Origin of the sequence: Streptomyces tagetis (genome assembly GCF_018069565.1) — a bacterium.
Lineage (GTDB): Bacteria > Actinomycetota > Actinomycetes > Streptomycetales > Streptomycetaceae > Streptomyces > Streptomyces tagetis.
On sequence record NZ_JAGPNL010000001.1, the window covers coordinates 1308246 to 1365346 of the forward strand.

50 protein-coding genes and 1 pseudogene (2 of these 51 cut by a window edge) are annotated in these 57101 nt (G+C 71.8%); 27 read left to right on the forward strand and 24 right to left on the reverse strand.

The window, feature by feature from the left end:
- The 6 genes from J5Y05_RS05650 to J5Y05_RS05675 all read right to left on the reverse strand — a co-directional run.
- Positions 1 to 119 carry the beginning of an ABC transporter permease gene (locus tag J5Y05_RS05650; RefSeq protein WP_210868688.1) on the reverse strand. Its footprint begins 1687 nt before the window's first position, so the window shows 119 of its 1806 coding nt (coding positions 1-119); it begins with the start codon at positions 117 to 119; the stop codon falls past the left edge of the window.
- A 6-nt stretch (positions 120 to 125) separates the two neighbouring features.
- Positions 126 to 1235, reverse strand: a complete 1110-nt coding sequence (locus J5Y05_RS05655; RefSeq protein ID WP_210868690.1) for an ABC transporter substrate-binding protein — start codon at positions 1233 to 1235, stop codon at positions 126 to 128.
- A 37-nt stretch (positions 1236 to 1272) separates the two neighbouring features.
- Positions 1273 to 2376, reverse strand: coding sequence for an ABC transporter substrate-binding protein (locus J5Y05_RS05660; protein WP_210868692.1), 1104 nt, complete (start codon positions 2374 to 2376; stop codon positions 1273 to 1275).
- A 255-nt stretch (positions 2377 to 2631) separates the two neighbouring features.
- Complete coding sequence (locus J5Y05_RS05665; RefSeq protein ID WP_210868694.1) at positions 2632 to 4230, reverse strand: ethanolamine ammonia-lyase reactivating factor EutA; 1599 nt, start codon at positions 4228 to 4230, stop codon at positions 2632 to 2634.
- A 35-nt stretch (positions 4231 to 4265) separates the two neighbouring features.
- Positions 4266 to 5396: a cupin domain-containing protein gene (locus tag J5Y05_RS05670; RefSeq protein ID WP_210868696.1), complete on the reverse strand. Its 1131-nt coding sequence runs from the start codon at positions 5394 to 5396 to the stop codon at positions 4266 to 4268.
- Between the two features lie 99 nt (positions 5397 to 5495).
- Positions 5496 to 6260, reverse strand: coding sequence for a 2,3-bisphosphoglycerate-dependent phosphoglycerate mutase (locus J5Y05_RS05675; protein WP_210868698.1), 765 nt, complete (start codon positions 6258 to 6260; stop codon positions 5496 to 5498).
- 152 nt (positions 6261 to 6412) lie between these two features.
- Here J5Y05_RS05675 and J5Y05_RS05680 point away from each other — a divergent pair, with 152 nt between their 5' ends.
- The 5 genes from J5Y05_RS05680 to J5Y05_RS05700 all read left to right on the forward strand — a co-directional run bounded on the left by J5Y05_RS05680 (position 6413) and on the right by J5Y05_RS05700 (position 10359).
- Positions 6413 to 6727 (forward strand): 2Fe-2S iron-sulfur cluster-binding protein, encoded by a 315-nt coding sequence (locus J5Y05_RS05680; protein WP_443742825.1) that lies wholly within the window; start codon positions 6413 to 6415, stop codon positions 6725 to 6727.
- Between the two features lie 84 nt (positions 6728 to 6811).
- Positions 6812 to 8104 (forward strand): aromatic ring-hydroxylating dioxygenase subunit alpha, encoded by a 1293-nt coding sequence (locus J5Y05_RS05685; RefSeq protein ID WP_247614043.1) that lies wholly within the window; start codon positions 6812 to 6814, stop codon positions 8102 to 8104.
- A 1-nt stretch (position 8105) separates the two neighbouring features.
- Entirely contained in the window at positions 8106 to 8597 is a 492-nt protein-coding gene (locus J5Y05_RS05690; RefSeq protein WP_210868704.1) for a 3-methyl-2-oxobutanoate hydroxymethyltransferase, read from the forward strand.
- Between the two features lie 9 nt (positions 8598 to 8606).
- The gene (locus J5Y05_RS05695; RefSeq protein ID WP_210868705.1) at positions 8607 to 9440 is read left to right on the forward strand and encodes a 3-methyl-2-oxobutanoate hydroxymethyltransferase; all 834 of its coding nucleotides are present in this window, start codon (positions 8607 to 8609) and stop codon (positions 9438 to 9440) included.
- A 52-nt stretch (positions 9441 to 9492) separates the two neighbouring features.
- Positions 9493 to 10359: an alpha/beta fold hydrolase gene (locus tag J5Y05_RS05700; RefSeq protein WP_210868707.1), complete on the forward strand. Its 867-nt coding sequence runs from the start codon at positions 9493 to 9495 to the stop codon at positions 10357 to 10359.
- A gap of 180 nt (positions 10360 to 10539) precedes the next feature.
- On the opposite strand, the gene J5Y05_RS05705 is transcribed toward J5Y05_RS05700, so the two are convergent.
- Together J5Y05_RS05705 and J5Y05_RS05710 are read right to left on the reverse strand one after the other, a co-directional pair.
- Positions 10540 to 10992 (reverse strand): RpiB/LacA/LacB family sugar-phosphate isomerase, encoded by a 453-nt coding sequence (locus J5Y05_RS05705; RefSeq protein ID WP_210868709.1) that lies wholly within the window; start codon positions 10990 to 10992, stop codon positions 10540 to 10542.
- A 45-nt stretch (positions 10993 to 11037) separates the two neighbouring features.
- Positions 11038 to 11985 carry a substrate-binding domain-containing protein gene (locus J5Y05_RS05710; RefSeq protein WP_210868711.1) on the reverse strand — a complete coding sequence of 316 codons (948 nt, stop codon included), beginning with the start codon at positions 11983 to 11985 and terminating at the stop codon, positions 11038 to 11040.
- Positions 11986 to 12069: 84 nt separating this feature from the next.
- On the opposite strand from J5Y05_RS05710, the gene J5Y05_RS05715 reads away from it, so the two are divergent.
- The 4 genes from J5Y05_RS05715 to J5Y05_RS05730 are packed head-to-tail and all read left to right on the forward strand — an operon-like array spanning position 12070 to position 15891.
- On the forward strand, positions 12070 to 13185 hold the full coding sequence (locus tag J5Y05_RS05715; protein ID WP_210868713.1) for a zinc-dependent alcohol dehydrogenase: 1116 nt from the start codon (positions 12070 to 12072) through the stop codon (positions 13183 to 13185).
- On the forward strand, positions 13182 to 13877 hold the full coding sequence (locus tag J5Y05_RS05720; RefSeq protein WP_210868715.1) for a 4-carboxy-4-hydroxy-2-oxoadipate aldolase/oxaloacetate decarboxylase: 696 nt from the start codon (positions 13182 to 13184) through the stop codon (positions 13875 to 13877). The genes J5Y05_RS05715 and J5Y05_RS05720 overlap by 4 nt, the downstream gene beginning before the upstream one ends.
- Complete coding sequence (locus tag J5Y05_RS05725; RefSeq protein ID WP_210868717.1) at positions 13867 to 14889, forward strand: amidohydrolase family protein; 1023 nt, start codon at positions 13867 to 13869, stop codon at positions 14887 to 14889. Before J5Y05_RS05720 ends, J5Y05_RS05725 begins: the two co-directional genes overlap by 11 nt.
- A gap of 9 nt (positions 14890 to 14898) precedes the next feature.
- The gene (locus tag J5Y05_RS05730) at positions 14899 to 15891 is read left to right on the forward strand and encodes a substrate-binding domain-containing protein (protein WP_210868719.1); all 993 of its coding nucleotides are present in this window, start codon (positions 14899 to 14901) and stop codon (positions 15889 to 15891) included.
- 79 nt (positions 15892 to 15970) lie between these two features.
- Here the strand turns inward: J5Y05_RS05730 and J5Y05_RS05735 are convergent, their stop codons facing one another.
- The 3 genes from J5Y05_RS05735 to J5Y05_RS05745 all read right to left on the reverse strand — a co-directional run bounded on the left by J5Y05_RS05735 (position 15971) and on the right by J5Y05_RS05745 (position 19684).
- Positions 15971 to 17239, reverse strand: coding sequence for an NAD(P)/FAD-dependent oxidoreductase (locus J5Y05_RS05735; RefSeq protein ID WP_210868721.1), 1269 nt, complete (start codon positions 17237 to 17239; stop codon positions 15971 to 15973).
- A 375-nt stretch (positions 17240 to 17614) separates the two neighbouring features.
- Positions 17615 to 18907 carry an amidase family protein gene (locus J5Y05_RS05740; RefSeq protein ID WP_247614044.1) on the reverse strand — a complete coding sequence of 431 codons (1293 nt, stop codon included), beginning with the start codon at positions 18905 to 18907 and terminating at the stop codon, positions 17615 to 17617.
- A 138-nt stretch (positions 18908 to 19045) separates the two neighbouring features.
- A complete protein-coding gene (locus J5Y05_RS05745) occupies positions 19046 to 19684 on the reverse strand; it encodes an HD domain-containing protein (protein ID WP_210868723.1) in 639 nt (212 codons plus the stop codon).
- Positions 19685 to 19790: 106 nt separating this feature from the next.
- Between J5Y05_RS05745 and J5Y05_RS05750 the strand changes: the two genes are divergently transcribed.
- A complete protein-coding gene (locus tag J5Y05_RS05750; protein WP_210868725.1) occupies positions 19791 to 20780 on the forward strand; it encodes a GlxA family transcriptional regulator in 990 nt (329 codons plus the stop codon).
- 4 nt (positions 20781 to 20784) lie between these two features.
- On the opposite strand, the gene J5Y05_RS05755 is transcribed toward J5Y05_RS05750, so the two are convergent.
- Entirely contained in the window at positions 20785 to 21270 is a 486-nt protein-coding gene (locus J5Y05_RS05755) for a hypothetical protein (RefSeq protein ID WP_372450459.1), read from the reverse strand.
- 142 nt (positions 21271 to 21412) lie between these two features.
- A complete protein-coding gene (locus tag J5Y05_RS05760; RefSeq protein ID WP_210868729.1) occupies positions 21413 to 23002 on the reverse strand; it encodes an MFS transporter in 1590 nt (529 codons plus the stop codon).
- A 324-nt stretch (positions 23003 to 23326) separates the two neighbouring features.
- Here J5Y05_RS05760 and J5Y05_RS05765 point away from each other — a divergent pair, with 324 nt between their 5' ends.
- On the forward strand, positions 23327 to 24316 hold the full coding sequence (locus J5Y05_RS05765; RefSeq protein ID WP_210868730.1) for an Lrp/AsnC family transcriptional regulator: 990 nt from the start codon (positions 23327 to 23329) through the stop codon (positions 24314 to 24316).
- A gap of 16 nt (positions 24317 to 24332) precedes the next feature.
- Here J5Y05_RS05765 and J5Y05_RS05770 read toward each other — a convergent pair whose 3' ends face one another.
- Complete coding sequence (locus J5Y05_RS05770) at positions 24333 to 24725, reverse strand: type II toxin-antitoxin system death-on-curing family toxin (protein WP_210868731.1); 393 nt, start codon at positions 24723 to 24725, stop codon at positions 24333 to 24335.
- Positions 24722 to 24916 carry a ribbon-helix-helix protein, CopG family gene (locus J5Y05_RS05775; protein ID WP_210868732.1) on the reverse strand — a complete coding sequence of 65 codons (195 nt, stop codon included), beginning with the start codon at positions 24914 to 24916 and terminating at the stop codon, positions 24722 to 24724. Before J5Y05_RS05775 ends, J5Y05_RS05770 begins: the two co-directional genes overlap by 4 nt.
- An 88-nt stretch (positions 24917 to 25004) precedes the next feature.
- Here J5Y05_RS05775 and J5Y05_RS05780 point away from each other — a divergent pair, with 88 nt between their 5' ends.
- A complete protein-coding gene (locus J5Y05_RS05780) occupies positions 25005 to 25676 on the forward strand; it encodes a DNA alkylation repair protein (protein WP_210868733.1) in 672 nt (223 codons plus the stop codon).
- On the opposite strand, the gene J5Y05_RS05785 is transcribed toward J5Y05_RS05780, so the two are convergent.
- From J5Y05_RS05785 to J5Y05_RS05805, 5 genes are all read right to left on the reverse strand, one after another.
- Complete coding sequence (locus tag J5Y05_RS05785) at positions 25642 to 26772, reverse strand: peptidase C39 family protein (RefSeq protein WP_210868734.1); 1131 nt, start codon at positions 26770 to 26772, stop codon at positions 25642 to 25644. The two genes, J5Y05_RS05780 and J5Y05_RS05785, sit on opposite strands and share 35 nt — an antisense overlap.
- A gap of 120 nt (positions 26773 to 26892) precedes the next feature.
- Positions 26893 to 28995 (reverse strand): iron ABC transporter permease, encoded by a 2103-nt coding sequence (locus J5Y05_RS05790; RefSeq protein WP_210868735.1) that lies wholly within the window; start codon positions 28993 to 28995, stop codon positions 26893 to 26895.
- A complete protein-coding gene (locus tag J5Y05_RS05795; protein ID WP_210868736.1) occupies positions 28992 to 30056 on the reverse strand; it encodes an iron-siderophore ABC transporter substrate-binding protein in 1065 nt (354 codons plus the stop codon). The genes J5Y05_RS05790 and J5Y05_RS05795 overlap by 4 nt, the downstream gene beginning before the upstream one ends.
- Positions 30057 to 30114: 58 nt before the next feature.
- The gene (locus tag J5Y05_RS05800; RefSeq protein WP_210868737.1) at positions 30115 to 30978 is read right to left on the reverse strand and encodes an ABC transporter ATP-binding protein; all 864 of its coding nucleotides are present in this window, start codon (positions 30976 to 30978) and stop codon (positions 30115 to 30117) included.
- Positions 30979 to 31143: 165 nt separating this feature from the next.
- Positions 31144 to 32091 (reverse strand): helix-turn-helix domain-containing protein, encoded by a 948-nt coding sequence (locus tag J5Y05_RS05805; protein ID WP_307853712.1) that lies wholly within the window; start codon positions 32089 to 32091, stop codon positions 31144 to 31146.
- Between the two features lie 265 nt (positions 32092 to 32356).
- Between J5Y05_RS05805 and J5Y05_RS05810 the strand changes: the two genes are divergently transcribed.
- The 7 genes from J5Y05_RS05810 to J5Y05_RS05845 all read left to right on the forward strand — a co-directional run bounded on the left by J5Y05_RS05810 (position 32357) and on the right by J5Y05_RS05845 (position 40649).
- Positions 32357 to 33367, forward strand: a complete 1011-nt coding sequence (locus J5Y05_RS05810) for a siderophore ABC transporter substrate-binding protein (RefSeq protein ID WP_210868738.1) — start codon at positions 32357 to 32359, stop codon at positions 33365 to 33367.
- Positions 33368 to 33501: 134 nt separating this feature from the next.
- A complete protein-coding gene (locus J5Y05_RS05815) occupies positions 33502 to 34533 on the forward strand; it encodes an ABC transporter permease (protein WP_210868739.1) in 1032 nt (343 codons plus the stop codon).
- Positions 34526 to 35566, forward strand: coding sequence for an iron chelate uptake ABC transporter family permease subunit (locus J5Y05_RS05820; RefSeq protein WP_210868741.1), 1041 nt, complete (start codon positions 34526 to 34528; stop codon positions 35564 to 35566). The genes J5Y05_RS05815 and J5Y05_RS05820 overlap by 8 nt, the downstream gene beginning before the upstream one ends.
- Positions 35563 to 36318 (forward strand): iron ABC transporter ATP-binding protein, encoded by a 756-nt coding sequence (locus J5Y05_RS05825; RefSeq protein WP_210868743.1) that lies wholly within the window; start codon positions 35563 to 35565, stop codon positions 36316 to 36318. The genes J5Y05_RS05820 and J5Y05_RS05825 overlap by 4 nt, the downstream gene beginning before the upstream one ends.
- A gap of 1181 nt (positions 36319 to 37499) precedes the next feature.
- Positions 37500 to 38891 carry a trimethylamine monooxygenase gene (locus J5Y05_RS05830; protein WP_307853713.1) on the forward strand — a complete coding sequence of 464 codons (1392 nt, stop codon included), beginning with the start codon at positions 37500 to 37502 and terminating at the stop codon, positions 38889 to 38891.
- A 493-nt stretch (positions 38892 to 39384) separates the two neighbouring features.
- Entirely contained in the window at positions 39385 to 39783 is a 399-nt protein-coding gene (locus J5Y05_RS32580) for a DUF4259 domain-containing protein (protein WP_372450460.1), read from the forward strand.
- A 56-nt stretch (positions 39784 to 39839) separates the two neighbouring features.
- Complete coding sequence (locus J5Y05_RS05845; RefSeq protein WP_210868747.1) at positions 39840 to 40649, forward strand: SAM-dependent methyltransferase; 810 nt, start codon at positions 39840 to 39842, stop codon at positions 40647 to 40649.
- Positions 40650 to 42033: 1384 nt separating this feature from the next.
- Here the strand turns inward: J5Y05_RS05845 and J5Y05_RS05850 are convergent.
- On the reverse strand, positions 42034 to 43911 hold the full coding sequence (locus tag J5Y05_RS05850; protein WP_307853715.1) for a GxGYxYP domain-containing protein: 1878 nt from the start codon (positions 43909 to 43911) through the stop codon (positions 42034 to 42036).
- A 495-nt stretch (positions 43912 to 44406) separates the two neighbouring features.
- Between J5Y05_RS05850 and J5Y05_RS05855 the strand changes: the two genes are divergently transcribed.
- Positions 44407 to 45039 (forward strand): SMI1/KNR4 family protein, encoded by a 633-nt coding sequence (locus J5Y05_RS05855; protein ID WP_307853716.1) that lies wholly within the window; start codon positions 44407 to 44409, stop codon positions 45037 to 45039.
- A 177-nt stretch (positions 45040 to 45216) separates the two neighbouring features.
- On the opposite strand, the pseudogene J5Y05_RS05860 reads toward J5Y05_RS05855, so the two are convergent.
- Positions 45217 to 45444, reverse strand: a pseudogene (locus tag J5Y05_RS05860) (IS701 family transposase); the annotation flags it as partial.
- A gap of 421 nt (positions 45445 to 45865) precedes the next feature.
- Between J5Y05_RS05860 and panD the strand changes: the two are divergent.
- Complete coding sequence (gene panD / locus J5Y05_RS05865) at positions 45866 to 46285, forward strand: aspartate 1-decarboxylase (protein WP_210868751.1); 420 nt, start codon at positions 45866 to 45868, stop codon at positions 46283 to 46285.
- Between the two features lie 46 nt (positions 46286 to 46331).
- Entirely contained in the window at positions 46332 to 46676 is a 345-nt protein-coding gene (locus J5Y05_RS05870) for a GNAT family N-acetyltransferase (RefSeq protein WP_210868753.1), read from the forward strand.
- 656 nt (positions 46677 to 47332) lie between these two features.
- Here the strand turns inward: J5Y05_RS05870 and gnd are convergent.
- A complete protein-coding gene (gene gnd, locus J5Y05_RS05875; RefSeq protein WP_210868755.1) occupies positions 47333 to 48772 on the reverse strand; it encodes an NADP-dependent phosphogluconate dehydrogenase in 1440 nt (479 codons plus the stop codon).
- Between the two features lie 285 nt (positions 48773 to 49057).
- Here gnd and J5Y05_RS05880 point away from each other — a divergent pair, with 285 nt between their 5' ends.
- A complete protein-coding gene (locus tag J5Y05_RS05880) occupies positions 49058 to 50266 on the forward strand; it encodes a transglycosylase family protein (protein ID WP_210868757.1) in 1209 nt (402 codons plus the stop codon).
- Here J5Y05_RS05880 and J5Y05_RS05885 read toward each other — a convergent pair.
- On the reverse strand, positions 50256 to 51341 hold the full coding sequence (locus tag J5Y05_RS05885; protein WP_210868759.1) for a DMT family transporter: 1086 nt from the start codon (positions 51339 to 51341) through the stop codon (positions 50256 to 50258). The genes J5Y05_RS05880 and J5Y05_RS05885 overlap by 11 nt on opposite strands.
- Positions 51342 to 51574: 233 nt before the next feature.
- On the opposite strand from J5Y05_RS05885, the gene J5Y05_RS05890 reads away from it, so the two are divergent.
- The 4 genes from J5Y05_RS05890 to J5Y05_RS05905 all read left to right on the forward strand — a co-directional run.
- Positions 51575 to 52333: a (2Fe-2S)-binding protein gene (locus J5Y05_RS05890; RefSeq protein ID WP_210868761.1), complete on the forward strand. Its 759-nt coding sequence runs from the start codon at positions 51575 to 51577 to the stop codon at positions 52331 to 52333.
- A gap of 257 nt (positions 52334 to 52590) precedes the next feature.
- Positions 52591 to 55200 carry a PA14 domain-containing protein gene (locus J5Y05_RS05895; RefSeq protein WP_210868763.1) on the forward strand — a complete coding sequence of 870 codons (2610 nt, stop codon included), beginning with the start codon at positions 52591 to 52593 and terminating at the stop codon, positions 55198 to 55200.
- 301 nt (positions 55201 to 55501) lie between these two features.
- The gene (locus tag J5Y05_RS05900; protein ID WP_210868764.1) at positions 55502 to 56842 is read left to right on the forward strand and encodes a wax ester/triacylglycerol synthase family O-acyltransferase; all 1341 of its coding nucleotides are present in this window, start codon (positions 55502 to 55504) and stop codon (positions 56840 to 56842) included.
- A 99-nt stretch (positions 56843 to 56941) separates the two neighbouring features.
- Positions 56942 to 57101 carry the start of an SDR family NAD(P)-dependent oxidoreductase gene (locus J5Y05_RS05905; protein WP_210868766.1) on the forward strand. Its footprint extends 1316 nt past the window's final position, so 160 of the gene's 1476 nt are visible here — the first part of the coding sequence; its start codon is at positions 56942 to 56944; its stop codon lies beyond the right edge, outside the window.

The window sequence follows — 57101 nt, forward strand, 5'->3', positions numbered from 1 at the left end:
CGCCGCAGCAGGCGCAGAAGCCGGTCGACCGGTTTGTTCTCACCCGGTCGCGGCGCGGGTCCCGGCCGGGACGCGGGGTCGTCGTCCCGCGAGGTCGTGGACGTGGAGGCGAGGGTCATCGGCGGTCACTTCCCCGCCGTGCCGGCGCCGCGCAGCAGCGCGTCGTACTTCTTGTCCCAGGTGGCGGCTTCGTCGCTGAGGCCCTCGACGTCGAAGGGGGCGAGGGTCAGGCCGCGCAGGCTCTCGTCGCCGGGCACCTTCGTCGACGGGGTGAGCTTGAGCTTGACCAGTTCCTTCTGCCCGTCGGTGAGCAGCCAGTGGTAGAAGAGCCAGGCGGCGGCGGGGTGCTTGGCGTTCTTGACCATGCCGACGCCGTTGGGCCGGGCGAAGGCCGGTATCTTCGACACCCCGCCGCGGGGCAGGTGCGTGACGGGGGCGCCCTTATCGGCGGCGCGGTCCGTGATGTACGTGTAGTTCATCGCCTCGATCGCCGACTGGCCGGCGGAGAGGAACTGGATCATCGTCGTATGGCCCTTGGCCACCTTGGAGTTGGCCGCGATGTCCTTCCACAGCGCGTCCACCTCCGCCTGCGACTTGCCGTGGGCCAGCCAGTACTTGGTGACGTTCGCGTACCAGTCGCTGTCGCTGACCTCCAGGGTGAGCTTGCCCTTGTACTTGGGCAGTGCGAGGTCCTCCCAGCTCTGCGGCTCGTCGGCCGGTTTGATCAGCTCGGTGTTCCAGGCGGGCTGGAAGACGTTGAGGCGGCTCGCCGTCCACTGCGGGAACTTGTGGGCGGAGCCGACCTTGTCGAGGGCCGAGCCGTTGAAGTCCGCGAGGAGGCCGTTGTCGGCCAGGACGGCCATCTCCGCGAAGTTGGTCTCCACCGTGTCGGCGCCGGCCTTGCCGGCCTGCGACTCCTGGAGGGCCCGTTGCAGCACGGTCTCGGAGTTGCCGCGGAAGACGCTGACGCGGATGCCGTACTTCTTCTCGAATGCCTGCGCGATCGGTGTGGCGATGTCCGCGGTCATCGAGGTGTACAGCGAGAGGGTTCTGCCCTCCTTCCGGGCGAGTTCCCGGGCCTTGTCGACCTGTTGGTCCTTGGGGAGGGCGGCGATCTGCGCGTAGGTTCCGTCGGCCTGGGGCTCGGACGCTGCGGTGACGGCGCTGCCGCACCCGGTGGTGGCGGCCGCGACGAGCAGGCCGGCCAGGGCGAGGGTGGTGTTACGGGTCCTCATGTGGTGCTCCTGGGAAGGGGCGGGAAGGGAAGTGCGGTCAACCCGCCGTGGGCACGCCGCGCAGGAGCGCGTCGTAGGCGGTGTTCCATTTCACGGTGTCGTTCTCGGCGGTCTTCGAGAGGCTGTAGGTGGTGGTGCCCGCCGGGACGGGCTCCTCGTAGCCGGGCACGTCCTCGGCCGCCGGGATGCGCAGCGAACGGGCGATGATCTTCTGGCCCTCGGTGAGCACCCAGTCGGTCCACAGCAGGGCCGCGGCCGGATGGCGGGGGTGGGCCATCAGCGCGACGCCGTTGGGGCGCAGGATCACCGGCTCGACGGCGGGCCGCCACGCCACGGGCGCCCCCTTCTTCGCCGCCTTGTCGACGGTGTGGCTGTAGACCGAGAGGGCCACGGCGAACTGGCCCGCGCTGAGCAGTTCGCCCTGGACCGTGTGGCCCTTGACCACCTTGACATTGGCGGCGATCTTCTTGAAGAGGTCGTCCGCGTCGGAAGGGCTCATGCCCTTCTCCTCGGTGAGGTAGGTGTGGATCGAGGCGTACCAGTCCCAGTCGCCGACCTCGACGGAGAGCCTGCCCTTCCACTTCGGGTCGGCGAAGTCGGTGATGTCGCGGGGCTCCTCGCCCGCCCGGACCTGGTCGGTGTTCCAGCCCACCACGAAGGCGTTGAACCGTTCGGCCGTCCAGCCGCCGAGGTTCTTCGCGGCGTCCTTCAGGCCGGCCTCGGCGGGCCCCTGGTAGGGGTGGAGCAGGTGCTGCGCGTCCAGGGCCCGCAGTTCGAGGTCGTTGGTGTCCATGACGTCGTTCTGCGGCTTGTTCGCCTGGTTCTCCTGCGAGGCCCGCTGAAGAACCGTTTCCGAATTGGCGCGGAAGGCGTTGACCTCGATGCCCGGGTAGGCGTTCCGGAACCCGTCGACGAGATCCTGGATGTCGGTGTTGGAGGTGTAGAGGTCCACCGCCCCGCCCTCGCTGCGGGCGGCGGCGAGCAGTGTGTCCGTGCGTTCCTTTCCGGTGAGGGTCTCGTAGGCGGCGTAGGGGTTGTCGCCGGGCGCGGAGCCCGTCGTGCCCGCCGTCGGCGAGGTGCCGCAGCCGCCGAGCAGGAGGGCGCCGGCCAGGAGGCCGACGGGGAGAGCACCTTGACGCATCGCACACTCCTTGGACGAGGCGGATGGCTCGTGGGGCGGACGGAGGGGCACAGGCGGTGGGGGAGGTGTGCTCGCGCCGACGGTGGGGTGTCGCGTCGTCGGCCAGGCGGCGCGTGGCCGCGTTCGCTTCCGTCCGAGTGCCGGGTCCCTGCATGAAACAGCAGTTGGGTATGATGGTCTAACCATCGGACAGGAGCTTTACTCTACTGTTACGGCGCGGAACGGAGCGGCCGCGCCCCTGGCGTCACACCGGCCTCACGCCGACGCGGGATGCCGGCCGGGGTCGTCCATGCCGAAGACGAGGGACTTGATCGTGACCGGCACCGTGCGGGAGGGGAAGCGGACCCGCCCGATGTCGACGTAGTCGAAGTCCCGCAGGCTCAGCCCGTCGATGACGAGGAGATCCGCGGTGACGTCCAGCTCCTCGCGCAGCAGCCGGCCGAGCGTGAGGGCCACGTCCCCGTCGAGCACCACGTACAACGGCCGTCCCCGCGCGAACCGTTCGGCGAGCGCGTCCCGGACGCCACGGGCGAAGGGCAGCAGCCGGGCGTGGCTCGGCGGCCCGCTCCACGTCAGGGCCAGGGCGATGTCGGCGCCCGTCTGTGCCACGTCGAGGGCGACGAGTCGCTGCCGGATCGCGGCTTCGATCATCGCCGGGTCGACGCTCTCCCCGAGGTCGTACACCGGCCTGAGCACCTGGAGGTTGCGGCGTGGCAGCAGCGCGTCGGGATCGGAGACGAACCCGGTGTTGCCGCTGAGCTGGACGCTGTACTCCGAGGCGCCGAGGGCCGTGGCGCGGATGCACTCGCCCGGCGGCAGCAGCGGATACGGCAGCGCGCCGTCGTCCACCCGCCGCCGCACCGCGCGGCCCAGCCGCCGGCCGAGGTCGCCGAAGTCCGTGTCCTCCCGGCCGTACACGTACTCCGCGACCCCGCCGGAGAACATCACCCCGTCGACCGGGGCGAGTTCCGGCAGCGGATCGGTGAGGAAGAGCGCCCGGACGTCGTCGGGGAGCGGGTCCGCGGTGACGGCCAGGACCAGCGCGTCGGCCATCGCCCGTGCCACCCGGTCCAGTTCGTCGTCCCGGACCGTGTCGCCGGTCGCGCGGCCCGGCAGCCCGGCGCGCTCGGCGTGCAGCCGGCCGGCCGGATCGAGCCGCACGAGGCGTCCCCCGGCGTCGACCACCTGGAGCCGGCCGCCGATGTGCACGGCGGCGGTGGCCACCACGCGGCCCTGCTCCACCACGGCGAGTTTGGTGGTCCCGCCGCCGATGTCGACGTTGAGGATGCGCCGCCCGGTGTCGTACGACGCCTTCGCCGCGCCCGACCCGTAGGCGGCGAGCATGGCCTCCATGTGGTGGCCCGCGCTCGCGTTGACCAGCTCGCCCCCGCGCTCGGCGAGGACGCGGGCGATCGCCCGCGCGTTGCGGCGGCGCAGCGCCTCCCCGGTGAGGATCACGACGCCGGTGTCCACGGCGGCCGGATCGGCGCCCGCCTCCTCGTACGCCGCGTCGATGATCGCGCCCAGCGCCTCCGCGTCGATGTGCTCGTCGCTCGCGTAGGGCGTCAGTTCCACCGGGGAGCGGTGCAGGGTCTCCCGCCGCACCACGAGGTACCGGCTCGTGAGGTCCTCCCCGATGCGCCGCAGAAGCAGGCGGGAGAAGACCACCTGTGTTCCGGAGGAGCCGATGTCGATGCCGACGCTGTGCAGGGTGACGTTGTCCTGCTGCCAGATCGGGTTGTCCTGGAGCGTTCCCGCCGGGTCGTGGTCGTGATCGTGGTCGTGGTCGGGGAGGTACGCCGAATGAACCGTGCGCACTCCGTCGTCGTGATCGTGTTCTTCGGCGTGTCGCACGGTTCCCCGCTCCTTGCAGACGTCGATGTGCGGTGTCAGGCGGTGGAGTGCTCCGGCTTCGGCGGGAGCGTGGCCAGCTCCGCCTCGTAGACGGCGTCCATCTCGGGCTCCATGCCGTGCTTGGCCAGGGCCTCGCGGAACGTCTCGCGCACGTACGCGGACTCGTCGGCGTAGTCGATCTGGTCGCCGCCGACGCGCCGGCTGATCCATGCCTTGGGCACGCCCTGCGCGTTGCGCACGGAGACCACCTCGTGCTTGAAGGCGAGGTAACGGCCGGGCTCGGTACCGGTGTTGAAGTGCTGGTGGAACCACATGTTGGGCGGGACGATTAGCGTGCCCGGCCCCCACTCGTAGCGGCGGGGCTCCTCGCCCTCCGGCCACATCAGGCTGTAGCCCTCGCCGGAGAGGATGATGACGTGGGCGCCGGGGCCGTGCCGGTGCCCCTTCTTGTAGGTGGCCGTGGGGAATTGGGAGATGTGGCTGTTCATCGACCCCTTGGCCATGGCGAAGCGGATGTGCCCGCCGCCCGCGCCCCGCTCCTTCGCCTCGATCAGCGGCAGGTTGACGGCGTCCGCGACGAAGTTGGTGTCGAGGAGCAGGCCCTTCTGCTCGCCCCGGGGGGAGAAGTAGTCGGGCTCGCCGTTGAAGCGGTCCGGGAAGTCCCTCGGGGTGTCGAAGACGAACTCCGGGTCGTCGTAGAGGTTGAGGACGGGAGGCATGTTCGTCGAGGAGACGAAGCGGGCCGCCTTGCGTCCGGAGCCGTTGAAGTGCTGGTGCCGGGCGTTGAGCGGGATGGCGAACATCGAGCCGGCCTGCCACTCGAACGTGACCTCGGCCCCCGAGTCGTTCCAGACCTTCGTCGACCCCTGGCCTTCGAGGATGAGGATCATCTCCTCGAAGAGCTGGCGCTGCGGCGCGAGGGCGCCGCCCGCCGGTATCTCGCAGACGTAGCAGTCGTTGGAGGTGCGGGTGGCCTCGTGGTTGATGAAGACGCCCCGGCCGCCGCGCCGTTCCCACGGCTTCAGCTCGACGGTGCGCAGATCGGGAACGTAGTGGGCCGCGATGATGTCCAGCCCCTCGGCGGCGACCCACCGGGTGTAGGGAGAGTCCTTCTCCGTGGCGAACTTCGCCGCCAGGGAGTCGTTGACGAGTGCATCCTTGGCCATAGGGCGGCCCTTCCTGGTCGGCTGATGCGACATGACGTGCACTGACAGGGCGTGGGGGGTTGTGGATTGGTAGAACCATAAGTCCACTGTGAGAGGGCGTCAACGACTCGTACGCGATGATCGGAATCCCTCGGCGGCCACCTCCGCGGCTGCCGCGGAGGCCGCCCGCGGGTCCAGGTAGCCGCCTCCGCGCACCAGTGGCACCAGGTCCTCGCCGAGGTCGTACCGCAGGGGCATGGCCGTGGGGATGTTCAGGGCGGGCACCTCCTCGCGGCCGAGCCGGTCCAGATGGGCGACGAGGGCACGCAGTGAATTGCTGTGCGCGACGACCAGCGTGGTGCGGCCCGCGCGCAGGTCCGGCACCACGGCGTCGTTCCAGTACGGCAGCAGCCGGGCGGTGACGTCGGCGAGGGACTCGGTGCGCGGCAGGAGGTCGCGGGGCACCCCCGCGTACCGCGGGTCGTCCGACACGTCCCCCGGGGCGCCCTCGGCGACGGGCGGCGGGGCCGCGTCGTGGGAACGGCGCCAGAGCAGGAAGCGCTCCTCACCGAACTCCTCGCGGACCTCGCTCTTCTCCCGGCCCTGCAAGACCCCGTAGTGGCGTTCGTTGAGCCGCCAGTGGGCGTGGACCGGCACCCCGCGGCAGCCGGCGCCCCGCACGGCCAGGGTGGCGGTGTCGAGTGCCCGGGTCAGGACCGAGCTGTGCACCGCCTCGGGGACCAGGCGCGCGGCGCGCAGCAGTTCGCCGCACTCTTCGGCCTGGCGGGCGCCGCGCGGTGACAGGCCGACGTCGGCCCAGCCGGTGAACAGGTTCCTGGCGTTCCATGTGCTCTCGCCGTGGCGGAGCAGGATCAGCGTCCTCATGCCGCCGATTGTGATCGCGCGTCCCCTCTCTTGTTCAGGCTTTCCTCCTTCTGGTCTAATGGACAGACCACCAAGCGGGGGTGTGGCCCCAGCGGCCTGCCCGCTCGCAGTGGACACCGCCCATCGTGAGAGGAACAGGGACCTTGCCCAAGGTGATCTTCGTCGGCAGTGACGGTCCCGAGTACACCGTCGACGCGACGGTCGGGGACTCGGTCATGGCGGCAGCGGTGAAGAACGGCGTTCCCGGGATCGTCGCCGAATGCGGCGGCAACCAGTCCTGCGCCACCTGCCACGTGTGGGTGCGCGAGGAGTTCGCGCCGCTGACCGGAGCCCCCGGCGACATGGAGGACGACCTGCTCGACCTGGCCGTGGCCGAACGCCGGGACACCAGCCGCCTGTCGTGCCAGATCCGCCTCACCCGCGAACTCGACGGGCTCACCGTCGACATCCCGCCGGACCAGCCCTGACGTCCGGACGCCCGACGCGCCGTCCGGCACCGAGCGCAGCACCGACGTCCACGACCCGCCGGCGGGTCAGTACCTGAAAGGGATATGGCCGTGCTCAGAAAAGACATCAACGAGCTGCTCACCCAGACCGGACCGGGGACGCCCATGGGCGAACTCTTCCGCCAGTACTGGATTCCCGCACTGCTCGCGGAGGAACTCCCGGAGGACGACTGCCCCCCGGTACGCGTCAAGCTGCTGTCCGAGCGCATGGTCGCCTTCCGCGACAGCGAGGGACGCTACGGCCTCGTCGACGAGTTCTGCGCGCACCGCGGCGCCTCCCTGTGGTTCGGCCGCAACGAGGGGTCCGGTCTGCGCTGCCCGTACCACGGCTGGAAGTACGACGTCACCGGCCAGTGCGTCGAGGTCCCCTCCGAGGCCGACAACAGCAGCTTCTGCCGGAACGTCCAGCTCACGGCGTACCCCCTGGTGAAGATAGGGGACGTGCTGTGGACGCACATGGGCGACGCGGCCACCCGGCCCCCGCTCCCCGACTTCGAGTGGGTCCACGTCCCGGCCGAGCAGACGTACACCTCCAAGCGCTGGCAGCAGTGCAACTGGCTCCAGGCGTTCGAGGGCGGCATCGACTCCAGCCACGTCACCTTCCTGCACTCCGGCGGCCTGAAGACCGACCCCCTCTTCAAGGGCGCCAAGGGCAACGAGTACAACCTGAACGACACCAAGCCCTTCTTCGAGGTCGCCGACAGCGAGGGCGGACTCTTCGTCGGCGCCCGCCGCAACGCCGAGGAGGGGCGGTACTACTGGCGGATCACGCCCTGGGTCATGCCGTCCTTCACGATGGTCCCGCCGCGCGGCGACCACCCGGTGCACGGCCACTTCTGGGTGCCCATCGACGACGAGAACTGCTGGACCTACTCCTTCGACTACCACCCCGTGCGCCCCCTCACCGAGACCGAGCGGCAGGCCATGATCGACGGCCACGGCGTCCACAGCAAGAACATCCCCGGCACCTACCGGCCCATGGCCAACATGGACAACGACTACCTGATCGACCGCGAGGCGCAGAAGCGCGGCGAGACCTACTCCGGCGTCGCGGGCATCGCCATGCAGGACGCCTCCCTCCAGGAGAGCATGGGCCCCATCGTCGACCGCTCCAAGGAACGGCTGGTCCCCGCCGACAGCGGGATCATCAAGGCCCGTCAGAAGCTGCGCAAGGCCGTCATCGCCCTGCGGGACCAGGGGGTCACCCCGCCCGGAGTGGACCCGGAGCACCACCGGGTGCGGTCCGCGGCGGTGGTGCTGCCGCAGGCCGAGTCCTTCCTCGACTCCTGCCGCGACGCGGTCAAGGTGAACCCCGGCGTCGCACAGACCTCGGTCTGACATGACGACGGCAGGGATGTACCTGAGCGAGAGCGCCCGAGCCGCCTCGGCGAGCGAGTCCCGGTTCCGGATCGACGTCCCCATCGCCCCGGCACGGGCCGCCCGGGTCGTCGCGCTGGACGAACGGGCGGTGGGGGTGGCCCGCCGCCTCGCCGGACGGCCCTGGGCCCACGCCCGCTTCTACACCCCCGGCGAGATCCGGGAGGGCGAGGGCCTGCTGCACGAGCTGGACGGGGCGACCCTCCCGCTCGACGAGGTCCTCACCGGCACCGACGTGGTCGTCGTCCTCGCCACCGAGGACGGCGGCCGGGCCGCCGCGGCCGAGATCGGCAGGATCTGCCGCCGGCGCGGCATCACCACGGCGGGCGTGATCCTGGGCGACGGCTACGAGGCCGACGACGCCACCGCCGCCCTGCGGCCCTACGCCCGCGTACTGCTCCTCTCCGCCGACGAGGGCGACGCCTTCGAACTGCTCACGGCCCTCAGGGTCTAGGAGGACCGCATGATGGAGAAGGTCACCCCGCGCACACTGCGGCGCATGAAGGACGAGGGTCAAAAGATCGTCGGTGTCGTGGCCTGGGACCACCAGATCGCGCGCGTCGTCGACCGCGCCGGCGTCGAACTGGTCTCCGTCGGCGACACCGTCGGCGTCAACCTGTGGGGCCAGAACAACCCCTTCGAAGTGACGATGGACCAGATGATCACCGTCACCCGGGCAGTACGCCGGGGCGTGCGACGGGCCCTGGTGAGCGCCGACTTCCCCTACGGCCCGGTGCAGGAGGGCACGGACAGCGCGGTCCGGGCGGCCATCCGGTTCGTCAAGGAGGCCGGGGTCGACATGGTCAAGGTGGACGCGGCCTCCGACCACCCCGACGCCGTCGCCGCCATCACCCGCGCCGGCATCCCCGTCTTCGCCCAGTTCGGGATCACCCCGCAGACCGCCCTGCGCTACGGCGTCGAGTACCGCGCGGTCCCCTCCGGCGCCGACCAGGTGCCCGTGGAGATGAAGGACGCCCTGGTTGCCGAGGCCAGAATGCTGGAGGAGGCCGGGGCCGCCCTGCTGAACTTCACCAACTCCGGGCCCGTGGTGGGGGCCGCCGTGGCCGAGGCCGTCTCCGTCCCCGTGGTCGGCGGATTCGGCGGCGGCCCCTGGCTCGACGGCCGAATGCGCATGGCCCACGCCGCCATCGGCTACGCCGCCTCGTCCCTGGACGATCCGCCAGACACCTACGCCAACGTCGCCCGGATCACGCTCGACGCGATCACCGCCTACGCCGCCGACGTGCGCGCGGCCCGCCAGATCGCCGGCGGTGTGCCCGTCCCGCCGACGACCTGACCGCCGGCCGGCGCGAGAGCCGGCCGACTTGACGCGAGAGGAGCCAACGACCGTGCCCAGCGCCGACATCGACGGAATCACGACCCACTACGAGGTGACCGGCTCGGGACCGCCCCTGCTGATGTTCTCCCCCGGAGGCTTCGACTCCAGCCTGGAGAGCTGGCGGACGGTGGGCGTCTACCGGCGCCTGGACCTGCTGGAGCGCCTCGGCCGGGAGTACACCTGCGTCGCCTTCGACCGGCGCGAGTCCGGCCGGTCGGGAGGACGGCTGGAGCGGATCTCCTGGGGCGACTACGTGCGCCAGGCGGTCGGCCTCCTCGACCACCTGGGCATCGAGCGGGCGCACCTGATGGGAGGGTGCGTCGGCTGCTCCGCGGTCGCGGCGCTCGCGGTCGAACGCCCGGAGCGGGTGCTGAGCATGGTGCTGTACTCGCCCGCGGGCGGGGTGAAGTACCGGATGAAGCAGGAGGACCGCTTCCGGCGCCACGTGGCCTACGCCGAGGAACACGGCCTGGAGCGGGTGGTCTCCCTCGCGCGCGGCACGGAGGCGGGCTTCACCCAGGACGCCCGGGTCGGCCCCTGGGCCCGGGTGATCCGCGGCGACGCCGCGTTCGCCGACGCCTACGCCCGGACCGACCCCGGCCGCTACCGGGTGACGGTGACCGGCATGGCGAGGCTGCTCTTCGACCGGGACACCGTGCCGGGCCCCGAACCGGAGGACCTGCTGCGCCTGGACGTACCGGCGCTGATCGTCCCCGGGCAGGACACCTCGCACGCGCCGTCGGCCGCCCGGTACCTCCAGGAGTGCCTGCCCGACACCGAGTACTGGGACGTGCCGGTCGCCGGGCAGACGGAGGAGACCGCGCCGGCCCGCATCCTGGAGTTCCTGGCGGGGACGGCGAAGCGGAGGCGGAAGTAGCGGAGGCGGAAGTAGGGGAGACGGAAGTAGGGGAGACGGAAGTAGGGCAGGGGCCCGGCCGCGCGGGGAGTCGCGGCCGGGCCCCTGGCTCGGTTGCGGCCCGGTGCCCCGGGCCGGTGCCCGGCCGGGTCCCTGGTCCAGCGAGGCTCAGTGCCTGGCCGACTCCCGTTCCAGCGAGGCTCAGCGCTCGGCCGACTCCCGTTCCAGCGCGGCGATCTGCTCCAGCCGCCGGGCGTGCGCGCCGCCGTTGAAGGGGGTGGTCAGCCAGGTCGCCACGATCTCCTCCGCCTCCCGCGGCGCGAGGACCTTCGCGGCGAGGACGAGGACGTTGGAGTCGTTGTTGCCACGGGAGATACGGGCGCTCCACAGGTCGTGGCAGAGCCCCGCCCGTATCCCGCGGATCTTGTTGCAGGCGACGGTCTCCCCGAGACCGCTCCCCCCGAGGACGATCCCGCGCTCGGCCCGTCCCCCGGTCACCCGCCGGCACACGTCCGCGCAGAGCGGCGGATAGTCGACCGTCTCCTCGGTGTGGCTCCCGCGGTCGTCGACGGTGTGCCCGTGCGCCGTCAGCCAGGCGGTGAGCCGGGCCTTGAGGGCGTGTCCGTTGTGGTCGGCGGCGATGGCGATGTGCATACGGGGTCCCTTCGGGGCAGGACGAGACGGAGGAGATGCGCCCGGTCAGGCGACCAGGGTGTGCGTGCCCTCGGCGAACAACTCCTCCAGCGGCAGCGGCCGTTCGATGATCCGCTGGTCCACGGCGTGGCGCATGAGCTGCTCCAGTACGGCCCGGTTCGGCTCCATGCCGTACGGCAGCGGGTCCGCGCCGGTCGTCTCCAGGACCCGCCGGTACATGAGGTCCGTGGCGGTGGGGGAGCCGACGTCCCCGGCGCGCAGCCGGTCCACGTAGAGCTGCTTGGCGCGGGCGAAGGCGTCGAAGACCAGCTCCGCCAACTCGGGCTGGTGGGCGAGCAGTTCGTCGCGGATGACGATCAGGTGGTTGACCGGGTACAGCGCGCGCTCGCGCAGCGCGGCGAAGCCCGCCTCCTCGGCGTCCGGGATCAGCGGGACCAGGGCCGGGGACGCCGGCCGGGGTCCGATCACCGCGGCCAGCTCACCGGAGAGCACCCTCTCCTCCAGCGAACCGCCGGGCCCCATGGGGACCACGTTGGCCGGCGGCCGGTACGCCGCCACGTGCTCGTCGCCCGAGAGCACCCAGGTGACCTTGTCGAGGTCGACGCCGTACTCCTCCTGGAGGACGGCCCGCGCCCAGACTCCGGTGGTCACCGTGTAGCCCCGGCTGACCCCGACCCGGCGGCCCTCCAGGTCCTGGGGACCGCGCAGGCCGGAGGCGGGGTCGTGGTGGATCGCACCGTGGTGGAAGCCGCGCACCAGGAAGGCGGGGACGGCGGTGAACCGCGCCCCGTGCGCCTTGGCGACCAGATAGGTGGTCAGTGCCATCTCGCTGACGTCGAACTCCAGCCCCCGCACCATGCGCCGGAAGGCATGGACGAGTACGGGGACTTCCTCGAACTCGAAGCGGAAGCCGCGGGGCGTGACCGCCCCCGTCTTGAGCGCCTCGTTGTTGCCCTGGGTGCGGGTCACTGTCGTGAGCTGAGGGAGGACCATGGTGCGGAAAGGTAGCATGGTCAGTCCATAAGTCCATAGACTGTCGCCCCGGCGGGACATCCCCGAACGTGAGGAGACGACGTCATGGCGGAACAGGTACTGGCAGCGGTGCGCACGGCGCCCGGCCGGACGGAACTGCGGGAATTCCCGATGCCGGAGATACCGGACGACGGGGCCCTGCTGAAGGTGGAGGTGGCCGGAATCTGCGGCACCGACGTGAAGATGTACGGGAAGCCGCCGTTCGCCGACCCCGTGATCATGGGTCACGAGAACGTGGGCGTCATCGCGAAGGCCGGCCGCACCTTCACCGAGCGCAAGGGCCTGGCCGAGGGCGACCGGGTCTTCGTCGAGCACTACGTCGGCTGCTTCCGCTGCGCGTGGTGCCACCAGGGCGAGTACCGCCACTGCGAGGCCACCGACTGGCGCACCAACCCCGACGCCCGCCGCTACGGCTACACCTCGGCGAACCACCCCCACCACCTGTGGGGCGGCTTCTCCCAGTACCTCTACCTGCCGTGGAACTCGGTCACCCACCGCGTGCCCGACGGGGTGTCGGCCGAACTGGCCGGTCTGGTCACGCCGTTGTCGAACGGCATCGAATGGGCGCTGGTCACCGCGGGCGTCGGATACGCCTCCACCGTGCTCATCCAGGGCCCCGGACAGCAGGGCCTCTCCCAGGTCGTCGCCTGCAAGCAGGCCGGCGCCCGTCTCGTCATCGTCACCGGCACCACCCGCGACGCGGCCCGCCTCTCCCTCGCGCGCGAACTGGGCGCCGACCACGTCGTCGACGTGACGCGCGAGGACGCGCTCACCCGGATCATGGACCTCACCGGAGGCCGTGGGGTCGACGTCGTCCTGGACTGCACCGCAGGCGCGGGCACCGCCCCCGTCCTGCTCGGCATCGACGCCCTCAAGCGGCGCGAAGGCACGCTGGTGGCCCAGGGCGAACTGGCCGCCTTCCCCGACTTCCCCATGAAGAAGCTGACGGAGAAGTCGATCGCCCTCAAGAGCGCGCGCGGCCACAGCTACCGCTCCTGCGAACTGGCCCTGGAACAGCTCGCGTCGGGCCGCTTCCCGCTGGAGAGGCTGAGCACCCACAGCTTCCCCCTCACCGAGGTCGACCGCGCCATCCGCACGGTCGGCGGCGAGAGCGGCGAGGACGCCGTCCACGTCTCCCTCCTGCCCTGGGCGGCGGCATGAGCATCGTCGTCCGCGACCCGCACCGCACCGACCGCGCCACCGCCGACGCCTTCGCCGCCTTCGGCGTGGCCACCGTCCACGAGGCCCAGCACCGCACCGGGCTCCTCGACCCCGCCCTGCGCCCCGTCTGGCCCGGCGCGCACATCGCCGGCACCGCCGTGACCGTCAGCGTGCCGCCCGGCGACAACTGGATGATCCACGTCGCCGTGGAGCAGTGCCGGGAGGGCGACGTCCTCGTGATCGCCCCCACCTCCCCCTCCCAGGCCGGCTACTTCGGCGACCTGCTCGCCACCGCGGTCGCCGCGCGGGGCGTGCGGGGCGTGGTGGTCGACGCGGGCTGCCGCGACGTGGCCGACCTGCGGCGGATGGGATTCCCCGTCTGGGCACGGCACATCTGCGCCTTCGGCACCGTCAAGGAGACCCTCGGCGAGGTCAACACCCCGATCGTGTGCGCCGGTCAACGCGTCGAACCGGGCGATGTCGTCGTCGCCGACGACGACGGGGTGGTGGTCGTGCCACGCCGCTCCGCACCGGCCCTGCTCGGCGCGTGCCGGACGCGGGAGGAGAAGGAGGCCGCCAACCGCGCCCGCTACGCCCGCGGTGAGCTGGGCCTCGACGTCAACGCGATGCGCGAGCGCCTCGCCCGCAAGGGCCTGACCTACACCGACCGGGAGCCCACCGATGATCATTGATGTGCACGGTCACTACACCACGGCACCCCGGCCCCACCAGGCTTTCAGAGACGCGCAGTTGGCCCGGCTCGCCGACCCCTCGCTGCCGCCCCCGGCGCCCGCCGGGATCAGCGACGACGCCATCCGCGAGAGCGTGGAGAACAACCAGCTCAAGCTGTTGCGGGAACGCGGCGGGGACCTGATGCTCTTCTCGCCCAAGGCGTCCGGGATGGAACACCACGTACCGGACGCGCCCACCGCGCGCGCCTGGGCACGCGCCGCCAACGACCTGGTGCACCGGGCCGTCGGCCTCTTCCCGCGCAACTTCGCGGGCGTCTGCCAGTTGCCGCAGACCCCCGGCGGCACCCTCGACGACGCCGTCGCCGAACTGCGCCGCTGCGTCGGCGAACTGGGCTTCGTCGGCTGCAACCTCAACCCCGACCCGTCCGGCGGCCACTGGACCGCGCCGCCGCTCACCGACCCGTACTGGTTCCCCGTGTACGAGGCCATGACCGAGCTGGACGTCCCCGCGATGGTCCACGTCTCGACCTCCTGCAACCCCAACTTCCACACCCTGGGCGCCCATTACCTCAACGCCGACACCTCCGCGTTCATGCAGTTCGTCGAGGGCGACCTCTTCTCCCGCTTCCCCACGCTGCGGATCGTCATCCCGCACGGCGGCGGCGCCGTGCCCTACCACTGGGGCCGCTACCGCGGACTGGCCGTACGGCTGGGCCGGCCCGACCCCGCCGAGGCCCTGACGGACAACGTCTTCTTCGACACCTGCGTCTACCACCAGCCGGGCATCGACCTGCTGCACCGGGTGATCGGCGAGGACAACGTCCTGTTCGCCTCGGAGATGCTCGGCGCCGTGCGCGGCACCGACCCGGAGACCGGCATCGCCTGGGACGACACCAAGAGCTACGTCGACCGGGCGGGGCTCACCGACGAACAACGGCACAAGGTCTACGAGGCCAACGCCCGGCGCGTCTACCCGCGCCTGGACGCCCGCCTGACCGCGGAAGGCAGGTGACCGGCGCCCATGTCCCGGCTGCACCTCACCTTCGCCTGCGGCGACTACGACCGCACCCGCGCCGTCGAGGAGGGCACCGTCCGCCCCGACGGCATCGACCTCACCTACCTGCGGCTGCCCGTCGAGGAGACCTTCTTCCGGATGATGCGGCACCAGGAGTTCGAGGTGGCGGAACTGTCGCTGTCCTCGTACGTCCTGTCGCTGCGCGCCGACCCGTCCCCCTTCGTGGCGCTGCCGGTCTACACCTCGCGGATGTTCCGGCACGGGGCGCTCTACTGCCACGCCGACGCGGGCGTCTCCTCACCCGAGGACCTGCGGGGCAAGCGCGTCGGCACCCCGGAGTACCAGCTCACCGCCTGCGTCTGGATGCGGGGCATCCTGGCCGACCGGCACGGGGTGCCCGTCGACTCGGTCACCTACGTCACCGGCGGCCAGGAGAGCCCCGGCCGGATCGAGAAGGCGGGCGTCACCCTGCCGGACTCGCTGCGCATCGGCCCCGCCCCGCGGGACCGGACCCTCTCCGAGATGCTCGCCGAGGGCGAGATCGACGCGTTGTGCACACCACGGGTGCCGAGCCCCTTCGTCGCGGGGGACCCGAGGGTGCGCCGGGTCTTCCCGGACGTCGTCGCCGCCGAGAAGGCGTACCACGCCGACACCGGCATCTTCCCGATCATGCACGTGGTGGTGATCCGGCGGGATGTCCACGAGCGTCACCCCTGGGTGGCGCAGTCGCTCTACAAGGCGCTGCTGGAGGCGAAGGAGGTGGCGTACCGGAACCTGTACGACACCTCCGCCCTGCGCTTCACGCTGCCCTGGCTCACACCCCAACTGGAGGAGGCCCGCGCCTTGTTGGGGCAGGACTTCTGGTCCTACGGCCTGGAGGGCAACCACGGGACACTGTCGGCGTTCCTGCGCTACCACCATGAACAGGGGCTGTCCGAGCGGTTGTGGCGCCCCGAGGAGCTGTTCGCCCCCGAGTCGCTGGAATCCGCCGTGATCTGACGGCCGTCGTCGAAGCGGAGGAGGCGTGAGGCACGGGGCCTCACGCCTCCTCCGCTCCGTATCGGGGGCGCCCCGCCGTTCAGGTGGAGGGCACCGCGGTCGGCCTGGTGGTGAGCAGGGCCTTCAGGGGCGTGTCCTGGTCCCCCGCGAGGCTCGCCGGGACGTTCGTCCCCTGGGTGAGGGCCTTGCGTACCGCCATGTAGTCGGCGGGGCTGTTCACGGCGTCGATCGCCAGCAGCTCGCCCTGCCGGTAGTAGAGGACGGAGAACCGCTCGCTGTCCGGCTCGCCCCGCACGACATGCCGGTCGTAGCCGCCCGACAGACCGGCGATCTGGAGCCTGAGGTCGCCCTGGTGCGACCAGAACCAGGGCACCGGGGCCGGCGGCGCCGCTCGGCCGAGCAGGGACGCGGCGGCCGCGGTGGCCTGGGCGACGGCGTTCTGCACGGATTCCAGCCGGACCCGGCCGAGTCCCGTCACGGGGTGGGGCCGCACGGTGCAGTCCCCGGCCGCCACGACGCGCGGATCGCTGGTGCGGGCCTGTCCGTCGACGACGATGCCGTGGTCGCACTCCAGCCCGAGCCGTTCGGCGAGTTCGGTGCGCGGGAGCACGCCGACACCGACGAGGACGAGGTCGGCCGGCAGGCTCGTGCCGTCCGCGAGGCGCACCCCGGTGACCTTTCCGTGGGTGCCGTCGAACCCCGCGACGGCGGCGGAGAGCAGGACGCGGGTGCCGCGGCGGAGGTGCGCCCGCCGGTAGAACTCCGAGAGCACGGGCGCCACCGCGCGCGAGAGGAGCCGGTCGGCGGCTTCCACGACGGTGACGTCCTTGCCGAGCGCGCGGGCGACCGAGGCCGCCTCCAGTCCGATGAAACCGCCGCCCACGACCACCACCCGGGACGCGGAGCCGAGGCGTCGCCGCAGCTCCGCGGCGTCGTCCCGGTCGCGCAGACAGCGGATGCCGTCGAGACCGGCGCCGGGCACGGTGAGCCGCCGGGGCCCGGCCCCGACCGTCAGGGCGAGGCGGTCGAAGGCGAAGGACCGTCCGCTCGCGGTCACCGCGGTACCGGAGCCGGGCGGGCCGGTGGGGGAGAGGGCGACGTCGGTGACGCGCTCGCCGACGACGAGGCCGATGGCCGCCTCGGCGTAGTAGGAGGGGGTGCGCAGGTCCAGCGACTCCGGACCCGCCTTCCCGGCCAGGAACTCCTTGGACAGCGGTGGTCGCTGGTACGGCGGATGGACCTCCTCACCCACCAGGGTGATCGGCTCGGTGTCTCCCAACTGCCTCAGTGACACGGCAAGTTGGAGTCCGGCCTGACTGGCGCCGACGATGAGCGTTCCGCCCGGCATCCCGTGACCCCTCTCGACTGTTAATGTCAGACCATTATACCAAAGGGCGGTGGGGATGGAACAGGTGCCGCCGGACGCCAAGTGAGGACGAGCGGCGGGATGGCCCGGCAGGCCACACGGGGGCGCTTACGAAGCGGCCCGCTCGACGAAGGGTGGTACCGGGGCTCGGCGTACGACTACCGAGCACCGCCGGCGACCGGGCCCGCGACGGCGAGGATTCAGCACCCTCTCCTCCGCCGAGCCGACCGCCGTGGACGACCGGGTGCCGCCGCCCGGACCTGCGCCGCGCGCTCACGCGGGTCGTACCCGGGGTCGACGTCCTCGGCCGGCACGACGTTCCCGTCGATGTGGTCGGTCCGCGGCGGCGGGTGGGTGTCAGGGCCGTGAGTCGGCGGTGTGACCGGCGAGGGCGGCGGTCAGGGCGCGATCGCTTCCGGAGGCCGCGACGAGGCTGAGCCCCACGGGGCCGGCCGGGCCCCGCACCCCGGGCAGGGTCAGGACCGGCAGGCCCGCCACGCTCGCGGCGCAGATCAGGTGCACGGTCGCGGTACGCAGCGCCATGCCGGTGACGGCCGGGCCGGGCGGGGGAGCCGCGGTGGGGGTCGCCGGCTGTACGAGCGCGGTCCCGGGCGGGATCAGTTCGGCGAGCGCGCCACGCGCCCGGCCCACGGTGTCCCGGGCCCACGCGAGGTAGTCGGCCGGCATATCCTCGCCGGCGGCGATGGCGTCCGCGACGAGGGGCGAGACGGCCTCGCGGTTCGCCCGCAGCCAGCTTCCGTGCAGGCGCCACATCTCCACTGCCTGGAGGACACCCAACGCCTGCGCCCACTCCTCCAGATGGGCGGCGCAGGTGCTGCTCCTCCCACGCAGCGGGACGCCCAGCCGGTCCGCCCACGCGTGGGCCGCGTCCTTCAGCGGCGTACGCAGTGCCGGGTCCGCCAGGTCGAACAGGTCCGTGGCCAGGAGCAGTTGTTCGATCGGCTGAGCGGTGCGGCGCGGGAGCAGCACGTCGGACACCCGGCTGAGCAGCCGCGGTGTCCGGGTGAGCCAGCTCACGGTGTCGAACGAGGGCGCGAGGCCGATCTGTCCGGTGTCCGGAACCAGACCGTGTGTCGGACGCAGGCTGTACAGCCCGCAGTAGGAGGTCGGCACCCGTACCGAGCCCGCCGTGTCGGTGCCCAGACCGATGTCGGCCAGCCCCAGGGCCACGGCGCTGGCCGAGCCGCTGGAGGACCCTCCGGGGACCCGCCCGGGTGCCGCGGGATTCGGTGGCATCCCGTAGTGCGTGTTGAGCCCGGACAGGCCGTAGGCCAGCTCGTCGGTCCGTGCGATACCGGTGACGTCCGCCCCTGCCCGCAGCAGCGCCTGGACGGCCGCGGCGTGAGCGGACTCGACCGGCGCCTCGCGCAGCCATGCCGGGTTCCCCGCCCCGATCGCGTGGCCCGCGACGGCGAAGAGGTCCTTCACCGCGACCCGGGAGCCGGACAGCACGCCCCTCCGCTCCGCCGCGACCAGCGGATCACCGACCACACGCCAGACCGACGGGTGGGCCTCCGCCGGAGCCGAGACTCCCTCGCGGGCGACCCCGGCCGTTTCGCCGCTGTCGCGGCGGGGCGGGATCGGGGACGGCCCGTTGGCAACGGCGGTGCTAGGCCGCTGAGCGGACATGGGTGACCTCGACGGGATCGGGAGGGCGAGTGCGTACCACCGTACGCACAGCGGGCGAACCCGCCGAGGCGGGGTCGGACGACGATGCCGGCACCGCGCTCGCGGCGCCGGCCGGTCCCCGTCGGCCGGGAGCCCGGGTCATTCGGGCCAGGCGGAGTTCTTGACGACCTCGACGAAGTCCCCGCGGACGAATCCGGGCACGTAGTGGGCGAGTACGTCGGCCTTGATGTTGCCGAACGTCGTCTCGGGGCGGTCCTGGACACCCTCGGTGAACGCGGCCAGGATGCGGTTCTTGAAGTCCGGGCGGGGGTGGGCCTCCACCACGGCCGCCCGCTGCTCGTCGGAGACCGCGTGGTAGCCGATGCCCAGGACGTCCAGTTCCACCCCTCGGGTGACCAGGGCGATCTCGGGGGCCATGTGCAGCGGGATCTCCGGCGTGGTGTGCAGGGCGATCGCCGTCCAGACCCGGTCGGCCCCCTCGCCGGTGATGCCGTGGGCGCGCAGGAACCGCCGTGCCTCGTCGGCACCGTCGATCTCGAAACGCTGGTCGGTGCGGCGGAACCGCTCGGTCAGCCCCAGGTCGTGGAACATCGCCCCGACGTACAGCAGCTCCGGATCGAACCGGAGCCCCTGTTCGCGCCCGCGCAGCGCTCCCCAGAGGAACACGCGCCGGGAGTGGTCGAACAGCAGCGGTGAGGCCGCCTCGCGGACCAGCTCGGTCGCCTCCCGCGCCAGAGCACTGTCCGGGACCCGCACGTCCGCGATCGACTCGCTCATGCCGCTCTCGCCTCTCTCTCCTCGTGTCGGTGGTTCTGCTTCCAGTGTCGCCGGGCACGTACCCTGGCGCCATGTCCTTCCTGACAGAGAAACCACAGATACGGACATGACGCATCGTGTGGGCTTCGTGGTGTTCGACGGTGTGACCCTGCTGGACGTCAGCGGCCCCGCGGAGGTCCTCCACCAGGCGAACCGGCTCGGCCTCCCCTACGACCTGGTCCTGATCTCCCCGCGTGGTGGAGAGGTCGGAACCTCGACCGGGATGCCGCTGAGCGGCACCGTGACGGCCACCGAGGCCGGCCGGGTCGACACGGTGCTCGTGGCCGGGGGCGACCGCCTGCCCGAGCGGCCGGGGGACGCGGAGCTGCTGGAGACGACCCGCGCCGTGGCCGCGCGGGCGACGCGGGTCGCCTCGGTGTGCACCGGTGCCTTCGTCCTGGCCGAACTCGGCCTGCTCGACGGGCGCCGGGCGACCACGCACTGGCGGCACGCCGACGTCCTCGCCCGCCGTCACCCCGGGGTACGCGTCGAGCCGGACGCGATCCATGTACGCGACGGGCGGTTCATCACCTCCGCGGGCATCAGCGCGGGCATCGACCTGACCCTGGCCCTCGTCGAGGACGACCACGGAGCCGACGCGGCCCGCCGCATCGCCCGCGAACTGGTCGTCTTCCTGCGACGTCCGGGCGGACAGTCGCAGTTCACCACGGACACCGCTCCGCCCCCGCGCAACGACCTGCTGCGCACCCTCATCGACTCCGTGCTGGCCGACCCGGCCGCCGATCACTCTCTGCCGTCCATGGCCCGCGCCGCGGCCGTCAGCCCCCGGCACCTGACCCGGCTGTTCCACACCGAACTGGGCACCACCCCCGCCCGCTGGGTCGAGCGGGTCCGTCTCGACCGCGCCCGGCAACTCCTCCTCGACGGGCACAGCGTCACCTCGGCGGCCCGGCACAGCGGACTCGGCAGCGACGAGACCCTCCGCCGCGTCCTCGTCCGCCACCTGGGCATCACGCCCACCGCCTACCGCCAACGCTTCGCCACCACCGGTACGGCAGCCGGAGGCGTTCCCGCCGCCGGCTCACCGACCGACTGACGGCCTACAGCCGGTCTCCGACGCCGGCGTGTTCCGGAGGATGCGGCCCGCCACCGTCCTTGACGTCCTGCTCGCAGGTGCGTCCCTTGGAGGACTGGTCATTGGGGATCAACAGCACTCCGGCCACCTGCTCGGGGTGGTCCACGGAGAGCCAGGAGTCGCCCGTGCGGGCACCGTCCGGCCCGAACGCCTCGGACGAGTAGACCGTCTGACACATCAGCGCCACGCGCTCCACGTCGACCGCGCAGGCGTCCACGGCAGGGCCGGAGCTGTGGTCGGGCCCGTCGAAGCGGTAGTGGAAGTGGACCCTGTCGCCGTGGGAGGGCACCTGCGGGTGGGGTTCGAGACGCCAGTCGACGACCTCGGCGGTGACGTCGAGAGGCCGTCCGGAAACGCCCTCGACCCGCACCCTGACCCCGGCCTCGCCGCGCTCCGCGATCGTGTCGGCGCAGCTCCAGAGGGAGGAGCAGCCGGACAGGGCGAGAACCACCAGAGCCGACGGAGCGGCGGCGAGTATCCGTGGGCGGAACACTCCGGTGACCTCCGGTCAGGTGGGGGAGGGGAGCAGTGTATCCGGGGCACTGCGGCGGGCACGGACCTCGCCGGGTTCACCTTCCTCGGGAAGGCGCCCGTCAGGCGGGCGTCTCCGTCTCGACCTCACGCCGGTCCGGGACGGCGGGCACCCGCGCGGCCGGTTCGCCGGCGACCCTCACCGAGCGCTTGCGTCCCGTGCCGGGAGGAACGAGGGCGAAGGCGAGGACCGCCGCCAGGAACGTCAGGCCCGCCGAAACGATCAGGCACAGGCGCATGCCGTCGAGGAATGCCTCACCGACCGCGCCCCAGACCTGGCCGGCCCGGGGACCGAGGTCCATCGAGCCCACCGCGCCGAGGCCCGCGTCACGCGACGCGGCGGTGATCCGGTCGGCCAGCGCACCGTGCACCCCCGCGTCGGCGAGGTGGCCGGGGAGGGAGGAGACGGCACGACTGGTGAGCAGCGCGCCGAGCACGGCGGGACCGAGCGCTCCGCCGACCTGCCGGAAGGCGTTGTTGCCGGCGGCCGCCATCCCGGCCAGCGGATGCGGTACGGAGGCGACGGCGGTGGCCGTCATCGGCGTCGTCACCAGCCCCATGCCCAGCCCCAGCAGGAGCAGCCGCCAGGAGAGCGCGCCGAAGGAGGTACCGGCATCGGCGCCGAGCAGGGTGAGCAGGGACGCCGTCACCAGGAGCAGACCCGTGGTGATCATGAAGCGGGGCGAGAGCCGGTGCATGACGCGCCCGGCGATACCGCTGACGACCAGCGCGGCCCCGGTGATCACGAGCAGCCGCCAGGCGATGCCCAGGGTGTCGAGCCGCTGGACCATGCCGAAGTAGAGGCTCAGCACGAAGAAGAAGCCGATCATGCCCAGGAACATGATCATGGCGACGAGGGTGGTGGCGGTGAAACCCGGGCTGCGGAAGAGCGCGAGGTCGAGCATCGGGTGGGCGGAGCGCCGCTCGGTCACGACGAAGAGCACACCGCTGACGACGGCGACGGCGAGCGCGACGACCACCTGTAGGTCACCGAAGGAACCGGCGCCCCCCTCGATGACGCCGTAGACGAGCGCGGTGATGGCGAGCGCGGCCGTGATCTGTCCGGGCCAGTCGAGCCGACCGGCGCGCGGCGCGCGCGACTCGGGCAGGGCCCGCAGCGAGATGACGACGGCGACGAGCGCGACGGGGAGCGGTACGAGGAAGATCCAGCGCCAGCCGACGTGGCCGAGGATCGATCCGGCCAGCACACCGCCGACGGCGAGCGCGCCCAGCAGGCACATCGCCCAGATGCCGATGAACTTCCCGCGCTCACGGTGGTCGGGTACGGCGTGGCTGATGAGGGCCAGCGTCGTGGGCAGCAGCGCGGCGGCGCCGAGCCCGGACAGCGCCTGCCCGGCCCACAGTTGGCCGATCGAGTGCGCGGTGAGCGACGTGGCCGCGCCGACGGCGGAGAGCAGCAGCCCGGTGACGAAGACCTTGCGCCGGCCGTGTACGTCGCCGAAGATCCCGGCGGTGAGGATGAAGGCCGCCATCGGCAGCACGAAGGCGTCCGACACCCAGGCCAACTGCGAGGTCGTCGTGGACAGCGCCGACTGGATGGCGGTCAGGCTCACCGAGACGCTGGTCACCGGCAGGTAGGCGACGAAGACCCCGAGGCAGGCCAGGACGATGGTCGTCCCCCGACGAGGCACGGTTGAGGGCGGTGACTGGGACAACACGACTCCTTAGCGGCGCCGAGGACCGGCGCGGGGAACAGACAGACGGGCCGACAGGGGACCTCGGGGCCGGTGTCCGGCCGCACGAGCCGGGAACGGCACGGGCCAGAAACCATATGAGCGGGAGCCCGTACGAACCGGGCCGTACGAACCGGGCCGTGCCGGACGCCGTCGGCCGGGGGCCCGATGAACGGACATCGAGCCTGTCCAGCCTCCACCGACAGGGCTCTTTCCATCAAACCAAGCCCGCAGAACCGAAGGAAACCTGCACACCAAGGCGTCTCACCCCATACTTGCTCCATGCTCGACACCCTGGACAGCCATATCCTCCACGCGCTGCACATCGCACCCCGGGCACCGTTCCGGCTGGTCGGAGAGGTGGTGGGGGCCTCGGAACAGACCGTCGCGCGCCGCTACCGGGCGATGCGCCGCACGGGGACGGTACGGGTGGTGGGGCTCGTCGACCCCGCGGTGCAGGGCCTGGTGGCGAGCGTCGTCCGGATCTCGCTGCGCCCCGACCGGATCGACGCGTGCGCCGAGGCGCTGACGCGGCTTCCCGAGGTCTCCTTCGCGCACATCTCCTTCGGCGGCTCGGAGATCGTGTGCTCGATGGCGACACCCCACGAGGGGCGGATGCCGGAGGTGCTGCGCCAACTCGCCCGCACGCCGGGGGTGCTGGAGGTCGACACCCGTATGACGCTGCACAGCTACTCCCCGCCCGGCGCCGCCTGGGGACGGCTCGGCCCCTCGCTCCCCGAGGAGGCGGTGACCTCCCTCCACCGGCACCACCCGCGTACGACACCGCAGGGCCCGCCGGTCGAACCGGACGAGGAGGACGCCGCACTGCTCGCCGCGCTCGCCGAGGACGGCCGGGCGAGTCAGGCCACGCTCGCCGACCGCACCGGCTGGACCACGGGCCGGGTCGCGCGGCGTCTGGAGGCGCTGGAGCGCTCGGGCACGCTCTTCTACGACGTGGACCTGGCCCTGGAGAAGCTGGGCTACCCCTTCAGCGCCGCGCTCTGGCTGGAGACCACTCCCGCACTGCTCCACGAGACGGGCTCGGCGCTCGCCGCGCTTCCCCGGGTCCTCTTCGCCTGCGCCACGGCCGGGGCGCAGAACCTCATGGCGATCGTCATGTGCACGGACACCGCCGACTTCTACGACTGGCTCAGCCGCCGGCTGGCGACGGTGCCCGGGATCACCGCCTACACGATCAGCGTCCGGCTGCGCACCCTCAAGAAGGCCGCCTCGCTCGTCTACCAGGGACGGCTGGTCGCGCCGCCCCGCTGAGGGTCCGGGCCGCGTGTCAGGCGAGGGGGAACCAGACCGACAGCCGTTTCGCGATGACCGGCACGTCGAGGTGGTCCTGCGCGACGTCCTCGACGAACGGGCCGGCGAGGTGGACGGGCGGCGGGACCGTACCGGCGCTCACGCCGTTGAACCGCAGGAAGACGCGCATGGCGAGCCAGGCGATGGGCTTGTTGCCGTCGACCAGCGCGTGATTGCGGGCGACGGAGTGCAGCAGCGCCGCCGCCTTCTCGTGCACCGTGGGATACAGCTCGGACCCGAACACGTCGGTCCGGGGCCGTTCGATCGCGGAGACCAGGAGTCCCATGTCGCGCACGCTGTGCTCGGTACCGTTGACCGCGCGGGCGATGGCCAGGATCTCGTCGATCTGGACGTAGCGCACCGCGGTCACTTCAGGTAGTCCAGGATCTCCGCATCGCTCTCCATCAGCTCGGCCAGGACGTCGTCGACCTTCAGCTCGGCTCGCGCCTGGGCGTCACGGATGGCCTCGATGGCGAGTTCCTGCTTGCTGCGGCCCTCGCGACGAGCACGCTCGGTGAGCTTCGCGTCAAGGTCCTCGGGGAGCCGGAGTGTCATCGCCATACGGTGATGATACCGCGCTGGTATCTATGAGGGGCGGCCGGCTCGTCGTCGTAGGCTGAAGCGCTCATGCGCCGGACAGGAGGCCGAGATGCCCGAAGCGACCGTGGCCGAGGTGATGGCCGAGCTCGCCGAGCTCGCGGACCCGAAGACACGCCAGGTGAACGAGAACCACGGTGACGACCACGGTGTGAACCTGGGCAAGCTGCGCGCGCTCGCGAAACGGCTGAAGAAGCAGCAGGCGCTCGCGGGCCGGCTGTGGGAGACGGGCGACAGCGCGGCGAGGCTGCTGGCGATCCTGATCTGCCGACCGAAGGAGTTCGAGGGCGCCGAGTTGGACGTCATGCTGCGCGAGGCGCGCACCCCCAAGGTGCACGACTGGCTCGTGAACTACGTGGTGAAGAAGAACCCGCACTCCGAAGAGCTGCGTCTCGCCTGGTCCGCCGACCCGGGTCCGGTGGTCGCCAGTGCCGGCTGGGCGCTGACCACCGAACGGGTGGCGAAGAACCCGGAGGGCCTCGATCTGGCGGGGCTGCTCGACGTCATCGAGGCGGAGCTGAAGGACGCCCCGGACCGCCTGCAGTGGGCGATGAACCACTGCCTCGCGCAGATCGGGATCGAGCACGCCGAGCACCGCTCCCGTGCCATCGGGATCGGCGAGCGCCTCCAGGTGCTCAAGGACTACCCGACGCCCCCGGGCTGCACGTCTCCCTTCGCGCCCGTCTGGATCACCGAAATGGTGCGCCGCCGGCACGAGAACTGATCTCGTCGGGTCCACCCGTCGCCCGTTCCCCCGCGGGCGCACCGCGTGGTGGCGGCGGACCGATGGTCACGGCACCGCGGAAGCGGTCTGCCGAGACGGCCGCCATCGTGTCGAGCGACCGGTCGGGGACGGGCAGCAGATGGGCGTCGACCCAGGTGTCACCCGCCACCGCGTTGGCCCACGGGTCCTCGACGACGACCGCGCCGGGGACGGCGCCGTGGCACAGGACCCAGTGCGGTACGTCGAAGCCCTGCATCCCGTCGAGCGAGACCAGCAGCAGCACGTGTTCCCGGCGGCCGATCGCGCCACGGATCGCCGTCACGGAGAGGCGGCGCGGGTCGATCGGGACGCCGAGCGACCCGGCCCGCGCGCGTGACGCGCGTTGGAGCAGGGCACGCCACTCCCGGTCGTTCTCCGGGTGGTGGTCGAGCAGGACGGGCCGGTCCACGTCGAGGTGGACGGTGACGGGGGACGACGGCCAGGCCCGGCGTACGGCGACGCCCAGTCCGACGGGCTCGCAGGCGGGGAAGTTGGTCGCGTCGCGCCACAGCGTCAGCTCCGCCTCGCGGTCGAGCGCCTCCCAGGGCCGCGCCCCCGCGTGCGCCTGCGCGACCAGGGCGGTGACGGCACCGCACGTGAAGTGCGTGGTCTGGCCGTAGTACGCGGGTTCGGCCGGTACGTCGTCGTGGAGCCAGCGCACGTAACCGGCGTCGGGCCCGGCCGTGTGCCCGGCCGGTGTGAGCGGGGGACGCAACGGGGCGAAGCCGAGGGCGGCGGCGTCCTCGGGACTTGCCGTCCACCCTTCCCACTTGACCTGCGCGAGCCCCCGGCGGCGCGCGTGGGCGACGACGGCCGCGACGGCCGCCGCCAGGTCGCCGACGGCGTCGACGATCTTCAGATAGGCCGTGTGCGGGCGTGCCGACACGAGCGCGGCAGCGGTCCACTCCTCGCCGTCGTCTCCGGCGACGGCGACGAGGTGAGGGGCGTGGGCGGAACGGTCGACCGTGTGCCAGCGCTCCGGCACCTCATGGTGTCCGAGCCGCCCCAGCAGGGTCGTTGACGTATCGGAGGTGAACGGGACCACGGTGCTCTGCACGGTCTCTTCCTTCTGGGAGGGCGTTCGGGTGCTCCCCGGACGGCTCGGCGGGGACGAGGGGCCGGTCGACGCGCCGGTGCCGCCAAGCCCACGACGGCGCGGTCGTGCCGCGGCCCGGCGTCATGCGCGGGACTGCCGGAGCACCCAGACGAAGTACGGGGCTCCGACCAGCGCGATCATGAGGCCCGCCGGCACCTGGGCGGGCGCGACCAGCGTGCGGCCGAGCGCGTCGGCCACGCAGACCAGCACTCCGCCGAGCAGCATCGCGACCGGGATCGCGCGGCCGTGCCGGGCGCCCACCAGCGACCGGGCGAGGTGCGGGGCGACGAGCCCCACGAAGCCGACGACGCCGACGGCGATCACGCTGAGCGCCGCCAGCACCGCGGCGATCGCCAGGGCGGCGAAGCGGGTGCGTTCGACCCTGACACCGACGATGCGCGGGGTGTCCTCGTCGACGGCGAGCAGGTCGAGCCGGCCGCGCAGGGCGAGCAGCACGGGCAGGGCCACCGCCAGGGCCACCGCGACCGGTACGACGTCCGACAGCGTGCGGCCGTAGGTCGTACCGGAGAGCCAGGTGAAGATCCGGGGCGTGTTGTACGGGTCGGCACGCAGCAGCAGGAAGGTGGTCACCGAGCTGAGGCCGTACCGGCAGCCGATGCCGACCAGGACGAACCGGTCGGGCAGGAAGCCGCCGCGCCACGACAACAGGGCGATCAGCGCGAACGTGGCGAGCCCCGCCGCGACCGCCACCGCGATGAGCACGGGCCGTCCGCCGGGCAGCCCCGAGGTCACGACGCCGGCCGCGCCCAGCCCGGCGCCCGCCGTGATGCCGAGCACTCCCGGCTCCGCCAGCGGGTTGCGTACCGCGCCCTGCACGACGCAGCCGGCCAGTCCGAGCGCCGCGCCGGCGAGGACCGCGGCGATCACGCGCGGGACCCGGTCGTCGAGCGCCTGGCCGATCAGCCCCGGGGCGGCGCCCCGGACCCAGAGCGCGAGGTCCCCGGTCCGCAGCCAGAGGCTCCCCGCCAGGACCGCCACCAGGACCGCCACGGCCAGGAGTGCCACCGCACCGCACACGACGAGGAGGAACGCGCGGCGTGAGCGGGTGGCGACCCGCGAGCGCGGTGGCTGCCGGACCTGGCCCGTGTCGCGCAGCCGGAGCGCGAGGACCACGATCACGACGGAGCCGAGCAGCGCCGTCGGCACACCGGTGGGAATGGCCGCGGCCCCGTCCGCGCCCCGCACCGCGCGCAGCGACACATCCGCGAGCAGGATGAGCAGCGCGCCGAGCAGCCCGGCCGCCGGCACCGAGTGGAGGTGCCGGCGCCAGGCCCGGACCCGTCCCGCGATCAGGCGGGCCAGGACCGGGGCGCCGAGGCCGACGAAGGAGATCGGGCCCGCGAGTGTCACCGCCGTGCTGGTCAGGAGCACCGCGCAGACCACGGCGACGACGCGGGTGGTCCGGATCGGCACGCCGAGGGTGGACGCGGTGTCGTCGCCGAGGTTCATCACGTCCAGCCGGCGGGACAGCGCCAGAGCCACGCACAACACCACGGCCAGCAGGGGCAGGGCACGTACCGACGCGTCGATGTCGAGCTGGGCGAGCGAACCGCTTCCCCAGGCGTAGAGCCCGGTCGTGTTCTGGTCGAACAGGATGAGGAGCATCCCGGTCGCCGCGTCCAGGGCCATCGCCGTCGCTGATCCGGCGAGGATGAGACGGGTGCCCGCCGTACCCGCCGCGCGGCCCGCCAGCACCAGCACGAGTGCCGCCGCGACCAGTCCACCGGCGAAGGCCACGGCGCCCGACGCCCACAGTGGGACGGCGAGGCCGAAGGCGGCGACGAGCGTGACGGTGAAGTAGGCCCCGGCCGTGACCGCGAGGGTGTCGGGGGAGGCGAGCGCGTTGTGGGTGACGGACTGGAGCAGCGCGCCGGCGCAGCCGAGGGCGAAGCCCACCGCCACGCCCGCGAGCAGACGGGGCAGGCGCGAGCCGGTGAGGATCTCGCCGACCGGCGCACCACCGGTTTCCTCCCGCCGTCCGGCGAGGTGGCGTACCAGGTCGCCGACGCCGACGCCCGAGGTCCCCTGCGTCAGGTGCCACATCCCCACCAGGGCGGTCACGGCGAGCAGGAGTGCCAGGACGGCCACCCCGGCGGGGCCGCCACCGCGCCCGGCGCGCGGCAGCGGTCCCGCCGCGGGTGCCGGTGTCCGCGGTGTCCTCACTTCTTTTCGAGTACGTCGACGTACGCGTCGATCGCCTGCGCGCAGGAGCGCGGACCGCCGGCGCCCCACACCCGCGCCGGGAAGGCGTGCGCGCGGCCTTCCTTCACGGCCGGCAGGGTCTTCCAGATCGGGTTCTTGGCCAGCGCCGCGACGTAGCCGCCCGCTCCCTCGTCGTTGGCGTAGAAGAGGTTGGCGTTCCCCACCGCGGTGAGGCCCTCGACGTCGGTCTGCGCGAGGCCGTAGGCGGGGTCGACGCCGCCGTCGCCGTGAGCCTTGTCGACGTCGTCGGTCCACGCGGGGTTCATGCCGAGTTCCTTGCCTATCTCGGTGAACAGGGCGCCGTCGCTGTAGGGGCGGATCGTGAGGTTGTTCCCCTGGAGCCATCCGTCGAAGAAGAGGAAGTCGTCGGTCGGCAGGCCGGCGTCGGTGACGCGCTTCTTCGCCGTCGCCAGGTGCTCGTCGAACTCCTGGAGTACCCGGTCGGCCCGCTCGGTGCGCCCCGTCGCCTTGCCGATCATGCTGAACACGTTCCGCATGTTCCCGATCGGGTCGTCCGGGTCGGCACCCCGCGTGGCCATCACGGGGACGCCGCGCTTCTCCAGCTTCACGATGGTCTCGTCGTCGGCGTCGAACGCCTCGACGACGATGAGGTCGGGCTTGGCCGCGTAGAGGGTGTCGAGGTCGGGCTCCTCACGGGTGCCGATGTCCGTCACCCCGTCGGGCAGCTTCTCCGCGCTGACCCAGGTGCTGTAGCCCTTGGCGTCGGAGACCGCGGTGGGGGTGACGCAGAGGGTCAGCGCGTCCTCGACCTGCTGCCATTCCAGGACCGCGATCCGCTCGGCGGGCTTGTCGAGCTTCACCTGCCGGCCGACGCCGTCCGTGAGGGAAACCGGCTTCGTCGAGGTGGTCGTGGTGTCCTCGGCGCAACTCTGCGACGCGGGCGCCGCGTTGGTGCCGCCGCCGGCCTCGGTCGTGTCGACGTCGGTCGTGCCGCAGGCCGTCGCGGCGAGGAGGAGGAGTCCCGTGGAGGCTGCCGCCGCCAGGGTACGGGCTCGGTTCATGAGGGTTCCTCTTTCTTGCGGTGCGTGGAAGTGAGGGGGAGGGGCTCGACGCGCCGCCTCAGGCGGGGTGTCGGCCGATCGGGTCGATGCGAAGGCGGCCCGTGCGGGGATCGACGCCGACGTCGACACGGATGTCGTAGACCTCGCCGATGTTCTCGGCGGTGAGGACGTCGAGGGGGGCGCCCGTCGCGTGCACGCGGCCGGCGCGCATCAGGACCAGCGTGTCCGCGACCCGGGCCGCCTGGTCGAGGTCGTGCAGCACGATCCCGACCGCGATGCCGTGCTCCTCGACGAGGTCGCGCACCAGGTCGAGCGTCTCGATCTGGTAGCGCAGGTCCAGGTGGTTGGTCGGTTCGTCCAGCAGCACGACGCCGGTGTCCTGGGCCAGGCAGGCCGCGAGCCAGACGCGCTGCATCTCCCCGCCGGAGAGTTCCCCGACGGGCCGTCCGGCCATGTCCCGCACGCCCGTGACGTCCATGGCGCGGTCGATGGCGGTCCGGTCCGCGGCGGTCGGCCCGGCGAAGCCACGCCGGTAGGGGTGGCGCCCGAACGCCACGACCTCCGTGACGGTGAGACCTTGGGGCGCGGGCCTCGACTGGGAGAACAGGGTGACCTCCCGGGCGAACCGGCGGGCGCTGAGCAGGGCCGCGTCCCGTTCGGGCCGTCCGTCGGGGGCGCCGAGCGTCACCCGGCCGCCGTCCAGCCGATGGAGTCGGCAGAGCGCGCGCAGCAACGTGGACTTGCCACTGCCGTTGGGCCCCACCAGGGCGGTCGCGCGGCCCGGTTCCAGGGCGATCGAGACATGGTGGACGACCGGCTCGCCGCCGTACCGCAGGACGAGGTGGTGCCCGCTGAGGGCGGGCGCCGGGGTGGCGGGGTCGGTCACCGGGCGACCGGTGTGCCGGGAGGGGCTGGTGAACATGGGTGAGTCCGGTGGTCGGAGGGGCGAGGAATGCGGCACCCTCCGGCCGGGCTGCACCGGCCGGGCCGCGACGCTCTTCCCCGCACGGGCAGAGCTGTCGCGGCGCGCAGCAACTAAGGGTTACCTAACTTCGAAGAGGCTACATTCCGCTCGCCATGTCGACAATCAGGAGTTCTGGACGCCCGATACGGGATTCCGGACACCGTTGCTGTCGCCGTCGCCGTTGCTGTCGCCGTCGCCGTCGCCGTCGCTGTCGCCGTCGCCGTCGCCGTCGCCGTCGCCGTCGCCGTCGGCCGAGTCGAAGAACGCGCCCGGCGTGGTCCCCATGACCCGCCGGAAAGCGGTGATGAAGGTGCTGGGCTGCGCGTAGCCGAGCGTCTCGGAGACGGTCGTCACGTCGAAGCCCTCGGACAGGAGCGTGAGCGCCCGGTGCACACGCAGCATCTGCCGCCACTGCGCGAAGGAGAGACCGGTCGTCTGACGGAAGGCGCGGGTGATCGTGCGGTCGCTGGTCCCCAGCCACCGCGCCCACTCGTCCAGCGAACGGCGGTCGGCGGGATCGTCCAGCAGCGCTTCGGCGATCGCGTCGATCCGGGGGTCGGCGGGCAGGTGCAGGGCGAACTGACGCTTCGACGGTTCGAGTACGTCGAACACGACCGACTCCGCCCGCGCCCTGGCCGCCGCGGCGAGGTCCGTGCGGGACAGATGGGTCAGCAGCGATTCGAGCAGCGGCGTCATCGCGATCGCCTTCGGTTCCCCGAACGCGAACGGCGTGCGGTCGGGGACGAAGAAGGCGTCGTGGAACCGGGCCCCCGCCGTGGCCCGGCCCCCGTGCACCACTCCGGCGGGCATCCACAGCCCGTACCCCCGGGACACGGTGAAGACGCGGTCCTCGACGCGGGACGTCAGCGTTCCCCCGCGTACCCAGACGAGTTCGTGCAAGGGGTGTGAGTGCGGTGCCCACTCCGTGGGGACGCGGGGAATCCGGAACCCGGCGGTGATGGCGAAAGGGGCCGCCGGCCGTTCCGGGAGCCCCACGTCCCGGCGCACCACGGTGCCCGCTTCGCGCCGCCACATCCCGGGGCTCGCCTCACCAGGGGACGGTCGGACCATGCGGACGAGTGTATCCGGGGCCCCCGCCGGCCCCCGGGCCGCTCGCTCCGCGGGCCGGTGCCGTACGGGGCCGGGCCCATGAACGCGCGGGCGGTGGCTGCGAGAAACGGAACCCCAGGTACCGGCCGAATGAGGCGTATGTAAGGTAAGGCTACGCTTACCTCGGTGTGGGCCTCTTCCGTGCCGGAACGCCCACATCGATCCCGACTTCCGTCGGCGCCGCGCCGTGCGCGGACGCCACCCGCTGGAATGGAGTTCCCGCACCATGCTCACGCAGCGCCGCCACCTCCTCGCCGCCACCGCGGTATCGACCGTCCTGGCGTTCGGACTTGTCGGATGCGCGGGCGGTGACTCCGACGGGAAGGGGTCGGCCGACAACGCCGCGAAGGCGGCTGCCGCGTCGTCGGTCGAGGTCGAGGACAACCACGGCACGCAGAAGGTCAAGCTGCCGGCGAAGAGCGTCGTCGCCACCGACAACCGTACGTTCCAGACCCTGTCCGACTGGGGTGTCGAACTCAGCGCCGCACCCGTCGACCTGATCGCGGCCGACAACCCCTACAAGACCGACAAGTCGATCGTGAACCTCGGGACGCACAACGAACCCGACCTGGAGGCGGTCGTCGCGGCCGACCCCGATCTGATCATCAACGGGCAGCGCTTCGCCTCGTACTACAAGGACTTCAAGAAGCTCGCCCCCGACGCGACGATCGTCGAGCTCGACCCGCGGGAGGGCAAGCCCTTCGACGAGGAGCTGAAGCGGCAGGTGGAGGGCCTGGGACGGATCTTCGGGCACGAGAAGGACGCGCGGAAGCTCATCGACGACTTCGACGCCGCGATCGCGCGCGCCAAGGACGCCTACGACCCGAAGAGCAGCGTCATCGGGGTGATCACCTCGGGCGGCGAGATCAACTACGCGGCGCCCGGCACCGGTCGCACGGTCGGCCCGGTCTTCGACATCCTCGGACTGACGCCCGCGATCAAGACCGACGGCTCCGGCGACCACCAGGGCGACGACATCTCCGTCGAGGCGATCGCCGCGGCCAAGCCCGACCTGATCATCGCACTCGACCGCGACGCGGCCGTCAGCAAGGGCTCTTCGGACTCCTACGTTCCGGCCAACGAACTGCTGGCGAACTCCGAGGCGTTGCGGAACGTCCCCGCCGTCAAGAACGGCAACATCATGTACTTCCCGCAGCTCACCTACGTGAACGAGGGCATCCAGACCTACACGACCTTCTTCAACGACCTCGCCGACAAGCTTGAGGCGAACGCCTGAGGTGACGGGCAGGACCTGTCGGGCCTGCGGGCCGAGCCGGCGCCCCCGGCCCGGCCCGCGGGCCCCCGTCGTGGCGTCGTGACACCACCGACGCCGCCCGCATCACCCCCGTCGTCGACCGAGAGCGCACCCGCATGACCGTCCCGCCCACCGGCATCCCGGCAGCCGAGCGACCGCCGCACCCGGATGCCGCGTCCGCCCGCGCCCGTGTGCCCGAGGCCCGCCTGTTCACCTGGCCGCTGCTGATCGGCCTCGTCGTCACGGCGGGACTCGTCGTGCTGTCCCTCTTCGTCGGGGTCTACGACATCTTCGGCGGGGAGGACGGGGCCGAGATGTTCGTCATCACCCGCGTCCCCCGCACCATCGCGCTCGTGCTCGCCGGAGCGGCGATGGCGATGTCGGGCCTGGTGATGCAGCAACTCACGCAGAACCGCTTCGTGGAACCGACCACCACCGGCACGACCGAATGGGCCGGGCTCGGGCTGCTGCTGATCACGGTCCTCGTGCCGGGGGCGCCGCTGCTGGTGAAGATGACCGGAGCGGTCGTCACCGCCTTCGCCGGGACGATGGTCTTCTTCCTGTTCCTGCGCCGGATCACCCTGCGCTCCTCGATCATCGTCCCCATCGTGGGCATGATGCTCGGCGCCGTCGTCGGCGCGGTCTCCTCCTACGTCGCGCTGTCCACGAACATGCTCCAGAGCATGGGCGTGTGGTTCCTCGGCTCGTTCACCTCGGTGCTGCGCGGCCAGTACGAGCCGCTGTGGGCGGTGGCGATCGTCGTCGTGGCCGTGTTCGTCGCCGCCGACCGCTTCACCGTGGCCGGCCTCGGCCAGGACATCGCCACCAACGTCGGCCTGAACTACAACAGGGTCGTGCTGCTGGGCACCGGACTCATCGCCATCGCCACCGGCATCGTCACGGTCGTCGTCGGCAACCTGCCCTTCCTCGGGCTCATCGTGCCCAACATCGTCTCCCTGTTCCGCGGCGACGACCTCCGGTCGAACCTGCCCTGGGTATGCCTGGCCGGCATCGCGACGGTCACGGTCTGCGACATCATCGGCCGCCTGGTCGTCATGCCCTTCGAAGTGCCGGTCGCCCTGATCCTGGCGGTCTTCGGCTCGTTCGTGTTCATCACCCTCCTGCTGAGACAGCGCCGCCATGCCTGAACAGACCGTCACCCCCGCCGCCCCGCGCGCGGTCCGCCACTCCGGCGCCCTGCCGACCGCGCGAACGCACCGCCGGTACTGGGCCGTTCTCACCGCACTGGCCGTGCTCAGCGCGCTCGTCGTCGTCGGCAGCCTCGCCTGGGACAACCCGATGCCCTTCGGCACCACCGGGTTCTGGCGCATCGCCGAACTGCGGGCGACGAGCGTCGTCATCATCGTCGTCGTCGCGTTCTGCCAGGCACTGGCGACGGTCGCGTTCCAGACCGTGACGAACAACCGCATCATCACCCCCTCGATCATGGGGTTCGAGTCCCTCTACCGGGTGATCCAGACCGGCGCGGTCTTCTTCCTCGGCGTCGCCGGGGCCACCCTCGTCCAGGGCGTGTGGCAGTTCGTCGCCCAGGTCGTGCTCATGGTCGCCTTCGCCGCCGTGCTCTACGGCGGGCTGCTGTCCGGCAAGCACGGCAACATCCAGCTCATGCTGCTGATCGGGATCGTTCTCGGCGGCGGTCTCGGGGCGCTGTCGACCTTCATGCAACGGCTGCTGACGCCCACCGAGTTCGACGTGCTCACCGCACGCCTGATCGGCAGCATCGCCAACGCCGACGCCAGTTACCTCACCGTCTCGCTCCCGATCGCCGCGGTGGCCGGCGGGATGCTGTGGGCCGGGGGCCGTCGCCTCAACGTCCTCGCGCTCGGCCGCGAGGCCGCCACCAACCTCGGCGTGAACCACCGGCGCGAGACGATCGTCGTGCTGCTGCTCGTCTCGCTGCTGATGGCCGTCTCCACCTCGCTCATCGGCCCGATGACGTTCTTCGGTTTCCTCGTCGCGATGCTTTCCTACCAGCTCGCCGACACCCACGACCACCGCTACGTGTTCCCCGTCGCCTGGCTCACCGGCATCGTCGTCCTGGGCGGCGCCTACTTCGTCCTCAAGAACATCTTCTACGCGGCCGGTTCGGTCGGCGTCATCATCGAGATCGTCGGTGGCACGTTCTTCCTCGTCCACATCCTGAGAAAGGGACGGCTGTGATCACCCTCAGGCAGGTCGCCAAGCGCTACACCAGCGAGGTCGCGATCGGCCCCGTCGACCTCACCATCCCCGCCGGCGGCCTCACCGCCCTCGTCGGCCCCAACGGCGCCGGCAAGTCGACCCTGCTGACCATGATCGGCCGACTGCTGGGCATCGACTCGGGAGCCATCGAGATCGCCGGCTACGACATCGCCGCCACGGACTCGAAGGACCTCGCCAAGATCGTCTCGATCCTGCGCCAGGAGAACCACTTCGTCACCCGCCTCACCGTGCGTCAACTCGTCGGATTCGGACGGTTCCCCCACTCCCGAGGACGCCTCACCCGCCAGGACGAAGAGATCGTCAGCCGTTCCATCGACTTCCTGGGACTGCGCGAACTGGAAGGCCGCTACCTCGACCAGCTCTCCGGCGGCCAGCGCCAACGCGCCTACGTCGCCATGGTGCTCGCGCAGGACACCGATTACCTGCTGCTGGACGAACCCCTCAACAACCTAGACATGCGGCACTCCGTGCAGATGATGCGGCACCTGCGCCGCGCGGCCACCGAACTGGGACGCACGATCGTGATCGTGCTCCACGACATCAACTTCGCCGGCCACTACGCCGACCGCATCTGCGCGGTGAAGGACGGGACCGTGCGCCACTTCGGCGGCCCGGACGAGATCATGCGCGACGACGTCCTCACGGACATCTTCGACACCCCCGTCGAGGTCGTCGACGGCCCCCGGGGCAGAATCGCGGTCTACTACTGACCCCGGCGACAGCGGCGTTTCCGCCGCCACGCGGCGTGCGCGCCGGACCGCTGGGCGCGTGGCCGCGCTCCGGCCGATCGTCGTGATGCGCCACGCCGCCACCGGGTCCCGGTCCCGGTGCGGGCCGCCGACGGCCAGGAGCGAGTCGGGGCCGCCGGTGGACTCGGGCACACGCCGTCCTTCCTGACGGGCATCCGGTCGGCGCCGTCACCGGCCGGCCCCAGGCCGCCTCCCGGGGCGCGGCGATCACCACCGCCCACCGGCCGTCCACGGGCCGGCGAGTCGAGGAACCACACCGGCCCGGAGGGCCTGTGCTGCCGCAGGGCGGCCCCCGCCTCGGCCGATGCCCGCGCACGGTCCCCGGCGAGCCCGGTGATCCCGGCGATCCGCGGTCCCGGCTCGGCGAACACGTCTCCGGCGTCGGCGGTCTCGGGTGTGCTCCACACGGCCACCGCGGCACAGTCATCGGTCACCCGGACCCGGCCGTGGGCCCAGGCCGACCCGGGAGACGAACAGGTCGTTGCGCTTCTCCAGGCGTGCCAGGTGATCGTCGGCCGCGCCGGTGTGGCGGGTGCGCGACGGTGTGGCGGGAAGGAGCAGCGGGCGTCATCGGCCTTGCCCCCACCCGCCTCCGGCAGGCGACGGCCCGGGGCAGGTGGGCCGATCCCTGGGGCGCCCCTGACACGCCTTCACCCGGACAGGACGGAGAACCAGATCGCGGCTCCGCTTCCTTCCGCGTCTAGGAGGAATGAGATCGCGCAGACCGGGAAGGAGCTCTCGTCGGGCACATTTCTTCCAGGGCGCCATTCACCCTTTCTGTTGCGTTGCCGATGTGAAGTTCAAAGGGGTGAAGGCATGCAGGTTGACGATCTTCGTGGCCGCCCGAGGGGCGACCCCCGTCACGCCTGGCGGGGGGATGATTCCGCAGTTCATCCGGCGAGAGTGAGGCTTGATGGCGGCCTGCGGCGGCATGGCCGGACCGGCTGCCGGGGTCGGCACTCCCGACCGGCTGGCACTGGTGATTGCGAGAGCAAATTAGCTAAATTTAGCCAATCCTGCTACAGTCAAAAGAAATCCGCCTCTCTGGACCGGTCGATACGTGCGGATTCTGGCGACCGGATGGCCCTGTCCTGCCCGTAAGGGTGGGTGCGGGGCTGCAAGGTGAAAATAAAGGAACATTCGTGGCGAACGGAAAAAGAGTAGCGATTGTCGGTGCCGGCCCCTCGGGTATGGCTCAGCTAAGGGCGTTCGAGACCGCAGCGCGCGCGGGGGCGGACATCCCCGAGATCGTCTGTTTTGAGAAACAGGCCGACTGGGGCGGCCAGTGGAACTTCACCTGGCGCACCGGACTCGACGAGTACGGCGAGCCCGTGCACTCGAGCATGTACCGCAATCTGTGGTCGAACGGGCCCAAGGAAGCGCTGGAGTTCGCCGACTACACCTTCGACGAGCACTTCGGTCGCGCCGTCTCCTCGTACCCGCCGCGCCCGGTCCTGTGGGACTACATCGCCGGCCGGCTGAAGAAGACGAACGTGCGCGATTTCATCCGTTTCCAGACCGTCGTGCGCTGGACGGAATACGACGCCGAGCGTGAGATCTTCACAGTCTCGGTCGAGCATCTCCCCACCGGGGAAACGACGACCGAGGAGTTCGACCACGTGGTCGTCGCCAGCGGTCATTTCACTTTCCCCAACGTGCCGCAATTCCCTGGCATCGAGACCTTCCCCGGGCTCATCGTCCACGCGCACGACTTCCGCGGCGCGGAGGGCCTCCAGGGGCAGGACATCCTCGTCGTCGGCTCCAGTTACTCGGCCGAGGACATCGGCAGCCAGGCGTTCAAGATGGGCGCGCGCTCGGTGACGGCGAGCTATCGTTCCGCGCCGATGGGGTACGACTGGCCCGACGGCTTCGAGGAACGTCCCACCATCGAGCGCATCGACGGCAACACGGTCCACTTCGCCGACGGCACCTCCAAGCACATCGACGCCGTCATCCTGTGCACCGGCTACCTGCACAAGTACTCGTTCCTGCCCGACGACCTCGCGCTGACCTCCCCGAACAACGTGTACCCGGACGGTCTTTACCGCGGTGTCGTGTGGCAGGACAACCCGCGTCTGGCCTACCTCGGCGCGCAGGACCAGTGGTTCACCTTCAACATGTTCGACGCGCAGGCATGGTACGTACGCGACCTCATCCTGGGCCGCGCCGAGCTGCCGTCGGAGGCCGAACGCTCCGCGTCCATCGCCGAGTGGCGGAAACGTTTCGAGGAGATCTCCTCGGACGCCGAAGAGATCCGCTTCCAGGCCGACTACGTGCGTGATCTGCTGCGGCAGACGGACTACCCCGAGTTCGACCTCGACCGGGTCGTCGAGATCTTCCTCGCGTGGAAGCGCGACAAGAAGGCCGACATCATGGGCTACCGCGACCGTGTCTACCGCTCGGTCATGACGGGAACCCTGGCCGCCCGGCATCACACACCGTGGCTTGAGGAACTCGACGACTCGATCGAGCGCTACCTCGCCGAAGTCCCCGCCAGGACGCCGCAGCTCGCCGAGCGCAGAGCGGCGGCGTAACTCCCCGGGCAGGGGATCGACCCCACTACGGTCCAGGGGCCCAGCAGCCTCCGCTGCGGGCCCCTGACCCGTATCCCTGGGGTGGGCGCAACCGGGACTCTGCTATGCGGAACTCGGTGTGCGGGGCCGTGGCCGTACGGGCCCTGGCCGCCCACCCGCCCGGACCATCGCGCCCAGCATCGCCGGCACGACGCCGCCCAGCCCCAGCAGGAGCAGCTCGACCGGCCCGTACACATCGACGACCGGCGACGGATACCGGTGCCCACCGCGCGCCCCGTCAGCGGCATGACCACGCCGTGCAGCAGGTGCCCCCGCCGGCACACCCAGCAGCCCGCCGACCACGCCGAGACCGGCCACGGCGATGAGCACGAGTTGCCGGCAGGTGTTCACCGCTCCGGGAGACGCCCCTCGTGTACCCGTCCGCCGGACGGCCAGAGCGAGGAACGGGCGAACGTGTGACGGGCTGTCAGGCCCACAGGGCAGACTGTCGGTCATGACAGAAGCCGGGCTCGACGCCGCAGCCCGCTCCCTGCGGGCCTGGCTCAATCGACAGCAGTTCAGCGACCTGTCCACCCCCGAGGTGACCGCCTTCTTCACCGACTCGGTGGCCGACTGGGCGACCGACCAGGGATATGAAGCCCAGCGGGAGGCAAAGCCGCCCACCGCCACTCGGCAGAACCGGACCGGGCGTCTCGACCTGCAACTGCGGCATCGTTCGGGCAAGGGACGGCTGATCAGCATCGAGGTGGATCGGGGTGCGAAGGATACCGGTCCCTTCCACAACGACACCGCCGCGGACTTCGCCAACGCTCTCGACGACGCCGAGCCCGAGGCGCGCGAAGCCCTGATCCGAGACGTCCTCATCCGGACGATCGACGCCACGTTCTCGTGAACGGAGCCAGGGGATATGAGGAACACACCGATGTGCCAACGCAAGGAAGGTGCCGCATGAACACTCCTCACGGTCACGAAAGCAGGATCGTCACCACACGGGCGCACTCGGCCCGCGTCTACGACTACATCCTCGGCGGCAAGGACAACTATCCGGTCGACGCGGAGGCGGGCGATGCCATGTGCCGGCACTGGCCCGCCCTTCCGGTCCACATGCTGGAAAACCGTAGGTTCATGCACCGGGCGGCCCGCTACCTTGCCGAGGAACGGGGCATCCGACAGTTCCTCGACATCGGGACCGGGCTGCCCACCTCGCCCAACATCCACGAGGTCGTGCAGGCGGTGGCGCCGGAGTCACATGTGGTGTACGTCGACAACGACCCCATCGTCCTCGCCCACGCCCGCGCGCTGCTGCACGGCACGCCCGAGGGTGCGACGGCCTACATCGAGGCCGATATGCACGACCCCGACGCCATTCTGGGCAGCCGCGACTTCCGCGAGCTGATCGACCTCGATCGACCGGTCGGTCTGATGGTGATCGGCATCATGCACTTCATCATGCCTCCCGCGGACCGCCAGTTGGTCCAGCGGCTCCTGGCCCCGTTGCCGTCCGGCAGCTACCTGGCGATGACCATCGGCACAGCCGACTTCGCGCCCGAGGAAGTGAACCGCGTGGCGGAGGAGTACCGGCGGCAGGACATGCCGATGGCCTTACGCGATCTTCCCACCGCCACGTCGTTCTTCGACGGACTGGAGATCCAGGAGCCGGGGGTCACCCAGGTGCACCTCTGGCGTCCGGGTCCTGAACAGGAAGGTATCGACGGCCGCGACATAGCCATGTACGGCGCCGTCGCGATGAAGCCCTGACGTCGGTCCCGTATCGGAACCCATGGCGGTGCCCGTTGGCGCCCGAGGCGCGGTAGCGGGCACCGCTGTCCCGTTCGGCAATGATCGGCTGGTGCGCCCGGTCCCAAGGACGCGGAGCCAGGGCGGCAGGATGTCCTCCGTGATGAACAGCGCAGACCTGCATCCTGCCCGGATAGCGGATTACGACGGTGGTCCCCTCACGTATCATGTCACGTACCAGGCCGGGCTCTTGGACGAGCCGCTCTTCTGGCTCGGGCACCTCTCCTCGTGTATCCGGAGCGAGGAGGCCCGGCCACCGTCCAGCGCGCGGGGCCGGGGGCCCCAACATCTTTGACGTCTGCCCTGTGCCACCGCCAGGAGTCACCAGACGAGCTATAGCCATGGTCATGAGAATCGCTGGTTCGGCTCCTGACCTCGGCGCAGACGGCCAGAGTGACGGTGATCACGGACACCCTTCGGAGGCTGCTGCGTAGGCTTGTGCAGTCGTCAAAAACCTGGTGAGAGCTGACCGGACACGCGACTCGTTGTAAGGTAGGGAAACAGCCCTTGACCTGCAAGAACGCAGGCAGGGAGCCTAGCTCCAGGAGTACCTCGATGCTGCGCACCATGTTCAAGTCCAAGATCTAGCATCTGGGCATTTGTGCAGGTCAGAGGCATGATGGGGCCGCTCAGGTCAGCAAATGGTCAGCATCGGACGCGGGAGCGTCCTGACTTGCTGACCTGACAGCCGCCGTGGCGGGGCCTGGGCGCGAATGTCCGGCTCTCGTTTGGAGGTTGCGTCTCTTGGCTCGTCAGCTCGCCCGGGGGATGGGGTCGTTCTTCAAGGACTGCGGCTGTGCCCGGCCGTCCCGGTGTCCGCATCCGTACACGATCCGTTTCCGGAACGGGCTGGGAAGGCAGTCCGAGGAGAGCGGCTTCGGCACGCAGGACGATGCGATCGAGCGCCTGACGCAGATCTACACGGAGAAAAAGCGTACGGCGCCATCTGTGGCAGAGGCGCGTCGCGAGCTGGGGCAGAAGACGGTGACGGAATACGCTCAGTGCCTACCTGGATCTGATCACCGATCCGTCGCTCGAAGCGGTCGAGGACCGCAAACCGGCCGCCCTGGCCCGGCTCCGGGAGACCCACCGGGCCCTGCGCGCCCAGCGTGAGGACCGCCACCGTGTCGACGTGCTGCTCTCGCTTATCGGCAACCTGGTGGAGGAGTACGGAAATCCGTGATGCCGGAGACGTGGTGGCCTGTCGGCGGTTGCCCGCAGACAGACGCGGTGGAGGATGTGGGCGCTGTCTGCCCGGTCGGCGGGTCGCATGGCACAAGCGCTCGTCGCACGCGTACTCGGCGTTGGCCGTCCCGAGGCATCCCCGGAGTGTGGTCCGGGGGTGTCAGTTGCGGTTGTGGGTCCTGTTCAGCAACTCGAAGAAGACGTCACCGCGCACCACCTCGAACGGGTCGTCCAGGAGTGCCGCGAGGGCTGCGATGTCGTTCGGTGCCCAGGTCCAGGCGTTGATGGCCGCGGCGATGAACAGGGGGCGGGACGGGTCCCGGTGCTCGATGTGCTTCAGCAGTGCGTCCCGGAATTCCGGGCCCTTGCCCTGCGGAAAGAAGTTGCCGATCACCGGGATGCCGCCGGCGCGGGTCTGGAGGTCGCCGGTCTCCCAGGACTGGATGATGCCGCGCAGCGGTGTGTAGCGGGCGTACGAGGAGACGACGCGTTCGTCGAAGGGGGTCCAGCCGTCGCCCGCCGCGTTGCGCGGGTTGTATGCATACGCGAGATCCATGCCCGTGCGGCGCAGATAGCGGCCGGTCAGTTCGGTGTAGGCGGCCAGGTGCTCCTCGGGCCAGGAGGCGGGGTAGGTGTAACCGGCGCCGGACGGGCCGCAGACGAGGAGGTCGTTGTCGGTGGCGGTGCGCTGGTAGTGGGCGAGCAGCGCGGGGCCGAGGTCGGCGAGCAGGGGGCTGACGGTCCAGTTGACGGGGACGGTGCCGCGTGCCGGGTCGTCCCAGATGTCCCGCATACGACGCTGGCAGTACTGCACGTTGTCGCCCTCGCCGACGGTGAAAGTGACGTAGACGCGGTTGCGGAGCCTCGCTTTCGGCCGTGTGCGGACACGGCTGGAGACGCGCGCGGGCACGCCCGCGTGGACCGTCCCGTTCATGAAGAAGTCCGTGGCGACGACCTCGACGCCATGCCGCGAGGCGCGGTCGACGCCGCCCCATTCACCGGCCACGTCGTTGGGGAACCAGCCGGTGTAGGGCGTGGTCGGCGCGAGCCGGCTCAGCGCGTCGTCGAGCAGGTCACCGGTCTCACCGACGGGCGGCAGCCACAGGACCATGGCCCTGCTCGCGACCGCGTAGTCACGGAAGTGGGGGAACGGTTCGAGTCGGGTCGGGGCCGTGGTGGTGGCGGTGACGAGGAACTGGTTCCACAGGTCGACCTCGGCGACCAGCCGCTCCGTGCCGCCCGGGACGGTGAAACGGTAGACGAAGTAGCCGCCGTTGCCGTCGCCGAACCGGTTGGCGTCGCCGCCGATGGAGGAGTTGAGGCCGTCGAAGAGGTAGGGCTTCTCGGCCTCGGTGCCCGGGGTGAAGCCGACGGTCTGCACCCCGTCGGCGTACAGGGCGACGGAGCCCACGGACGCCCCCCAGCCGTCGTCGCCGAAGGAGTCCTGGAACCGCAGATACACGGCGCCGCCGTTGCCGCCGTCGCTCAGCTCCGGGCTCAGGTCCAGCGTGCGGGTACGGCGGTTGGAACTGTCGCGCACACGCTCCGTCTCCCTCGCGATCTCCCGCCACCGCACCCCCGTGGCGGGCACGGTGCGGACCGGCGGCAGTCCGGCCACCAGGGTGTGGGCGCAGCGTGGGAAGAGGTGGCGGAGCTGCCAGCGGTAGGTGGCGGGCACGTCGTCGGGGTCGAAGCGGCCGCGCAGGTCGGTGACCGTTCTGAGGCCGTGACGGTCGGCCTGTTCCGCGGTGGCCGCCACCGCGTCGGTCAGACCGGCCAGGGTGGTGGCGACATTGACCGAGTCGGGCACCTCCGGGTCGATCAGCACGGCGCCGTGCACCTCGCGGCGGTACCGGTTCACCAGGTCCAGGGCGTGGTCGTGAGGGGTGATGCCCGCGCCGGTGCCGGCCAGCCAGCGCAGGTCGGCGTCCCCGGTGTCGTAACGGAAGTAGAGGCGTGGTTCGCGGCGGTTGACGACGCCCTGGAGAGTCGTGAGAAGCAGTTGGTCGTGGCCGTCGAGGGCGCTGACGTCGGCCACGTCGAGGCGGGTGGGGCGACCGAAAGACGGAAGGAGGCGGGGCACCGGGGTGGCCCCGGCCCGTGGTGGCCGTACGAGTCCCAGCCCGCCCGCCGCTACAGCCGCGCTGCCCGTCCGCAGCAGATCTCTCCGTGTGACCATCGATGATCTCCGCTTTCCGTAGCTGCTGCGCCCGGACTTGGACATCGTTGTCAATCGCTCGGTGAGCGTAGCGAGAGCATGCGCCGGTCGTCCATGGTGCGTACGGGATGCGGCTGGTTTCCGGCGTTCGGCCCCGTTGCCCGATGACCGATGGCCGGTGAGGGAGAGCCGCTGTGCGCAGCCGTGACGCGAGGGGCCGGGAATCTTTGAGGCGTTGGCGGTGCGTGGGCCTTCGGTGGCCAACGGCTCCCTGGTCTGCCGGGTTCCTCTGCCTCGGTGGGTCAGCGGAGCCCACCGGTGTGTCCTCGCGCGTGTGTGACGGGGGCGGGCCGGGGTCGGGGGTGGGTGCGTCACGTGTTCGTTGCGTTCCAGGCCATGGACCCGAGCCGGCGGTTCGACACGGCGCCGGTCCCACGGGCGTGGATCGAGGAACGCTTTGGCCCGGAGCATCTGGAGCACATTCGGAACCAGACGGTCGGCTCCAGCAGCAACGGGATGATCGTGCTCAAGTCGCAAGCCGAGGAGGTGGCGGCCTACTTCGCTGATGCTCCGCGCGGACCGTTGTTTCCGCCAGCCACGCCACCTGAAGTCGAGGCTGCCGAGGAGATCATCGGAAGTCCGCTGCCGACACTCCTTCGGAGGGTTTACACCGAGGTCGGCGACGGCGGCTTCGGGCCCGACAGCGGTCTGGCCTCGCTCACCGACGGTCGGCGCGCGTCGGGGGACCTGATCGACTGGCCCTGCTCGGTCACCAGACACGAACGCGACTGTGCGGCAGGCCTGCCCGGGTCATGGTTGTACCTGGCGTCGGGCGGTTGCACGATGCAGTGGCATCTGTCATTGCTCGCAGTCGGCAACCCTGTGCTGCTCTATGACGCAGACGGCTGGGTGCCAAGTTGGGGCGAGGGCCCCCATGACGGTCTGCGCCATGCGACCGCGTCACTGCGGCAATGGTTGTGGACCTGGGCCAATGGCGGCAACGTCTAGTACTCCAGCCGGACTTCTGTATTTCTCCTGGTCAACGGCCTGGAGGTGGGGAGTGTAGCGGGGGTGCGGCAGGTGTGGGACGGTCTTGGGCCGGCCGTCCCACGATCGTGTGCCCACGCCGCATGTAGTGACAGCGTCGGGCGCGTGCTTGATGGCGGCGCCGCCATCGGGACCAGTTCACCGCGTGGTCGCGGCGTGCAGGAGCGCGGTGGGGTTGAGCTGCCAGCAGACGACGGATTTCGGCTGGTGTGAGGTCCACGAGGTCGGGTGTGTCGGCCTCGTCACCCCTTTTTCGCGTTCCTGGACGGCCATCACCGCAAGGAACGCGTGGGCGAGCATGGCCAGGGTGATGTGCCGGTACCAGCCCACGTAGCGGCGGACCTCGTACTGGTCCAGGCCGCACTCCGGCGCGACCCGACACCGCACACCAAATAGCAGATTCCGGGATGAAACAACGGGAGAAAACGACCTCTGAGTCGGAATGCGAGGGGTCTGGGCGAGTTGATCCACGCTGGCGCGCGGCCCGACTCCTGGTCGACCGCCCTCGCTCCTGACTGCCGTCCAGAACGCCCGAGTGATGGTGATCACGGACGTCCTTCGGAGGGTGGCTGCATAGGCTAGGCCCGTCGTCGCGGTGAGGTCCGGGAGAGTAGGTGAAGCTCTCCCGTAGTTGCCTGACGGTGTGTCAGGAAAGTCAGCAAGTGGTCAGCATGAGTCCTGAGAAACCTGGGGAATGCTGCCCGAACATGCGACTGGTTGTATGGTATGGAAATAGCCCTTGACCTGCCAAAACGCAGGCAGGGAGCCTACTTTTGGGAGTACCTCGATGCTGCGTACCATGTTCAAGTCCAAGATCCATCGGGCCACTGTCACCCAGGCTGACCTGCACTATGTGGGGTCCGTGACGATCGACGCCGCCTTGCTGGAGGCGGCCGATCTGCTGCCCGGGGAGCTGGTGCACATCGTGGACATCACCAACGGTGCCCGGCTGGAGACGTACGTCATCGAGGGCGAGCGCGGGTCCGGCGTCGTCGGGATCAACGGGGCCGCCGCCCACCTCGTCCACCCCGGCGACCTCGTGATCATCATCAGCTATGCCCAGGTCGACGACGCCGAGGCGCGAAAGATGCGTCCCCGCGTGGTGCACGTGGACGGGGAGAACCGTATCGTCGCTCTGGGCGCCGACCCCTCCGAGCCCGTACCCGGCTCGGACCAGGAGCGGAGCCCGCGGGCCGTGACGGCCTGACCCCGTTTTCCCCGGACCTGCGGGCCCTCGGACCAGGAGCGTGGCCGTGAGCGACATCGAGATCCGCGACGACCGGGCGGCGGGCCGCCTGGCGGCGTTCGGCGACGGCGAGGTCGTCGGCCGTATCGAGTACTTCGTGCTGGAGAGCCCCGGGCGGGCCCTCGTCCCCGTGCACACCCTGGTCGAGCCCGCCCACGAGGGGAAGGGCATCGCCGGCTCCCTCGCCCGCGAGGTGTACGCCCTCGCCGGGCGCGAGGGCGTCGCCGTGGCGCCGCTGTGCCCGTACGTCGTCAAGTGGGCCGAGCGCCATCCCGACGAGGCCCCCGCAGCCGACCCCGGGCTGCTCAGCGCGGCGAAGGAGTGGCTGCGGGCGCATCCCGACCGGTTCTGATCGTCGGGAGCCTGATCCCGAGTCTGGTTCTGGCCCCCGTGAGTGCTCCGGCGGCGCACGGGTAGGCGGGGGGCAAGTCCAGAGCCGATGCCGACCGACTGGCCGGAGGACAGCGCCATGACGAACCAGTTCCCGGACCCCGTCCATCCGGACCCGGCCCCTCCGGGACCCACCCCCGGGCCCGCTCCCGTACCGGAGCCCACCTCACCGCCCCCGGGCCCGGAACCCGGCCCCGAGCCCACGCCCCCACCCCGGCCGCCTGGCCCCGGCCCGGAGCCGACGCCCCAGCCTCCGGGCCCCGGCCCGCAGCCGACGCCCCCGCCGCCCGGTCCCGGGCCCGGCCCCACCCCTCCGCCTCCGGGCCCGCCCGGCCCGCCGGGGCCCGGTCCCCAGCCGCCCCCCGGCCCGCCCGAGCCGTCCCCCTCGCCGATTCCGCCGGGCCCCGAGCCCGTACCCAGTCCCGAACCGGGACCGCCGCTCACCTGAGGGACGGTCCCGGGCGACCGACGACGAGGGGCGATCGACGACCAGGGGGCGGTGATCCGGCCGCACCGGCCGGATCACCGCCCCCACAGAGCCGTCACCGCGACCGGCGACCCGGGCCCGTCACCGCCGCGACCGGAGCCCCAGCCGGCCGACCGGCCCCCGGCGCCCCGCTACGCGGAAACCTCCGAGCGGTCCCCGCCCCACAGCGTGTGGAACGCGCCGTCCCGGTCGGTGCGGCGGTAGGTGTGCGCGCCGAAGTAGTCCCGCTGCCCCTGCGTCAGCGCGGCCGGCAGCCGCTCCGCGCGCAGCGCGTCGTAGTAGGCGAGGGCCGCGGCGAAGCCCGGGGTCGGCACGCCCTGCCGGGTCGCGGCGACCAGGACCTCGCGCCAGTCGTCCTGCGCCTCGGCGATCTCCCGCGCGAACGTCTCGTCCGAGAGCAGGCTCGGCAGGTCCGGCCGGGCGTCGTACGCGGCGCGGATGCGGTCGAGGAAGGCCGCGCGGATGATGCAGCCGCCCCGCCAGATCGCGGAGACCGCGCCCAGGTCGATGTCCCAGCCGTACTCCTCGCCGCCCGCCGCGATCTCGTGGAAGCCCTGCGTGTACGAGACGATCTTCGAGGCGTACAGCGCCTGCTCCACCCGGTCGGCGAAGGCGGCGGCCTCCTCCTCGCTCAGCGCCTTGGCCTTCGGGCCGGCCAGCCCGCGCGAGGCGTCCCGCAGCGCCGCGTGCCCGGAGAGCGACCGGGCGAAGACGGCCTCGGCGATCCCGGAGACCGGAACGCCCAGGTCGAGCGCGATCTGCACGGTCCAGCGGCCGGTGCCCTTCTGCTCGGCCTGGTCGACCACGACGTCCACGAACGGCTTGCCCGTCGCCGCGTCCACGTGCGCCAGCACCTCGGCCGTGATCTCGATCAGGTACGAGTCCAGGCGGCCGGTGTTCCAGGTGCGGAAGATCTCCGCGATCCGCGCGGGGGAGTACCCGGCGACGTCGCGGAGCAACTGGTACGCCTCGCCGATGAGCTGCATGTCGGCGTACTCGATGCCGTTGTGCACCATCTTCACGAAGTGGCCGGCGCCGTCCGGGCCCACGTGGGTCACGCAGGGCGCCCCGTCGGCCGCCTTCGCGGAGATCTTCTCCAGCATCGGGCCGAGCGAGGCGTACGACTCCGGCGAACCGCCCGGCATGATGCTCGGGCCGTGCAGCGCGCCCTCCTCGCCGCCGGAGATGCCGGTGCCGACGAAGTGGATGCCGTGCTCGCGCAGCTCGCGCTCCCGGCGCCGGGTGTCCGCGAAGTGGGCGTTGCCCCCGTCGATGATCATGTCGCCGGGCTCCAGCAGCGGCGCGAACTCCTGGATCACGGCGTCCGTCGGGTCACCCGCCTTCACCATGACGACCAGGCGCCGCGGGCGCTCCAGCGCCGCCACGAACTCCTTGGCGGTCTCGGCCGCGACGAAGTCGCCCTCGCTCCCGAACTCCTCCACCAGCGCGTGCGTACGTGCCGCTGTGCGGTTGTGCACGGCGACGGTGTAGCCGTTGCGGGCGAAGTTGCGGGCGAGGTTGCGGCCCATGACCGCGAGACCCGTCACGCCGATCTGCGCTGTGCTGCTCATTGCTGTTGGCTCCTAGTGACCTTGGTGTCTGTGGTGCCGGTCGTGCCCGCCAGTATGGCCGCTGGACCATCCTGACGTGCCGGTACGCCCGTCGCACCTCCTGGCCGGGTGCTCTCCAGTACGCGCGGGAAGGGCCCCCGCGCTCAGTGTGCGGGACGGCCGGGCGGACAAGGGGCGTCCGCTTTCCGCCACTTGTCATGACCAACCGGCCGATTGCGCTCTTGTGGTGGCCGGTTCACAGCCCGTACTTTTGCCGCTCCTGACGCGTTGTCTAGGGGGACCTCCATGGCCGCACGCGGCCGGCACCGCCGGTACCAGCCGAACAGGATCAACCGAGCCTCTCTGACCGTCACCGCGGGCGGCGCCGGCATGGCGCTCCCGTTCATCGGCGGCGGTACGGCCCTCGCGGCCGACGTGGGTACCTGGGACAAGGTCGCCGCCTGCGAGGCGAGCGGCGACTGGGACATCAACACCGGCAACGGCTACTTCGGCGGCCTCCAGTTCACCCGGTCGACCTGGGCCGCGTTCGGCGGCACCGCCTACGCGCCGCGCGCCGACCTGGCCACCAAGGACCAGCAGATCGCCGTCGCCGAGAAGGTCCTCGACGGCCAGGGGCCCGGCGCCTGGCCGGTGTGCTCGGCGCGCGCCGGACTGACCCGGGGCGGCGCGAGTCCCGACATCCACCCCGCGGGGAAGCCGGAGTCAGCGGTCCCGGTGGAGAAGAAGAGCACGGCGCGGAGCAAGAGCACGGCCGCATCCGGACACGCCGTCGACGTACGGCCCCAGACCACCCCCCAGTCCCGGGCCGGCAGCGCGCGCATGTACACCGTCGTCACCGGGGACACCCTCTCCGGCATCGCCGACGCGGAGCGGGTCGCGGGCGGCTGGCAGCGCCTCTACGAGGCCAACCGCGCCGCCATCGGCACCGATCCCGACCTGATCCTGCCCGGCCAGCGCCTCTCGCTGCGCGGCGGGAAGGCGGCGACCGGCACCAAGTCGCCGGGCGCGGGGGAGAAGCGCAAGGAGCAGCGCAAAGAGAAGGAGCAGCCGAAGACCTCGCGGAACGCATCCGGCAGCCGCTCCTCCACGCACGCCCTCGTCGCCCCCGTCGACGCCCCCACGGGCACGTCCTACCGCAGCTCCGGCTCCTCCTGGTCGAAGGGCTACCACACCGGCGTCGACTTCCCCGTCCCCACCGGCACCTCCGTCAAGGCCGTCGCCGCGGGCCGGGTGGTCAGCGCGGGATGGGGCGGTTCCTTCGGCTACCAGGTGGTGGTCCGGCACGCCGACGGCCGTTACTCGCAGTACGCCCACCTGTCGGCGATCTCCGTGAAGGAGGGCCAGTCGGTGGGGTCCGGGCAGCGCATCGGCCGCTCCGGGTCCACCGGCAACAGCACGGGGCCGCACCTGCACTTCGAGGTGCGGACCGGGCCCGGCTTCGGCTCCGACGTCGACCCGGTGGCGTACCTGCGCGCCGGCGGGGTCACGATCTGATACGGACCCGGTGCCGGTCGAGGACGGGCCCCGGTACGTAGAGCGAGCCGGGGTACGGACCGCGGCCGAGGGCGGACACCTTGCCGCCCGGAGCGAGGGCCGAGGCACCGTGCGGCTCCCCGGCGTGCGCCTTTCCGGCGTGTGGCCTTCCGGCGTCCCGGGCGGGAGACTCCCCGTCCGGCGGCGGTCCGGACCCCCGGGACTCCCCGGACTCCGCGCCGACGCGCGCCGGCCGCGTACGCGTCCCGGCCTGCCGCGTGATCCGTTCCGTCGTCAGCAGGATCAGGCCGCCCGCCGCGACCACGCCGGAGCCGAGGGCGAGGGCGGTGCCCGTGGTGCCGTGGCGGAAGGTCTCGCCGAAGAGGGTGATCCCGACGGCCGCCGCCACCACCGGGTTGACCACCGTCAGCGTGGCCAGCGGCGCGGCGAGGCCCGCGCCCCGGTAGGACGCCTGGGAGAGCAGCACCCCGGCCGTGGCGAAGACGCCGATCGCGGCGAGCGACGGCAGCTCCGTCATCCCGCCGCTCCAGTCGACCGCCACCGTCTTGGTGAAGACCGAGGCCATGCCGAACGCGATGCCGGACCCCGTCGCCAGCAGCACGCTCCGTACCGCCGGATGCCGGTGCGCCGCCCGTCCGGCGACCGTCAGCGCGATCAGCGCGCCCGCGGTGACCAGGGACAGCAGCGTCCGTTCGGGCAGGGCGAGCGTCCGCGCCGGGGCCGTGCCCACCAGGGCGAGCAGCCCCGCCAGACCGGCCGTCGCCATGATCGCGCCCCGCCAGGCGGTGCCGCCGGCCCGGCGGCCGACGAACAGGGCCGCCATCGGCAGGGCGAACACGATGGTGAGCGCCCCCAGCGGCTGCACGAGACTCAGCGGACCGTAGGCGAGCGCCACGACGTGCAGCAGGGCACCGAGGCCGTTCAGTCCGACCGCCGCCCACCAGCCGGGGCGGCGCACCGGGGCGTACCGCACGCCGGGGGAGGACGCCGCGACCCGCTCCTGCACGATCGCCCCGCCCGCGTAGGCGACGGCGGAGACGAGTGACAGGACGACGGAGAACGCGAGGGCGCTCATCGGCAGCTCCTCTGCGTGGGACGGGGGCGCGTGGCCCGGCGCGGCGAACGGTCCTCTTCCATGGAGAACACGATGCCGTGCCGGGATCTTCCCGTCGTCGTCCCGGAGCACTCATTGCGTCGTACTGCCGATGGAGTACGACGGGACGCCCGTCATCCCGGGGTTGTGCGACCAGGGGCGCACGGCACGCCCCCGGCCGACGGGTGCGCCGGCGCCTGATAGGACTGCTTCCCGTGGACCTGGACCCCGGCCTCACCGCGCCCCGCGCCCTCGGCGGCTTCTTCGCCCTGCGCACCGGCGCACCACCCCGGCCCCTGCCCGCCCTCGCCCGCGCCTACGCGGCGGGCGCGGACCGGGCCCCGGAGCCCGACGGGAACCCGCGCCCCGACGGGGACCCCCACGCCGACCCCCTCGCCTTCCGGGTGCGCAAGGTCGCGGGTGCCCTGCGCACCCCCGAGCCCCGGGTCGCCGCCTCCGTCGCCCACCAGGGCCTCGCGGCCCGGCTCTGGTCGGTGGCGCTGGGCTGCGCCGCCCTCGACGGCCGCGTCCCCGACCTGGACCCGGGGCGGCTGTGCTGGGACCCGGACGGCAGCGCCCCCGACGACCTGTGGCTCACCGGGGTACGGACCCGGCCGGCCGACACCGACGCCCTCGCGGCGACCGTGATCGACGCCCACCTGGTGCCGCTCGCCGCGCTGCTGCACGCCCGGCACCGGGTCGCCACCGGGCTGCTGTGGGGCAACGCCGCCTCCGCGCTGGCCGGGGCCTGCCGCGAACTGGACCGCTGGGCCCGCCGCCACGGCCGTACGGACACCGCCGCCCGCGCCCGGGACCTGACCGCCGCCCTGCTCGCGCACCCCGCGCTGGCCGGCACCGGCACCCTCACGGGCACCGCCTTCCGGCGCCGGAGCTGCTGCCTCTACTACCGCGCCCCCGGCGCGGGCGTCTGCGGCGACTGCTGCTTCCCGAGCCCACCGGGCCCCCGCGCCTGACCGGCTCGCGCCCGCCCCCGCGCCTGACCGGCCCCACACCCACTCCCCGCCTGACCGGCCCACACCGCCCCGCTTCACACCACCCGTCGGCCATTCACACCCCCAGCCCGCCACCGTGCCCCCGCGCCCCCACTCCAGGGCTGTTGTCATGTCCCTGGACCCCGCGTCGAATCCGTGCTGTCATGCCAACTGCCGTTGATAACAACGTTGTACAGACCTGAGCACGAGCCGCCACCCGTCCTCGGAGGAGAGGGTCAGTGCGCATCAAACGACTCAGAGACCGCCTGGCGTTACTGCTCGCCGCGGCGCTCGGCATCGCGGGGATCTCCGCCTCGCCGAGCGCCCAAGCGGCCGGTGACACCGTGGAGATCCACGGTCTGAAGGGCGAGTACTACACCCATTCGGCACCGGGCGCCTTCGACTTCCACGAGCTGAAGGCGACCGGTTTCGACCCGCAGATCGACTTCGCCACCCTGGAGCCGCGACTGAAGTTCGCCACCGGACAGTCCGACGACGTCAGCGTCCGCTGGACCGGCAAGCTCGTACCGGAGAAGACCGGCGCCCACACGTTCTCGATCATCGGCGACAACGGCTTCCGCCTCTGGGTCGGCGGCCGGCTCGTCATCGACCACTGGGTCGACGACTGGGACCGCGAGCAGACCGGCGAGCCCGTCGCCCTCACCGCCGGAGAGTCCTACGACGTCAAGCTGGAGTACTTCGAGCACTACGGCGGCTCCAACCTCCACCTGCGCTGGACCCCGCCCGGCGGCACCAAGCAGCCCGTGCCGCAGTCGGCCTTCCGCCTGCCCGACGGCTTCGACTACGACGGGGCGGTGGCGACCACGGTCCTCGGCACCGGCCGCACCCTGAAGCTCGACTTCGTCCGCCCGCTCGCCGCGGTCCCGGCCGGACTCACCGACCACCTCGAAGCGGTGATCGGCGGCGCGGCCTGGCCGCTCGGTGCGGCGAAGGTCGACCCCGCCGACCCCACCGCGCTCCTCGTCGCCCTCGACGAGCCCGTCGTCGGCAACAAGGCCGGCGACGCGCCCGGCACCGCCGACGTCCGCTACGACGGACGAGGCGGCCTCACCGGAACCGACGGCAACGTTGTCAAGGCGTTCTGGAGCAGCGGCGCGAACCGCTCCACCCATGAGCTGAGCACCCGCTGGGCGGACGAGGTGGGCCCGGACAACGCCCTCCCGGAGTACCCGCGCCCGCAGCTCACCCGGGACGCCTGGCGCAACCTCAACGGCCGGTGGCAGTTCGCCGCCGCCACCGCGGGCGAGCGTCCCCCGGTCGGCAAGGACCTCAAGGAGCGCATCCTCGTCCCGTACCCGGTGGAGTCGCGGCTCTCCGGCGTCCAGCGGCACGAGGACCGCATGTGGTACCGCCGCACCTTCACCGTGCCCGCCGACTGGCGGATCGGCTCCGACCGGCGGCTGCGGCTCAACTTCGGCGCCGTCGACTGGCGGGCCGAGGTCTACGTCAACGGCACCAAGGTCACCGAGCACCAGGGCGGCTACGACAAGTTCAGCGCGGACGTCACCGACGCGCTGAAGCCCGGCCGCACCCAGGAGCTGATCGTCGGCGTCTACGACCCGACCGACGCGGCGAACGGCGAGAACCAGCCGCTGGGCAAGCAGCGCCTGGACCCGAGCGGCATCTGGTACACGCCCAGCTCCGGCATCTGGCAGACGGTCTGGATGGAGCCGGTCGCCCGCGACCACGTCGACTCCCTCAAGCTCGTCCCGGACGCCGCGGCGGGCACGCTGACGGTGGAACCGCGGGGCGTGCGCGACGGCGTGCAGGTCACGGCGACGGCGTACGCGGGCAAGCGCGCCGTGGCCACCGTGAGCGGGCGCACCGGCAAGCCGCTCACCCTGAAGATCCGCGACCCGCGCCTGTGGTCGCCCGACGACCCCTTCCTGTACGACCTGAAGGTGACCGTCGGCTCCGACCGGGTGGGCAGCTACTTCGGGATGCGCTCGGTCTCCGTGCAGCAGGTGAACGGCGTCCCGCGCACCATGCTCAACGGCGAGCCGGTCTTCCTGATGGCCACCCTCGACCAGGGCTTCTGGCCCGACGGACTGCACACCGCGCCCACCGACGAGGCCCTGGCGTACGACCTGAGGCTGCACAAGCAACTCGGCTTCAACTCGGTGCGCAAGCACATCAAGGTCGAGCCCGACCGCTGGTTCTACTGGGCCGACCGGCTCGGCCTGATGGTCTGGCAGGACATGCCGTCGATGACGGCGGGCGTCAACCCGACCGCCGCCGCGCGGGCGGAGTTCGAGCGGGAGCTGAAGGAGATGATCGACGAGCACGTCAGCAGCCCGTCGATCGTCATGTGGGTCACCTTCAACGAGGGCTGGGGCCAGTACGACGTCGGCCGGATCGCCTCCCTGGCCAAGAGCTGGGACCCGACCCGCCTGGTCAACAACCAGTCGGGGCTGAACCTCGGGGCCGACGGCGGCACCGGCGACATCATGGACGAGCACGGCTATCCGAGCCCGGCCCTGCCGCCGCGCCCGGACGGGCGGCGTGCCCTGGTCAGCGGCGAGTACGGCGGCCTCGGCCTCGCGGTGCCCGGCCACGCCTGGTCCGTGCAGCAGTCGTACGTCGACGTCGACCCGGCCACCTACACCGACGACTACGTGGCCAAGCTCGGTGAGGTGCGCGCACTGGTCTGCAAGGGCGGCAACGGCGCCGTCTACACCCAGATCACCGACGTGGAGGGCGAGCTGAACGGACTGACGACCTACGACCGCGCGGTCCTCAAACCGGACGTCGCCCGGACGAAGGCCGCCCACGAGGCGCTGATCCGCGACGCCTCCCGGGCCGTCCCGGCGGGCTGCCCGGCCGCCTGAGCGGGGCCCCGGGGCGGTGCCGGCGAACCCGGCCGGCCACCGTCCCGGGGCCACGGTGCGGGCCCGTGCCACGGTCGGCCCGCGGCCGTCCGGGTGGGGCCCCGCCGGGCCGCCCCGGCACGGCCCGGCGGCCCCGCGCCCACCCGACCGCAGGCGCCCCATGAGTCCCGTGCGCCCCGCCCCTCTCCCCGGGCCGGGATTTTCGTCTGATGTTAACTGTGCGTAACGTGATCGTACTTGACCGTAATCGGCCGAGAGGGATTGACTGCCGCTACATCCGTCACCCCTGCGAGGCCCGCCCGTGACTTCCGACCTGCTCGCCCCCCTCGACCTGGCCTTCTGGAACATCGACTCCCCCGAGCACCCCATGCACCTGGGCGCGCTCGGCGTCTTCCCCGCCGGGTCGCCCTCCGCCGCCGCCCGCGCGGCGGACCTGCTCGCGGCGCGCGCGCCCGGCGTACCCGGACTGCGGATGCGCATCCGGGACGCGTGGCGGCCACCCCTCGCGGTGCGCAGGCCCTTCTCCTTCGGCGGCGCCGGCCGCGAACCCGACCCCGCCTTCGACCCGGACCACCACGTCCGGCTGCACGCCCCCGCCGAGGAGTTCCACGCCCGCGCCGGCCGCCTCCTGGAACGCCCCCTGGACCGCGCCCGGCCCCCGTGGGAGGCGCACGTGCTCCCCGGCGCGGACGGCACCTCCTTCGCCGTCCTCTTCAAGTTCCACCACGCCCTCGCCGACGGACTGCGGGCGCTGACCCTGGCCGCGGGCGTCCTCGACCCCGTCGACATGCCCCCGCCGCGCCCCCGGCCCGACCCGCCCGCGCGCGCCCTCGTGCCCGGCGTGCGGCGCCTGCCGGAGCTGCTGCGCGGCGCCCTGTCCGACGCCGGCCGCGCCCTGGACATCGGGGCCGCCGCCGCCCTGTCCACCCTCGACGTGCGCTCCTCGCCCGCCTTCACCGCCGCCTCCTCCGGCACCCGCCGCACCGCCGGCGCCGTCCTCGACCTCGACGACGTGCACGTGGTCCGCAAGACCGCCGGCGGCACCGTCAACGACGTGCTGATCGCCGTCGTCGCCGGGGGGCTGCGCCGCTGGCTCGACGAGCGCGGCGACGGCAGCGAGGGCGTCGCCCCGCGCGCCCTGATCCCCGTCTCCACCCGCCGTCCCCGCACCGCCCAGCCGCCCGGCAACCGGCTCTCCGGCTATCTGACGCGGCTGCCCGTCGGCGATCCCGACCCGCTCTCCCGCCTCGCCGCGGTCCGCTCGGCGATGGACCGCAACAAGGAGGCCGGACCCGGCCGGGGCGCCGGCGCCGTCGCCCTGCTCGCCGACCACGTGCCCGCCCTCGGCCACCGGCTCGGCGGGCCCCTGGTCGGCCAGGCGGCCCGGCTCTGGTTCGACGTCCTGGTCACCAGCGTGCCCCTGCCCAGCCTCGGCCTGCGGCTCGACGGCCACCCGCTCACCGAGGTCTACCCCCTGGCCCCGCTCGCCCCCGGCCACGCCCTCGCGGTCGCGGTCTCCACGTACCGGGGGCGCGTCCACTACGGCCTGGTCGCCGACGCGCGCGCCGTGCTGGACCTCGACCGGCTCGCCCTCGCCCTCACCGAGGAGGCCGAGACCTTGCTCACGGCCTGCGCCTCCTGACCCCCGCGGGTTTGGCCGCGGGCCCGGCGCTCCGTAAAATCCCCCGTTCGACGGCGGGCGCGAACGGAGCGCCGCGCGGGACCAGGGACGGCAGCGGCGATGACGGTGACACAGGACGGTTCGGGGACCACGGACGAGGTGGCGTACGGCCCCGGGATCGACCCGGAGCGGCTCGCCGTCTGCCTCGGCGTCCTGGAGGAGCTGGACGCGCTGGACGTCGACCACCCCGACGCCATCGCGGTGCGCCGTGCCACCTCGC

Bases quoted from the DNA above. Each gene is read 5' to 3' on its own strand.
- J5Y05_RS05725 (WP_210868717.1), top strand. From the start codon at position 13,867: ATGATCATTGATGTGCACGGTCACTACACCACGGCACCCCGGCCCCAC.
- J5Y05_RS05810 (WP_210868738.1), top strand. From the start codon at position 32,357: ATGCTCACGCAGCGCCGCCACCTCCTCGCCGCCACCGCGGTATCGACC.
- panD (WP_210868751.1), top strand. From the start codon at position 45,866: ATGCTGCGTACCATGTTCAAGTCCAAGATCCATCGGGCCACTGTCACC.
- J5Y05_RS05730 (WP_210868719.1), top strand. From the start codon at position 14,899: ATGTCCCGGCTGCACCTCACCTTCGCCTGCGGCGACTACGACCGCACC.
- J5Y05_RS05795 (WP_210868736.1), bottom strand. From the start codon at position 30,056: ATGAACCGAGCCCGTACCCTGGCGGCGGCAGCCTCCACGGGACTCCTC.
- J5Y05_RS05750 (WP_210868725.1), top strand. From the start codon at position 19,791: ATGACGCATCGTGTGGGCTTCGTGGTGTTCGACGGTGTGACCCTGCTG.
- J5Y05_RS05880 (WP_210868757.1), top strand. From the start codon at position 49,058: ATGGCCGCACGCGGCCGGCACCGCCGGTACCAGCCGAACAGGATCAAC.
- J5Y05_RS05885 (WP_210868759.1), bottom strand. From the start codon at position 51,341: ATGAGCGCCCTCGCGTTCTCCGTCGTCCTGTCACTCGTCTCCGCCGTC.
- J5Y05_RS05740 (WP_247614044.1), bottom strand. From the start codon at position 18,907: ATGTCCGCTCAGCGGCCTAGCACCGCCGTTGCCAACGGGCCGTCCCCG.
- J5Y05_RS05705 (WP_210868709.1), bottom strand. From the start codon at position 10,992: ATGCACATCGCCATCGCCGCCGACCACAACGGACACGCCCTCAAGGCC.
- J5Y05_RS05805 (WP_307853712.1), bottom strand. From the start codon at position 32,091: ATGGTCCGACCGTCCCCTGGTGAGGCGAGCCCCGGGATGTGGCGGCGC.
- J5Y05_RS05670 (WP_210868696.1), bottom strand. From the start codon at position 5,396: ATGGCCAAGGATGCACTCGTCAACGACTCCCTGGCGGCGAAGTTCGCC.
- J5Y05_RS05775 (WP_210868732.1), bottom strand. From the start codon at position 24,916: ATGGCGATGACACTCCGGCTCCCCGAGGACCTTGACGCGAAGCTCACC.
- J5Y05_RS05655 (WP_210868690.1), bottom strand. From the start codon at position 1,235: ATGAGGACCCGTAACACCACCCTCGCCCTGGCCGGCCTGCTCGTCGCG.
- J5Y05_RS05780 (WP_210868733.1), top strand. From the start codon at position 25,005: ATGCCCGAAGCGACCGTGGCCGAGGTGATGGCCGAGCTCGCCGAGCTC.
- J5Y05_RS05765 (WP_210868730.1), top strand. From the start codon at position 23,327: ATGCTCGACACCCTGGACAGCCATATCCTCCACGCGCTGCACATCGCA.
- J5Y05_RS05735 (WP_210868721.1), bottom strand. From the start codon at position 17,239: ATGCCGGGCGGAACGCTCATCGTCGGCGCCAGTCAGGCCGGACTCCAA.
- J5Y05_RS05710 (WP_210868711.1), bottom strand. From the start codon at position 11,985: ATGGTCCTCCCTCAGCTCACGACAGTGACCCGCACCCAGGGCAACAAC.
- J5Y05_RS32580 (WP_372450460.1), top strand. From the start codon at position 39,385: ATGACAGAAGCCGGGCTCGACGCCGCAGCCCGCTCCCTGCGGGCCTGG.
- J5Y05_RS05720 (WP_210868715.1), top strand. From the start codon at position 13,182: ATGAGCATCGTCGTCCGCGACCCGCACCGCACCGACCGCGCCACCGCC.
- J5Y05_RS05660 (WP_210868692.1), bottom strand. From the start codon at position 2,376: ATGCGTCAAGGTGCTCTCCCCGTCGGCCTCCTGGCCGGCGCCCTCCTG.
- J5Y05_RS05820 (WP_210868741.1), top strand. From the start codon at position 34,526: ATGCCTGAACAGACCGTCACCCCCGCCGCCCCGCGCGCGGTCCGCCAC.
- J5Y05_RS05675 (WP_210868698.1), bottom strand. From the start codon at position 6,260: ATGAGGACGCTGATCCTGCTCCGCCACGGCGAGAGCACATGGAACGCC.
- J5Y05_RS05745 (WP_210868723.1), bottom strand. From the start codon at position 19,684: ATGAGCGAGTCGATCGCGGACGTGCGGGTCCCGGACAGTGCTCTGGCG.
- J5Y05_RS05800 (WP_210868737.1), bottom strand. From the start codon at position 30,978: ATGTTCACCAGCCCCTCCCGGCACACCGGTCGCCCGGTGACCGACCCC.
- J5Y05_RS05685 (WP_247614043.1), top strand. From the start codon at position 6,812: ATGGCCGTGCTCAGAAAAGACATCAACGAGCTGCTCACCCAGACCGGA.
- J5Y05_RS05690 (WP_210868704.1), top strand. From the start codon at position 8,106: ATGACGACGGCAGGGATGTACCTGAGCGAGAGCGCCCGAGCCGCCTCG.
- J5Y05_RS05815 (WP_210868739.1), top strand. From the start codon at position 33,502: ATGACCGTCCCGCCCACCGGCATCCCGGCAGCCGAGCGACCGCCGCAC.
- gnd (WP_210868755.1), bottom strand. From the start codon at position 48,772: ATGAGCAGCACAGCGCAGATCGGCGTGACGGGTCTCGCGGTCATGGGC.
- J5Y05_RS05695 (WP_210868705.1), top strand. From the start codon at position 8,607: ATGATGGAGAAGGTCACCCCGCGCACACTGCGGCGCATGAAGGACGAG.
- J5Y05_RS05845 (WP_210868747.1), top strand. From the start codon at position 39,840: ATGAACACTCCTCACGGTCACGAAAGCAGGATCGTCACCACACGGGCG.
- J5Y05_RS05715 (WP_210868713.1), top strand. From the start codon at position 12,070: ATGGCGGAACAGGTACTGGCAGCGGTGCGCACGGCGCCCGGCCGGACG.